Source organism: Bacteroidales bacterium, assembly GCA_016707785.1.
Classification (GTDB): Bacteria; Bacteroidota; Bacteroidia; order Bacteroidales; family UBA4417; genus UBA4417.
In genome coordinates this window covers 1-57,671 of the sequence record JADJGZ010000008.1, presented here as the reverse complement: position 1 = coordinate 57,671, position 57,671 = coordinate 1, and the positions used below count along the sequence as shown (strand labels likewise).

The following is a 57,671-nucleotide window of genomic DNA, read 5'->3' as shown; positions in this document are numbered from 1 at the left end:
GTAGGTTAGATCAGTAACTACCTCCTCTCCTATTCCATAAGCTGTGCAAATATTAATTTGCTCCAGATCATTCAGGACATCTGCTTTCATCATTACTAAATCAGTTACTCCATTTAGCATGATAGCATATCTGAGGGCAGGAAGATCAAGCCAGCCACAACGTCTTGGCCGACCTGTAGTAGAACCGAACTCATGACCCTTCGTGCGCAAAAACTCCCCTGTTTCATCGAATAATTCAGTTGGGAAAGGGCCGCTCCCTACCCTGGTACAATATGCCTTGAATACACCAAATACCTTATCAATAGAGGATGGAGGTACACCTAATCCGGAACAGACACCGGCTGTTATGGTATTTGAAGAAGTTACAAATGGGTAAGAACCAAAATCCACATCCAATAAACTGCCTTGGGCTCCTTCTGCCAAAATTCTTTTACCTTCACGCAGGGCTTTATTGAGATATAATTCGCTGTCAATCAAATCAAAATCCTTCAATTGATTAATTGCCTTAAACCAATCAGATTCATATTGTTCAAAAGTCAAGTTATCAAGCATTCTTGAAGCAAGCTCAAAATTATAGGAATTTAATATCCTTAAATGCCGATCTTTCAATTGATTATATTTCTCTCTGAAATCAGGAGCCAGAATATCACCGAACCTAAGTCCATAGCGCGCAGTTTTATCAGTATAACAAGGTCCGATCCCTTTGAGCGTTGACCCGATCTTATCTTTTCCTAAGGCTGATTCATATGCAGCATCAAGCATTCGATGTGTAGGCAGGATGAGATGTGATCTCTTCGATATTTTCAGATTTCTGGTAGGCTCAACACCTTTTGCCCGTAATTTTTCTACCTCTCCCAAAAGAATTCTGGGATCAACAATAACACCATTTCCAATGACATTGATTTTCTCAGGGTGAAAAATCCCTGAAGGAATTGTATGCAGAACATGCCTGTCCCCCTTAATTTCCAAAGTATGACCCGCATTTGGACCACCCTGAAAACGAGCAATAATATCATAATTTGGAGAAAGAACATCAACGATTTTTCCTTTCCCTTCATCCCCCCATTGAAGGCCTAACAATACATCTATTTTCATCAGCTAAAATCAATTACAAAAACAGCAGCGCTAAATATAAGCTACAAATATAAAGTTATTTCCATCTGGCAGTGCCTTGGAAAAATGAAAAATCAAAAGGAAAAAAGCTGTAAATTGAGGATAGACTCAACTAGGTTACTCTATTGTTCAATAGAAGCAGGCGTCTGAATATTTTGATTACCAGAAGCTTCAGTGTCCATTATGCCATAAAAAGTCAGAGAATGATGTGAAATCTTAACACCTAAAATCTTCTCTACCGACAGTTGAATTTCATGGATTCGGGGATCACAAAATTCAAGCACCTGTCCATTATCCAAATTGATGAAATGATCGTGTTGTTTGAATTTATAAGACTTCTCAAACTGTGCGCAATTATTCCTGAATTGATGCTTAGTAACTAGATTGCAATTCAAAAGTAATTCGATAGTATTATACAAAGTAGCTCTGCTTACCCTGTACTTGTTGTTCTTCATCTGAATATAAAGAGTCTCTATATCAAAATGTCTGTCAGTAGCATAAATCTCTTTCAGAATAGTGAATCGCTCCGGGGTTTTACGATGTCCAAGTTTCTCCAGGTACTCAGTAAAGATCTTCCGAACAGTTTCGTAATTCATCTTTTTATTATCTGTTACCATGTCTGCCAATTTTTTTTGATAAAAGTAATAATAAATTATCTGAATTTGGTATAAATAAAAATAGATTTAAATTATTCTCAATGAATTCTAATAAATCAACAAAAGACAATTCATTTTAAACCGCTTATTATCAGTTATATAAATATTAAGCAACACAAAATTTCAGTGCTCAGAAGAGCTATAAGAGAGGAATTTACAATTTGTGATTAACATACTGAAAAAGAAATCCAATATGCTAAAAATCAGAAACTTGGAACAAATTTAAATATTCTGTTTGCTGTTGAAATACCATTGACATGCTTTAACTCTTCAGACAATTTATTCATGTCAATTGTATCATGCACATATAAATTTATGTGTGCTTCAAAAATATCTCCCGTTGTTTCAATATGAAAGGAACGAATATTGAGGCCAAGCTTTTCGCTAATTACCTGAATAATATCGAAAATCATACTCTTTCTATCAATTCCTGTTGCCTTAATACCAGCCATGAATGTATTCATGTTCCTGTTGCTCCATTTAGCAAAAACCATTCTGTTGGCATATCGCGACATAAGTTCAATGGCCTCAGGACAATTTGTTCTATGAACCTGAAGTGTACTTCCATTAGGAGCATATCCAACAATATCATCCCCGGGCAAAGCATGGCAACAATGGGCTATTGTAAATTCGAGATTATCCAGATCCTGAATCTCATATTGTCTGGTATGAGGCGATTTCAATTTTTCAGAACTAGTATTATAATCAGCATTGACTGGAACTGAAGAAGGCTCATTTTCCTTCAGCATATATTCATGTTCAATGCAACAGCTCCTCAGTTCAATTAATCCAATCTCATCCATAGCAACTTTATAAAACAAGTCAGAATGGCTGATAAATCCACTATGTTCTGCAAATCGATTAATATTTGATTTGCTGAATTTCAAGGATAATTCTTCAAAATATCCTTCCAACTTCACTCTGCCTTCATTGGCTATTGATTTTCGTTGTTCTTTGATAGCCTCCTTAATATAAGTTTTGGCTCTTGCAGTGAAAGCATAATCAAGCCATTCATCACGTGGAAATCCTTTTTTTGACGCAATTATTTCTACCTGGTCTCCGCTTTTAAGTTTGTAATTAAGTGGAGAGAGTTTCCTGTTGACTTTAGCAGCTATACAAGTATTACCAAGATGAGTATGGATGTTATACGCAAAATCAATGATAGTGCTACCTACTGGCAGTGACTTAATTTCTCCTTTGGGTGTGAAAACGAAAACTTCATCAGAAAATAAGGTAAGTTTTATATCATCCAGGAAGTTCAATGTATTAGAATCAGGTGATCTGAGTATTTCCTGAACTTTTCTGAGCCACTGATCCAATCCTGATTCCTGCGCTTTCTCTTTCTCCGCCATCTGCTTATATTTCCAATGAGCAGCATAACCTCTTTCGGCTATCTCATGCATTCTTCGGGTTCTAATCTGAACTTCAACCCACTGACCGGTTTGGCTCATCACTGTGGTGTGAAGAGACTCATACCCATTAGCCTTGGGGGTAGAAATCCAGTCTCGCAGGCGATTTAGTTTTGGATTATAATGATCAGTTACTATGGAATATACTTGCCAACAATTGATCTTTTCAAGCTCTTGCGGGGAATCAACAATAATCCTCACGGCGAAAATATCAAATACCTCCTCAAAAGGGATCTCTTTGAGTTGCATTTTTTTATAAATCGAATAAATCGACTTTTCGCGACTGTCTATTTCAAAAGTGATACCTCTTCGGGCCAAGTCCCTTTTGATCGGATAGATAAATTTTTGAATGAACCGTGAACGGGCAGATTCTGTCTCAAGTAACTTTTGGTAGATTGTATTGTAAATCTCAGGCTCTGTATACTTTAAGGCAAGGTCTTCCAACTCACTTTTAATGGCATATAGACCCAACCTGTGGGCTAATGGCGAATACAGGTAAATAGTTTCTGCTGCAATATTTTTTTTCTTGTAATCTGGCATTGAATCCAGGGTCCGCATATTGTGCAAACGATCGGCTAGCTTGATAAGAATTACTCTAACATCATCCGACAATGTGAGCAACATTTTCTTAATGTTTTCAGCTTGAATGGATGACTCCGGCTTTTCGTATCCGTCTTTAATTTTTGTAAGTCCATCTACTATATAGGATACTTTATCACCAAAACGTTTTTGAATGAAATCCAGTGAATAGTCAGCATTATCTTCAATTACATCATGTAGTAAGGCACATATAATAGCAGTTTCACCAAGTCCGATATTCTCTGCCACTATCCTGGCTACTTCTAGCGGATGATAAATATAGGGTTCCCCGCTCCTTCTCCGCATAGTGCTATGAGCCTCCTTCGCTAATTCAAAGGCCTCCCGGACACGGTTTTTATCGCGTATCCCTTTATTGCTGCTCCAGGCACGAAGTAAACTTCGGTACCGTTTTACAATTTCCTTATTTTCAGCTACAACATCAACCTGGTACATCTATCAACTTTTTAACCTTAGTGGGTATACAAATTTAAGGATTCTCTAGTTTTGCAGCTAAGTTACCAATTAATATAAGAAGAATTCATAGCGCTATAAATGAACAATTGCAGGTAATTTTTGTACTTTTGGTTAGAAATCCAATATCGCCGCTGTTGTAGCAATCATTCATCATTTTATGTAATGAAGAGGCTTATACTGTATCTGCTTTTACTTTTTGTACTCCGTTTACCTGCCTTTGCTACCCATCAACGTGCCGGTGAAATTACTTACCGGTATATCTCAGGTCTTACTTATGAGATCACCATTACTTCTTATTCTTACGCACCTAGTCCAGCTGACCGCAATGAACTTGAGATTAACTGGGGTGATGGCTCATCATCTATCCTGACCAGGATTAACGGTCCATCAGGAATAAACCCCGCAGGACTTTATTGTGATCACCTTGGAGAAATTGTAGGTCCAGAAATCAAGAAAAACCTTTACACTGGCGAACATACATTCCCTGGGCCTTCAACCTACAGAATTTCCGTTGAAGACCCAAACCGGAACTACGGTATCATGAATATTCCAAGTTCGGTGGACATTCCTCTTTATATTGAAACCCTGCTCTCCATAAATCCATTCATAGGGCCCAATAGTTCTCCTCAGCTTCTTTTACCTCCAATTGACCGAGGTTGTGTTGATCATCCTTTCCTTCACAATCCAGGAGCATTCGACCCGGATGGTGATAGCCTTTCATATGTGCTCACAGTATGTAAGGGAGCTGGAGGTCAACCTATCCCTGGTTATATATTGCCCAATCTTGTCGATCCGAATGGAAGTAGTAATTTCAATATTAATTCAGTTACTGGTGATATTAACTGGATTAGTCCTACCCTTCAGGGAGAATATAACATCTCATTTATGATTGAGGAATGGAGAAATGGTTCACGGATTGGTTTTGTTACCCGGGATATGCAGATTACAATTGTTACGTGTACCAATGATGCACCAATTATTGACCCAATCACTGATACATGCATCACAGCCGGGGATTCATTAGGATATCTGATCAGGACTACTGATCCAAATCTTGATAAGATAACTCTCACAGCTACTGGTGCACCGCTACTTCTGACTATGAATGCAGCAAACTTCTCTCAGGTTGGAAATGATCCCGGTATAGCGACTGGTATCTTTACATGGGAAACCGATTGTTCTCAAATTAGGAAAAACCCGTATCAAGTATTCTTTAAGGCCGTTGATAATTCAACTGAAGTAAACCTGTTTGATCTGAAAACACTGAATATTCGTATCGTTGGTCCAAAAACAGAAAATCTTGAGGCAATCCCATTAGGTAATAATATTAATATTTTCTGGAGTCCAAATCGTTGTAGCAATGTAGTTACATATAAAGTCTACAGAAGAAATGGATTTTTTGGATATATACCAGCGAATTGTGAAACAGGAGTGCCCTCTTATACCGGTTATCGATGGATCAAAGATATTGACGCAACAGATACAACTTTCAGTGATGGAAATGAATTTCCCGGCCTTGCTCATGGCGTTGATTATTGTTACATGATTGTTGCTGTTTACCCCGATGGATCTGAGAGCTATGCATCAGATGAAGTTTGCGTTAAACTCAAAAAAGATGTGCCTGTTATTACAAACGTGAGTATTGAGAATACCGACGTTTCCAATGGCAAGGTTTATCTTGCCTGGTCAAAACCTACTGAAATAGACCCTCTTCAAGCTCCTGGACCCTATAAGTATTTAATTTACAGATCATTTGATTTTATAGGAAGTAATCTAATCCTCATTGACTCTCTCAACTCATTGGATGATACTTTGTATTTTGATGAACCATTCAATACCAAAGACCAACCCATCAGCTATAGAGTGGATCTTATAAATGACACTCCCGGATTACGTTTTATTATTGGACCTTCACAAGTAGCTTCTTCTGTTTACCTAAGCATCAGTAACGGAGACAATAAACTGCTTCTGAACTTTCCTTCCATAGTTCCATGGACCAATCATGAATATGTTATCTATCGTAAAAATGAGTTGACTCAGCTTTTTGATTCCATTACGACAACCACTCTGCCTACATATACTGATTTGCAATTAGTTAATGGTCAATCTTATTGCTACAGGATAAAATCAATTGGTTCTTATGGGACAACTGGAATTACTGATCCATTGATAAACTTTTCACAAGAAGTTTGTGGAATCCCTGCTGATAATGAACCTCCATGTCCACCGGAACTAACCGTGGAGCCTGATTGCGATCGTGCCGACAATATACTGCGGTGGGTGAATGCATCTGAGACTTGTGCAGACGATGTAGTGAAGTACTATGTTTACTACCGGCCACCCCTGTCAGATATCTTTGTTTTACTCGATTCTTTATCCGGAATCAACAGTACTACCTTTACACATGACCTTCAGCAGACAATTGCAGGATGCTATTCCCTCAGATCCATCGACTCAATAGGTAATATAAGTATGATGAGCGACACCATTTGTATTGATAGCGATACCTGTGGAGGATATAGGCTGCCTAATGTTTTTACACCCAATGCCGATACCTATAATGATTATTTCACTCCCTATCCCTATAGTTCAGTTGAAAAAATTGACCTAACAATTTTTAACAGGTGGGGAACGCTTATATTTAAGACTGATGATCCTGATATTGAATGGGATGGTAAAATAATAGGCACAAATCAACCAGCTAGTGATGGCGTATATTATTATGTATGCGATGTGTTTGAAATCACTTTATATGGAACGATTAAACGAACATTGAAAGGATCTGTTACAATCATCAGGTAAGAAGAACTCTCCATTTTTTCATTAAGTCGCTATCGGGAATATATTTTAAGTTAAGTATGATTAAAATTCAAATCACAATTCATGGTAATTTTCGGCCCTAATTTGATCTCAGCAAAATGATTAAAATTTAGAAACGGGATCGTAGATTAAGTTATTTACTGCATTAAAATTGTAGAAAGCTAACCTCACACATAAAAAAAGGATTACCAGAATTCTGATAATCCTTTTTTATTTGTGAGAATTGATTACGCTACTGTAGTCATATGAGCAATCATATCAAGGACTTTGCATGAATACCCCCACTCATTATCATACCAGGCAACTAATTTCACAAAGTTTGGATTCAACATGATACCCGCTTCAGCATCAAATATAGAAGTACGGCTGTCACCTATGAAATCACTTGAGACTACAGCTTCTTCAGTATAACCTAGAACTCCTTTCATTGGGCCATCAGCAGCTGCTTTAACCGCAGCTTTGATTTCTTCATAGGTAGTAGCTTTCTCAAGCCGACAGGTCAGGTCAACTACAGAAACATCCAAAGTTGGCACTCTGAATGACATACCGGTTAGTTTTCCTTTTAATTCAGGAATAACTTTGGCAGCAGCTTTAGCAGCACCTGTGCTGGATGGAATAATATTACCGGCAGCAGCCCTGCCACCTCTCCAATCCTTAGCTGATGGGCCATCAACCGTTTTCTGAGTTGCTGTGGTTGCATGAACCGTAGTCATTAAACCTTCAGCAAGTCCAAAATTGTCATTAATAACTTTTACCAGTGGAGCGAGGCAGTTAGTGGTGCAGCTTGCATTGGAAACAAACTGTTCACCAGCATATTTTGTATGGTTTACACCATATACAAACATTGGAGTATCATCTTTTGAAGGAGCAGACATGATAACGCGTTTTGCGCCACCATCGATATGAGCCTGGCATGTTTCCTTAGTAAGGAATAATCCGGTACACTCTGCTACATAGTCAGCACCAACATCTGACCATTTTATTTCTGCAGGGTTTTTGCATGCGGTAACCCTGATGGTTTGCCCGTTAACAATAAGCTGACCGTCTTTAACATCAACAGTACCTTTGAACTGTCCATGTACAGTATCATATTTTAACATGTAAGCCATGTAGTTAACATCAATGAGGTCATTGATTGCAACAACATCAATATCATCTCTTAGGATGGATGCACGAAAAACCAGGCGGCCAATACGACCAAAACCATTGATTCCAACTTTAATTTTTGTCATAATATATTGATTTTAAGGAATGAGTGCATTTTTAAAAACGAATGCAAAAGTAAGAATTTTTATAATAATCACTTAAAATTATACCTAGTAATACAAGTTGTTATAAAAACTTAACATATACAGGTCACTTACAACACCTTGATGAGCAGTCCGGGAAAATTCCTTACTTTTGCACCCAATGGAAAATATAAGAAACTTTTGTATCATAGCCCATATAGACCACGGTAAAAGTACCCTGGCTGACAGATTACTTGAAACCACAGGCTCTCTGACTGAACGTCAAATGCAGAACCAGGTACTTGATGACATGGATCTTGAAAGAGAACGTGGAATCACAATCAAGAGTCATGCAATAAGGATGGACTATGAGCATGAAGGAAAAAAATACAAACTGAACCTGATAGATACTCCGGGACATGTTGACTTTTCATATGAAGTTTCAAGAGCCATAGCAGCATGTGAAGGAGCTTTACTGGTGATCGATGCCACCCAGGGAATTCAGGCTCAGACTATCTCGAATTTGTACCTGGCCCTTGATCATAACCTGGAGATTATCCCAGTGATGAACAAAATGGATAGTGATAGTGCAATGCCTGATGAAGTTGAAGATCAGATTGTAGATCTCATCGGATGCAAATCAACAGACATTATTCGCGCAAGTGCCAGGACTGGTATGGGGGTTGACGATATACTTGATGCAATTATACACCGGATTCCAGCTCCAAAAGGAGACCCTAATGCGCCATTGCAAGCCCTTATATTCGATTCACTTTTTAATCAGTTCAGGGGCGTAATTGCCTATTTCAGAATTTTTAATGGTAGTATTAAACGAAATGAACTTGTTAAATTTGTTTCTACTGAACTTGAGTACAAGGCAGATGAAATAGGGATTCTGCGAATGCAGCAAACCCCTCTTGATGCATTAAGTGCAGGAGATGTAGGATATATCATATCCGGAATAAAAACAGCTAAAGAGATAAAAGTAGGAGACACCATTACCCATGTTGATAACCCATGCAAGACCGCTATTGAGGGTTTTAAAAATGTTAAGCCCATGGTTTTTGCGGGTATATATCCAACTGACACAGATGATTATGAAGATCTGCGTGCATCACTGGAAAAACTTCAACTAAATGATGCTTCATTGAGTTTTGAACCCGAATCATCAGCTGCATTAGGATTTGGTTTCCGCTGTGGATTCCTTGGTTTGTTGCACATGGAAATTGTGCAGGAACGTCTTGACAGGGAATTTGATATGGACATCATTAATACTGTTCCAAACGTAATGTATAAGGTTTTTACCACTAAAGGCGAAGAACTGGAAGTTCATAATCCCTCTGGAATGCCTGAAGTGACCCAAATTGACTATGTAGAAGAACCTTATATTCTGGCACAGATAATCTCAAAATCAGAATATACCGGTTCGATTATGAAATTATGCATGGACAAACGTGGCAATTTGCTGAATCAGGTATACCTTACACAAGATCGAGTCGAGTTAAATTTTGAAATTCCATTAGGAGAAATCGTTTTCGACTTCTATGATAAACTGAAAAGCATTTCGAAAGGATATGCTTCCTTTGATTATCATATTTCCGGATACAAAGAAGCAGCGCTTGCCAAATTGGATATTCTGCTTAATGGTGATGCTGTTGATGCTTTGTCGACATTAATCCATAGAGACAATGCTTATGATTTCGGACGCCGGATGTGCGAAAAGCTAAAGGAACTCATCCCAAGGCAACAATATGATGTCGCTATTCAAGCTGCTATAGGATCTAAAATTATAGCGCGAAACAGTAAAAGCCCTTCGGAAAGATGTTACAGCCAAGTGCTATGGTGGGGATATCACTCGTAAACGTAAACTCCTGGAAAAGCAAAAGAAAGGGAAGAAACGTATGAGGCAAGTTGGTAATGTGGAAGTACCTCAGAGTGCTTTCCTGGCCGTTTTGAAACTCGATTAATCTATTCCCGGATCAGGGTAATTTCATTTTCGTGATGAAAATAACACTGAATTGTTCCTGGTTCCAGGGCAATTTCTATTATCGTATTTTATAATTGGAAGATTCTTTTGTCCGAACATTTCTGAGTTCTTAAATAAACTTCAATTTATTTGTAACTTTATTGCATAGTTACACGTTCAATGTACACCTGACCAGAAACCAATCAGAGCAAATATGACTGTAAACGAATACAATGCGTGCGCAGAGCAGTATTCAGATGGAGTGTACCGGTTTATCCTTAAAAACATAAAGGATGATGATACTGCCAGGGATATTGTACAGGAATCGTTTGTGAAGATGTGGGAAAAAGTTAAGGATATTAGTCATGAAAAGGCTAAATCTTACCTCTTTACAACTGCCTACCACACGATGATTGACCATATCAGGAAAAATCAAAGGCTAAGTTCTATCGACGGCAATTATGAAAGCAAATATCATGACCATAATTCATTTAACGACCTGAAAGAAGTAATTAATGAAGCTGTATCCCGTCTTCCTGAAATACAAAGAACAGTAATTTTATTAAGGGATTATGAAGGCTATGCGTATGAAGAGATCGGAGAAATTACAGGATTAAATGAATCTCAAGTGAAAGTCTATATTTTCAGAGCAAGGTCTTTCCTAAAACAATATATCGGCAGCCTTGACCTGGTAATCTAAAAGCACTTTAATAAAAAATTTAAACTTCAAACCATCATATCTCAAAATACTAATAATAACTCAAATGAAAATCAACAAGGATAATTATGAAGCATACTTCCTAGATTATTTCGAAGGGAATCTTAGCCCTTCTGAAGTAAGTGAGTTGATGTCATTTATGGATCAAAATCCAGAATTAAAATCTGAATTTGAAGGATTTGAAAGTATAACAGTGGTTCCTGATGCTAATATTCAATTTGATCTTAAGGATTCATTAAAAAAAAATGCGATGTCCTCATCGGCTATTATCACTGCTGACAATATTGATGATGTGTTGATTGCTGAAATTGAAGGTTTGCTTTCTACCACAGAAAAAAATCAGCTTGAAGAATTTCTAAAACAAAATCCAGCTTATCTAAAAGATCAGGTAATTTACTCCCTTTCAAAACTTTCGCCTGACAACTTGATCATATTCAGTCAAAAAGAATCTTTATTACATAAAGTCATCCCATTTGGTTCAGTTTCTGAATCCAATTATGAAGAAATTCTCATAAGTGAGCAGGAAGGAATTCTAACCTCTGAAATGTCCAACGATCTAACTGAGTTCCTTGTTCTTAATCCACACATTGAATATGAAAGAAAACTTTATGCTCAAACCAGGCTTACTCCAGATACTTCCATAAAATACCAGGATAAAGCCGGACTGAAACATAAAACTGTTTCAATTCGCCGTATTGTTTTTTATACACTTGCAACCGCTGCTTCTCTTGCTCTGCTGATTTCAATTTCAAATTTCCTGAATCCTGTCATTAAACCTACAATCTTGACTGACAGTAATCAACAAAAAACTTCAACTCTACCACAGGAAAAAACTCAAGTGAATCCAGTTGAACAGATATCCAATCAAGTTGCTTTACCTGCCCAAACTGCTGAAAACAAATCCCGTCCCATTGTTTCCAAGAGTGACGAAGCAATCACCTCCAATATTAATAGTTCAGTTCATATAGAAAAACAAGCAGTTAGAAATCCTGATATTATCCCTTCGATGAACCTTCTTGCCAGCCATCAAGTTGAATCACATGATGTTGTTGAACCGGAATTCAAATTTATCCGAACAAGTCAGATGCATTTTAATGATTACCTGGAATTGTACTATAACCTGAAATTGTCAGAACAAATCCAGTATGCAGAGATCAATTCAACAGATAAAGATCCAGAAAAGAAACTGTTTAACTCTTTCACATCAAGAATTGGTGAATATTTTGCTTTTAATGGAAAGAAAAAAACAACTGAGTCCTCTTCACCAATCTCAGTATGGACTTTTGCTGAACTCGGAGTAAAAACCTATAACACTCTCACCCAGGATAATGTCAAACTAGACTTGCAAAGGGATGATCAGGGGAAAGTTGTCAACTACAACCTGTATGGCGATAAATTAGAACTTCAACGTGATATAAAAAAATAAACTGACATAAGGATGTTTACAAAGCCGGGCAATGCCCGGCTTTTTTTTGAAAGACTATAAAATGACAACAATCTGGATACTTAATGTTTCCGCTTCAGAGACAAAACTATTTACGGTTCCAATTATCTACCCACTTTTCAATGGCAATCGATACGATTGTTAATGAAATGCAAAAAAATATTAAAATGAATGTAACAAAATGAACTGAGTTAACGTCTTGTTCTGGAAATTCGAAAAATACTCACTTCTAATAATATGACAATGAAAACTTTCAAATGGACCTCAGCCCTTCTACTTTTTGTTCTCCTTTCATCAACAACTATTAAGGCCCAGGTAAAAGGTGATGGCAATGTTGTCAAACAAAATCGCCAGGTTGACTCATTCACCTCTATTAATGTTGGTTGTGCCATTAATTTATTTTTCACTCAAGGTGATGTTCAGCAGGTAGCCGTAGAAATCGATGAAAATCTCCAGGATAAATTAAAGACAAAAGTGAACAACGGGGAATTAGTCCTTAGTTGTGATAATGTGCGCAATGCCACAAAGATGAATGTATATGTCACATCTCCTGCTATTAATAAAATCGATGCCAATGGAGCCTCTGTTGTTAAAGGCTTATCTCCAATCCAGGCAGATCATTTTAAGCTGCTTGCATCAGGAGCATCTAAAGTCAATCTTGAGATTTCTGCAAAGTCAGTTTACAATGAGGCTAGTGGTGCCTCTAAGAAAACCTCATTATCACTGCTGATGATTTGAGTACAGAAATTAGTGGGGCTGCTGATGTAAATCTCTCCGGAACAGCCATTGAGCATAAAACTGAAGTAAGTGGTGCCGGTAAACTCAAAGCCATTGAATTTGTAACTGATAATACAAATGCTGAAATATCCGGAGCTGGAAATGCTTCAATCATGGCCAGAAAACAACTCAAGGCAGATTTATCAGGTGCTGGTACCCTGACCTATTTTGATAATAATGAAGTAAAGAAGATTGGAAAAACCGGTGAATACATCATGACTTTCACGGGTATGGAGAATGTAAAAAGTGTAAAAATTGATGAAGGAGCAAATAACGCAGATAATGATGATGAGAATACGGTAGTTTCCAACACAGATGACAATGGCAATGTTGAGGTTACCATCAATAATGATAGAATCGTTGTTGTTACCGATGATTCAGTTCGGGTAACCCTAGGTGATAATACTCTTGAAGTAAATGAAGATGGAGATGTCAAGATTAAAAGGGACAAGAAAAAACAAAAATTTAATGGTCATTGGAAAGGATTAGAACTCGGAGTTAATGGATATCTTACACCTGATTATGACTTAAATTATCCTTCAGAATACAGTCTACTTGACCAAAAATATCAGAAATCAATTGCCGTTAACCTAAACTTTTTTGAGCAGAACATTAATCTCATCAAGAATCATGTTGGTCTTGTTACCGGACTGGGTGTTACATGGAACAATTATAGATTTGATAATGATGTCAGATTATTAAAAGGAGATAATAAACTTATACTTGAGCGTGCTACAGGCGAAGATCTAACTTTTGAGAAAAGTAAATTGGTTAATACATACCTCACACTGCCATTAATGTTGGAAGTCCAAACCAACAGAAATTCTAAGGCAAATAGTTTTCACCTCAGCGGAGGACTAGTTGGAGGATGGAGGATTGGCACTCATACAAAATATGTATATGACGATGGTAGTCGTCAGAAAGACAAAGACCGCAAGGATTTCTATATGAATCCTTTCAAACTGGATGCTATTGCAAAGATTGGCTGGGGAGTTCTTAATCTTTATGCTACCTATTCCCTAACCCCAATGTTCCAGAAGAATAAAGGACCAGAGTTATATCCATTTGCTATTGGTATTAGCTTAACAGACCTTTCTGATCTTTAGAAATTGAAAGAAAAGCAATCTGTTTAGCCTAAGAATTTGAAGAAACACTTACAATAATTTGGTGGTTGTTGACTGGTAAGCTGCTCCTATGGGGGCAGCTTTTTTGTTTCAGTTCTAAATGTTAACTTTGCCGATATTCTTCATTTTTTGTGCTGGATATGATTAAAGAAAAAGGTTCACAATAATCAACTAACAAGCATATGTCAGGACATAATAAATGGTCGACTATTAAACGAAAAAAAGGAGCTCTTGATGCAAAGCGTTCCAAGATCTTTTCAAAGATCATTAAAGAAATTACAGTAGCAGTAAAAGAGAGTGGTGCTGATCCGGATGGTAATCCGAGATTACGTCTTGCCATTGCAAATGCTAAAGGGGCCAGTATGCCCAAGGACAATATTCAGCGAGCTATTTCCAAGGGCTCTGATAAGGATTCTGCCTCATATGCAGAATCTACTTATGAAGGATATGCCAATGGTGGAATTGCAATTTTCATTGAAGCCACAACTGACAATACACAAAGAACCATTTCCAATGTTAGGTCGTATTTTAACAAATTTGGTGGAACTCTTGGAACAAATGGTTCACTGAGTTTTATTTTTGACAGGAAGGGCATTTTCACTGTACCCCAGGGGAGTCTTGACCTCGATGAATTTGAAATGGCTGTTATAGATGCCGGGGCTGAGGATATTCAGTTAGAGGAAGATTTTTTCATAATAACAACGGCTATGGAAGATTTCGGTGCCATGATGAAAAAACTGGAAGAGATGGGAATTGAACCAGAAAGTGCAAAATTGCAACGTATCCCAAAAGACACAACCAAGCTTGACCTGGAATCATCAAAAAAGGTTATGCGTCTCATTGAATTCTTTGAAGAGGATGATGACATTCAGGCTGTGTATCACAATATGGAAATTACTGATGAATTGATGGAATCACTTGATTAAAATAAACTTAAGAGAGAAAAAAAAGGCTGCAATTTTGAGTTGCAGCCTTTTTTTTCGGAATATTACATCAATATAAAGAAAGTAAACATATTATGCAGTAACAATTTCATAAGTATCCTGAGCTATGACTAATTCCTCATTTGTAGGAACAACCATAATAATAACTTTGGAATCTTCTTTACTTATTACCATTTCTTTACCTCTCATCTTTGTATTTTTCTCAATATCCAGTTGCATACCCATAAATTCAAGTCCACTGCAACACTCCTGACGGGTTTCCCATCCATTTTCGCCAACACCACCTGTAAAAATTACGAGATCAACACCACCCATTGCAGCTGCATATGACCCAATATATTTTTTAATGCGGTAATGATATATATCAAGTGCTACTTTGGCTCTGTGGTTTCCTTCGGCTGCGGCTGTTTCTATATCGCGCATATCGCTGGATACACCAGATAAACCAAGCATTCCACTATGTTTGTTTAATAATGTATTTGTAAAAGGGATACTTGTTTCTTCCTTATCAGCAATATATAGAACCGCTCCTGCATCAACATCACCGGAACGAGTTCCCATGACCAATCCTTCAACCGGAGTCATACCCATGCTTGTATCCACTGATTTTCCACCACTGATAGCTGCAATAGAAGCACCATTACCCAGGTGACAACTGATAATTCTCAGGTCATGTAATGATTTTCCCAGAATTTCTGCTGCACGTCGGGAAACGAATCGATGACTGGAACCATGAAAGCCATAACGCCTGACTTTGTACTTTTCATACAATGAGTAAGGGATACCATAAAGAAAAGCATGTTCTGGCATAGTCTGGTGAAAAGCTGTGTCAAATACACCCACCTGGGGTACATCAGGAAGTAATTTTGTGATGGCGTAAATACCTTCAAGATTAGGAGGATTGTGCAGTGGAGCTAAATCGACACATTCTTCCAATGCTTGAATTACCTCTTTTGTCACCGCAACTGAGCCATTGTATTTTTCTCCTGCGTGGACGACACGATGACCTACAGCTCCTAGTTCCTCCAGACTGCTCAGGGAGCCGTATTCAGGATGAGTCAAAATTGCAAGAACGTGTTCAATACCGGCCTGGTGGTCTAGTATTTCACCTTCAAGTTTAAGCACTGTCTCATCTTTACTATGTTTAATGGAAGCTCCCTTCAGTCCAATCTTATCCACCAAACCTTTTGCAAGTACCTCAGCAGTAGGCATATCAAAAAGCTGATATTTAATAGAAGAACTTCCACAGTTTAATACGATTAGTTTCATTGTTTCTATTTTTTTCAGGATCAAATTATTTAAATTCAGGACAAGTGATTGTATTACCTACAATTTTCCCGTTTTCATCATACTTATAGAAGCCTTGTCCATAGGCTTTCCCAGGTAATTTGCCCTAACGAGCCTTTTTATGACGGGAGATGCTTTATACCCATGTTCACCGAATTCAGCAAACAGGTTGTCCATCCATTTTTGAAGTTTATCCAATCCAATTCTGTCAGCAAGTTCGAAAGGTCCAAACTGATGGCCAAGACTTGTTCTCATCAATTCATCAATGTCATGCGCCGAAGCGATACCTTCCATAAGCATTTCACAGGCCTCATTTATGACAACGATAATCATACGGGTACTAATATTCCCCGGAGATTCCATCAAACGGATAGGTTTCTTCTCTAACATTCTTACGAAACGGCAAGCTTGTTCATATACGTCATCAGAAGTTTTGGCACTCCTAACAACTTCAAGGACCTTCACCTTATCAGTAGGAGCAAGAAAATGAAGACCCACAGCCCTGTCGGGATATTGAAGACCAGAAGCGAGATCTGAAATCATGAGTGTGGCAGTATTAGAAGTAAGAATGGTATCTCTTCTAATCACACTTTCAGCTTTTCTAAAAATTTCCTTCCTAATTTCAAGACTGGTTCCAGGTTTGCGAGAATTAATTGCTTCAAGAATCAAGTCACAATCAGCCAGGGAGCTATATTCAATAGAGCCTTTAATCCTGGAAAGAATCAATCTTTTTTCACCCTGAGTCATACCCCAACGGCGGATTTCATCATCAATAAGACGGGTGATGCCAAGAATTCCATCATTAACCTTATCCTGGTCCAGATCAAGGATCACAACATCGAATCCATGTTGGCTGATAGTTTTCGCTATCTCCTGACCCATTGAACCGCATCCAATGATGCCTACCTTTTGCAGAGATCCACTTTTACGGACTTCTTTGCTTAAGGTGAAATCTTCAAGTTTTGCTACAATTTCTGCCATTGCAATATTTTATTAATTTTCGGAGTAAATGCATGATAAAAATCATGCTTTATTATTGTATATCAAGTACTTATACTTTAGCTACATGTTTTTGCAAAGGTATAATTTTATTTATCTCAGGAAGTCATAATAATATCATTTTTTGTGAATCTCAGCCTTATCTGATAACAAAGAATAGCTACTGAAAATTTAGCAGTTGAAATCCTTATTTTTGCATTTCAGAATTGTTCCTTATGAATGACCACTTGCCAAGATTTAAACCTTATCCACTTATCAGTGATACTGTCGGTTTTTTTAAGGCAAGTGTACCTATTACGAATCAGTCGGCCGGCTATTCGAAGCAGGTAATAAAACAATATGGTAATTTTAGCATATATGATTATCAAACTCCTTCAGTTCGATCATTAGAACTCAAGCCCGTCCCTTCCATTTTCAGCAGTCATCAACTTCAGCCCGTCAGCCATGGTCCGAAACCGATACACCAGCCTTCGATTGATTGGGTTACGGGATTGGTTTTTGTTTGTTTATTGATACTTGCATGGATCCAGACTAATCATTCGAAGCGACTCACACAGATTTTCCGATCAGTAGCCTTACCTTATTATGTTAATCAACTTGAGCGTGAGGGAAATCTTTATAATGAGAGAATTACGCTTGGTTTAGGTTTTATTTTCCTAACATCGATATCATTAATGATCTATAAGTTTTCTGTAATTTATGGATATGTACCTGATCAATTCCCAAGTTATGTTTTCTATCTGTTCATTTTAACTATCGTAGTAGCTTATGTTATTTTGAAAGGATTAGTTATCAGAGCAACTGGATCCATTTTCAAAACCTGGGAGCATGCACATGCATACCGGCTTAATACATTAATTTTCAACCATACCTTAGGCTTAGTCATTTTCCCATTTTTACTTCTGATTTTTTACTGGAAAGATTTGCCCTTATTTTGGATAGCATTTGCTCTTCTGACCATTTTATTGAGCTATAGATTTATAAGAAGTATTCTTATCGGATTCTCCAATTCAAAATTTTCCATATTCCATTTAATTTTATACCTTTGCACCCTCGAAATTTTACCCTTGTTAATCGTGGTAAAAATCATCAGGCACTTATGAAAAGCCTGTTTTTGATATTCAATGATTTGCACAGAAATAAAACCAGAAAGTTTTGAAAATCAAGAACATACTAATTTCTCAACCCGTACCGGCCGAGATTGAAAAATCTCCTTATGGTGAAATCATTAAGAAACATGGGGTTCATATCGAATTCCATAAGTTCTTCAAGATTGAAGGTGTTACTATACGAGAATTCCGTGATGAAAGAATTTATATCAATGAATATACTGCTATTGTTTTCAATAGTAAGCATGCTGTTGATCAATTTTTCAGGATCTCAAAAGAAGTAAGGGTTGATGTTCCAGAAACAATGAAATACTTTTGCATGTCGGAATCCATTGCTTTCTATTTGCAGAAGTATGTTCAATTCCGTAAGAGAAAGATCTTTCATGCTCCGGATGTGCAGCAGATGATGGACGTTGTAAAGAAGCATAAGACCGAGAAATTTCTGATTCCTTGTTCTGACAGTCATAACAAAGAATTACCAAATCTTTTCGAATCCATTAAGGTTCAATTTACAGAAGCTATCATGTATCGCACCCTTCCTGCAGAGATGAAGGATCTGGTTGATATCAATTCTTTTGATATGATAGTTTTCTTCAGTCCTCAAGGTATCAGATCATTATTCTATAACTGGCCTGATTTCCAGCAAGGTGACAAACTCATAGGTGCCTTTGGTTCAACCACAGCACAGGCAGCAACTGATGCCGGCCTAGTAGTTAACATCCCTGCTCCAAGTGCATCTGCTCCATCCATGACTATGGCAATAGACCAGTATCTGATTAAGAACAACAAAAAATAACTCCAACAAATAGTATTTGAAAACTGCCTTTCAAATAAGGCAGTTTTTTTTTGTTCATGCATATTGATAATCAATTTGAAATTTCTACCATTGATTTCTAAATGACTAATTCCTGAACTTTTGATTTCTCCTCCCCCCCGGTGGGGTGAAAAAGGGGGGGGAAAGCCCCCGGAAAAGCAGTTCAAAATCCAGAATTGGATCCAGCTTAACTGACAGGTCTAGACATTGTTTATTACCTTTGCGGCATTAGGGCTATATGGAAGAGAAAAGAACCAGGGAAACATTCAGAAAGACTGAAAAATTATGCAGCAAGAAGGCCATAGACAGTCTTTTTGAGAATGGTAGTGTTTTCTATGCAAATCCTTTCAAAGTACTTTACCATATTGAAGAGCAACCGGAAGAGCCCGGACCGAAGGTTTTAATATCGATTCCCAAAAAGTATATCAGGCTTTCGGCAGATCGTAACCGTATGAAACGACTGGTCAGGGAATCGTATCGCAGATTAAAATATCGGATTCATACTCCTGTTGAAGAGTCCAAATCTGGTTTGAGTTTAGCGATTATTTATACCGGGAAAAAGGTCATTTCATTTCTGGAGGTAAATCGAGCACTGGAACAAATTATTAGCAAACTTGAATTGATAACAGAGAAAGAAAGTAAGAGCAGAAATATTGAAGGAAAGGATTGACAAATAAATACTTTCGCTCTGAAAATAAACCTTTGAATTTTATCGTTATCGAACACAGTAGACAGCAGAATTGTTGAATATCAGAACACAGGAACAGAAACTTTTCTGAGATGAAAATAGTTTATATCACCCTTAAAAAAGTACTAAGTAAATTTCTGATTATACTCATCAGAATTTACCAGGGGGGTATATCACCCTATTTACCTCCATCCTGCCGATACACTCCCAGTTGTTCTGCCTATGGTATTGAAGCGATCAGTAAACATGGCCCATTTAAAGGTGGGTGGTTGACCCTGAAGCGAATTTCCTCTTGTCATCCTTGGGGAGGGAGTGGTTATGATCCGGTACCTTAATAACCCAGACTAAAAATTAAAAGACTATGACTACTAAAATAAGAAACACTTCGAATCGCTACATCGGTCTACTATTGATCGGTTTGTTCACTATTTTTCAATCTGTTTCGGCACAAACTTCTCAGAATTTTGAGATTTCCAAGAACCTGGACATTTTCGCCACATTATACAAAGAAATCAACAGTAACTATGTAGATGAGTTAAATGCATCAGAATTGGTTAAGACAGGGATTGATGCTATGCTGGGGTCACTGGATCCATACACTAATTATATTCCTGAGGCAGAAATTGAAGATTACCGGTTTATGACCACGGGAGAGTATGGAGGTATTGGATCACTCATCCACAAGCAGGGTGAATTTATTATAATTTCAGAGCCTTATGAGAAATCACCTGCTCAAAAGTCAGGCTTAAAAGCTGGTGACAAAATATTGAAAATTAATGACAAGAGCACCACTGGAAAATCAGTTGATGATGTTAGTACAATTCTAAAAGGACAGCCCGGGACATCGCTCAAGTTGTTGGTTCAAAGGGAAGGGGAGAATAAACCGCTTACTTTTGAAATCCTGAGGGAAAAAATAGTAATTGAATCAGTTCCCTATTATGGAATGTTAAATCAAAAAGTTGGCTATATCAAATTGACCAGTTTCACTCAAAACTGCTCAGGAGATGTAAAGAAGGCACTGACAGACCTGAAGACGAATCATGCAATGGAAACCTTAATCCTTGATTTACGTGATAACGGCGGAGGATTGCTTACTGAAGCCGTTAATCTTGTTAACTTGTTTGTTAACAAAGGAGAAACTGTTGTTAGTACAAAGGGGAAACAGGTTGATAAAAACAAGACTTATAAAACCAGCATGGAACCCGTTGAAGAAAACATGCCATTGGTAGTCTTAGTAAACGGATCAAGTGCTTCAGCTTCAGAAATAGTTGCAGGCGCATTACAGGATCTGGATCGTGCAGTTATTGTTGGCCGTCGCACTTTTGGCAAGGGTTTAGTTCAGAATGTGTATCCACTAAGTTATAATACCCAGGTAAAGATAACAGTGGCTAAGTATTATATACCTTCAGGACGGTGCATTCAAGCCATTGATTATTCAAAACATGAACGTGACGGGCATGCTGAACATATTCCAGATTCATTAATTACTGCTTATAAAACCAAAGGAGGCAGAACAGTTTTTGACGGTAAAGGTGTTTCCCCTGATGTTGACACTGATTCTGTTAGATTCAGCACCATAGCTTATAATCTCGTTACGAAATACATGGTTTTTGATTTTGCCACGCTATATGCCAAAAATCATGGCACCATTTTACCTGCTTCAGCATTTAAGCTCACTGACAAAGACTATGAAGAGTTTACTGCATTTGTTGAATCCAAAGGATTTGAGTTCACTACCCCAATAGAGAGTGAACTTATAAAGTTAAAGAAAGCTGCAGAGATAGAAGGGTGCATGACTGAGCTAAAAACCAGTTTTGAATCACTCGAAAGTGGTATTACTGAACATAAGAAGAAAGACATGATTGAAAACAAGAACGAGATTCTTGAACTATTGCAATTAGAAGTAATCAGCCGGTATTACTATCAAAAAGGAAGAATCGAATCATCACTTTCCATTGATCCTGATATTGCCAAGGCCATTGATGTTCTAAATGATTCGCAGACATATTCAGGTATTTTGGATGGAAGTGTTCAGAAGGCTACCAAAGCATCTTCAGGGAAAAAATCGTAAAAGTATTTTCATTCATGAAGGATTTTAAGACAGAGTTTAACTATTGGAATACAAAGTGTTACCACATTTCGATTGTCTTACTTCTGTCTTCAATTCCACTTTCTAAATACACTACTAGTCTAAGCCAATTCCTGATGTTAGGATTCTGGCTGCTTCATCAATCAGACATCAGTTATTTATCGGAATACCTCAATGGAAAGAAATCCCATCCTTTAAGAATAGTCAGGCTTTTAGAAGGATTTTTTCGTTCTATTTTCCTTTCTCTGATCGAGAAATTCAGTCTGTTCTTTCGAAATAAAACAGCGATGGTAGTGACGTCGCTGCTATTTCTGCATGTTATCGGATTGTTCTATACATCTGATTTTAGCTATGCAATGAAGGATCTCAGGACTAAGCTTCCCCTTTTATTAATGCCACTTTTTTTCTCGACAGGTCCAGCCCTCGATAGACGAACGATTTTCTGGATTTTCCTGGGATATATTGCGGCCTTATTTGGAGGGACCTTATACAGGCTTATTCTTTTCATTCAATTACCTGTTGCTGATCCACGGGCTATGAATGCGCATATTTCTCATATCAGGTTTAGTTTAAATGCAGTATTTGCAATTTTTATCCTGTTTTATTATGCACATTTTAAAGATATTTTCGTACGATGGCAGCGGATATTATTTATTCTAACGGCATTCTGGTTCCTGTTTATTATGTTCTACCTGAAGTATTCAACAGGTATTGCGATATTCCTGATCATGAGTTTTCTTATGGCCTTATACTTTGCGTTTAAAGCCAGCAGGCTCAGTATAAAGTTGCTTCTGTTTGTTAGTGGCTTATCATTAATACTTGTCCCCGGCTTATACTTTTTGAAGATAGCAAGAGAATTCAGAAGCACAGAGGCTGTTGATTTTACCAAACTGGAGTTATATACGCCCAATGGAAATTCATACTATCATGATACTGTTAACTTCAAGGTAGAAAATGGCAGCTATACAGGTTTGTACATTTGTGACAAGGAATTAAGAAAATCGTGGTTGGAAAGAAGTTCTGTATCTATTGACAGTTTGGACAGTAAGCAGCAGTATATTCGGTACACCTTAATCAGGTATCTGGCATCCAAGCAACTTCGAAAAGACTCTATTGGCATTGCCCAATTAAGCAGGCAGGATATCAGGAATATAGAAGCCGGACTCACAAATTCCAAATCGCGACAGTGGTTCCAAATCAGGCCTCAGATTGAGAATTTGCTTACCGGATGGGATAATTACAGGTATCATAATAATCCTAATTCAAGCTCCCTTATTCAAAGGATAGAGTACTGGCGGTCATCGTTACAGATTATTAAACAGCATCCACTCTTTGGTGTAGGCACAGGTGATGTGCCTGAAGCATTCAAAAACTACTACCGGCAGGCCAATTCAATGCTGGACCAACAATTCAGATTAAGGTCGCACAACCAATTCCTTTCAATAACAGTTGCTTTTGGAGTTTTTGGTTTAATTTGGTTTTTGTTTGTTCTGTTTTATCCTATGATAAAGGTAAAAACCTATCAACCATACTTTTACCTGATTTTCTGGTGCATATTTTTTATTTCCATTTTTACGGAAGATACTCTTGAAACCCAGGAGGGAGTTACCTTTTACGCTTTCCTGACCTCATTATTATTATTTGGTTGGAGGAAACCGGATGTGAAAGAAACCGGGCAAAGCAAGTCTTAGTCCATATGCGGGAACGATCAGTTCTTAACCCTGATAATTCGTATTTGTGCAGCTATTGCTATTCGCGGCTGATTTACTTATTGTACACAGATTCCTTTATCTTTACTGCATAATTACAGAAAATGATACAACGAACTTTTAGTGTTGCCTATACTGAGTTCTCTTCCAATGAAGAGTTAACCGAATCAGACCGTATTCTCATAAAAATGGCTTGGGAAGCGGCAGAGCAGGCTTATGCCCCTTATTCCAGGTTCTTTGTAGGTGCAGCGTTACGTTTGGAAAATGGCACAATTTTCACAGGGAATAACCAGGAGAATTCTGCTTATCCTTCTGGTTTATGTGCAGAGAGAGTTGCCATTTTTGCAGCCTCCAGCCAATTTCCGGGGATAGCAATAGAAACTATTGCTGTAGTAGCAAAGACCGAAGTATTTAGCCTTGAACATCCTGTAACACCTTGTGGAGGTTGCCGACAGGTAATGGCAGAATATGAAAACCTTTCAGGAAAACCCATACGGACTATTTTACAGGGTAGTAACAGTATCACCTGGATTGTTGAAGGAGTGAACAATTTCCTACCCCTCATGTTTGAAGGAAATCAATTAAAGAAATAGGTGACCATTTATTCTTATTCAAATCCAAACGATTATGAAAAGCATCTTGATTATTACCTTATTATCACTGTTTCTAATTTCCATGAAATCGGACAAGCCGGCCTATTGTTTATTTAATGATAAGGGTAAACCGACATCCTATCAAACACTTATAGAAGAGGCAGCTAAGGCAGATATTGTGATGTTCGGCGAACTGCACAATGTATCCATCTGTCATTGGTTACAACTTGAATTAACCAAAGATCTTTATCAATTAAAAGGGAAAAAGCTAATCCTGGGAGCTGAGATGTTCGAAACAGATAACCAGTTGCTTATCAACGAATATTTGTCAGGAAGTATTAAAGAAAAAAACTTTGAAACTGAAGTTAAACTCTGGCCAAATTACAAGACAGACTATAAGCCTTTGTTAAACTTTGCGAAGGACAGCAGTCTGCATTTTATTGCAACCAATGTACCCAGGAGGTATGCTTCGATGGTAAATAAATCTGGTTTTGAAGCATTAGACAACCTGGATCAGGAAGCATATCGGTTGATTGCTGATCGCCCGATAGCCTTTGATCCTGAATTAGGTTGTTATAAAAATATGCTCAAGGAGATGGGGGAATCAGAGCATGTTTCTCAGACTATTACCATGGCGCAAGCTTTAAAGGATGCTACAATGGCGCAATCAATACTTCGCAATTGGACAGCAGGTAGTACTTTTCTGCATTTTAACGGCACCTATCACAGTGATAATTATGAAGGTATTGTCTGGTATCTTAAGAAATCCGCACCAACACTCAGAATTCTTACCATTTCGACCGTTGAACAGCCAGATCCGGTAAAACTTTCAGAAGACCAGGAAGGGAAAGGAGATTACATTATTGTTATTCCTGAGGCGATGTCACGGACTTATTAACCGACTGCTATTTTGTGAATTATCAGGCAAAAGTAAAGATCAGGTTCAGGATAAAATTCCAAATAGTAACTACACCTATTGCAAAAAGCTTTGACAGGTAAAAATTTCTGTTATATCTGCTTACCAGGAGCCAGATTACGAAAGTATTGATACCCAATCCCAGAATTGATATAAAAAGGAAGCGGGAGTATTCTATTCCGATGTCAGGATTATTACTATGGAATGTCCACCACCTGTTGAGGAAATAGTTAGTAGTGGCGGCAATAGTGAACCCGATAGCATTTGCTACATATTTCTGGATTTTCAATATCTCCTTGCTCACATAGGTAAAACCGAAATCAACGACTACCCCTGTAGCTCCAACTGCTCCAAACTTTAAAAATTTTATAATTAATTCTTCCGTCAGAAATCTAAACATCAGATATCAAATTAAAATTGAACGATTAAGATTTCCTTTTTCCCATTTCTAAGTATTTCCACGCCAGCGACCTGGCCAGGTTTTATTTTACCCAGGCGTGACATATAATCATAGATATTGGTAACAGTTTGCCCATCGAGAGCAATAATCACGTCACCTTTGAGAATCCCGGCTTTTTCTGCAGGGCCGCCTTTACGTGTACCATCTACCCTTAAACCGTTATTATCACTTGAAACCATATCCGGTATGATTCCAAGGGTAACTTTCATATTGCGTCCATAACGGGCAGCCTGTTTTGTTCCAGCCTCTTTAAAAGTCAAGCGTTCTGGTTTTACTGACAGTAGTTCTGCCAGGTCAGCAATCATTTCAAGGATCGCTACCTGTCCTTTTAAATCCAGCTTTTCAAGGTCATCAGATGGAGTGTGGTAGTCTTCATGTGCCCCAGTAGTAAAATAGAAGACCGGGATATTTTCACTATAGAAAGAAGCATGATCTGAAGGTCCATATCCATCCGGAGAGCGATTCACAACAAAAGATCTGTTAGCAGAGAGAGTGGCTATGATTGTATCACTTTCAACAGATGTTCCGGTCCCTCCTACACTAATCGTTTTTGAAACAGGGTTTAACCGGCCGATCATATCCATATTTATCATAGCGATCATTTTTCCTTTATCGACAGGTGGATTTTTAATGAACTCCCTGGAACCCAATAGTCCCATTTCTTCGCCGGCGAAGGCAACAAACATGATAGAGCGTTTTAGTTCTTTTTGTTTTGACTGCAGCCACTGTGCAAGTTCCAGTAACCCAGCCGTTCCGGAAGCATTATCATCTGCACCGTTGTGTACTGCAATTTCATCCGGTATCCTGGAACCAGAGTTTTCTCCTCCAAGTCCCAGATGATCATAATGAGCTCCAATAACAATATACTCTTCGGCCAGGATAGGATCATTTCCTTTTATGACACCAATCACATTATTGGTTTGCACCTTTTTCTGGATAAGATCCGTTTTACCATTTATGGTTATTGGAAGATAAAAACTAAGGGGTTTATGATCAGATTTTATTGATGCTTCAAGGTCAGCTACCGTGTAGTTCATTGATCCAAGGATTTTATCAGCCAGGGCCCTGGTGATGTTAAGCACAGGAATACCGGCATCTGAAGGGGTTTTGTCATATTGAACATGCATCAATGCATCTGACTTATCGATATCAGAAGGAGTAACAAGCAATACACCGGCAGCACCTTTATCTTTAGCAGTCAGCACTTTGGATCGTTCCTGTTCAAAAGCTATAAATGCACTATTTGATTTCTCAGGCTCAGGGTCTCCACGAAGGATAACGACCCATTTCCCTTTGACATCCAGGCCTAAATAATCGTTCCATTTCAATGAATCAAGGTCAATATCAAATCCATATCCTGCAAATGCTGCTGAAGCAATAACTTCAGCATTTGAAGAAAATGACAGTGGAACAAAGTCTTTATTTAGTTCTGCAGAGACATTATCGAAGGTGAAGATGTTCTGCGGACCAGGGAAAATATCAGCGACAATCGTAAACTCCTGGAGACCTTTATTTAAGGGTAATGACAACCCAGCTTTTGAAAATATTTCACGGATATATTGAGCCGCAACGATTTCTTCATTCATACCAGGGCGACGGCCTTTCAAAGAATCAGAAGCCAGAAATCCTATTTCATAGTGAAGGTCCAATTCTGTAATTTCTGGTGAGAAGCCTGTGGTTGGCCATGCCTGCACTGATGCGTCACTTTTTTGCAATTGCGCACTCAAGCTAAGACTCAGGCCAAACAGGCATATAATAATGAGGGAAATATGGCGAACTTTCATAAGGGTTTACATTAAAATGGCTGCAAAATTACATTATTTTAAGGAGTAAGGGCAAATAGCCCATGAAATGAGCAATAAGTGCAAAAAGAATGGAGTTAAAGTCTCTGGAATTCGAAGGAAGGAAATCCTTTTTCTCCAAGATTATTATAGAATCCAAGAAACCGGAGTTTATAAAGGAAGCCTTTATTATCGCGGATTACATATATCTTATTCAAATCGACTGTATAAGAGCCTGTATCAAAGTCATAGTATTTCCAATCGTAACCAATAAAATCCTGTTGGTTTGAAAATTGGAGACCTTCAACGGATTCGATGGTTATTTCAGAAAAAGTATGTGAAGTATCCCTTGCCACTGATACATTGACAGGATTCATGAGAACACCTGTCACGAGGTAAGGATAGGGTTCCCCAAGGTCAGTATAAAGCAAAGTAGTATATTGAGTGAACATGAGGTCCCAGGCATTTGATGGTGGTTCCTCAAGGGGGGACACCCCGGTATCAAAAGAAAAAAGGCTATAATTTGAGCCAGGGACTTTATTCAGAACGTAAGATTTTTGATCGCTACCATTAAATTTTGCCGTCCTGAAGTAGAATATTCCACCGGAAAGGCTATCGATGATAAGCTGCCTGTAACCCCGATCATTCCCCAACTCGTCAATTCCCCTATTAACGATCAATAAGTTCCCATTTGAAACAGTATCATTTCCATTGACTGTAAACCACTTACCGATAGCCAATGAATCGGCATCTCCATTAGAGTTATCAAACTTCCATGAAGCATTTGTTGTATCAGCCATAATTCCAAACTCCTGTCCTGGAAATGCGGCTGCATACATAAAACAACTTGTATTGAGTCGGATATGCCAACCTTCGGGTGAAGATTCGAAAGCAATATCCCATTGTTTACGAAGAGAAGAGCCAACAGAAGTAGCTGAATTCAATTCATAAAAAACCTGGTATTTGTATAGATTGGTAAGTTCAACCGTATCGACTAGTGTATTTCCCGGCAAGTGAGGCGTAACTTTTTCATCCTCTTTAAAGCAAGCTGTAAGGAATAGCAGTGGCAGTATAACAGTTGATATCAGTATTAACCGGGTCATTTGTATTTATTAAAATTATAGGAGAGTTTCAAGAACCATGTTCTACCCCAAGCGATATTCATGGAATCACTACTCCCTGAATGGGCACTCCCCCCGGAACCTGTGGCGGGTATAGTTGTGACATTGAATAAGTTTTTTCCTCCAGCTGAAACAGAAAGTGTGTTTTTTAGAAATGATTTGATGACAGATATGTCAAGCATATGGTATTTTTCAACCCAAAAAGCACCAATTGTTTCATCATCTCCAGGACTTACCTGAGGAGCTCTACCGGAATACTTGTAAAAAAGTGTGGCTGTGGTTCCAAGTTTACTCACTTTATAGGAGATATTTGTTGTGATATCATTACTCCAATATTCCTCGGCAGCAGCTATGAATGATTTATTGAACGCGAATTTTTGTCCGGTTAAGGATGCCCCCAATCTTACGCTCAGCGCCGGGTAATTGTTCCAGGTAATATTCGCCTGACCACCCCGAGAAATAAATTTACCGATGTTTATATAAGTATACAGATCATTATTCACAGAAGCCAATGCGATATTATTATCAATATTATTATAGAAGAGACCGGCTTCAGCACTGAAATAGCTTGACTTTGACTCATTGAAATAGCCCATATTAAAATTCATATTATGGGAATATTCCGATTTGAGGTCAGCATTGCCTTGCACATTATGATTGATATCGACAAAATAGAGATAGAGTTCTTTCAAGGCAGGAGCTTTGAATCCACGGGCATAAGTTACCCGACAAACCCACTTTTGAGTAGGATTCCATTTTAGATTCAAGGAATAAACAAGTGGTGCTTTATACTTGGAGTTATATATAAACCTGGCACCCGGCTGGAAAGAGAGTGAAGAGAGCGGATCAATCTTCATGCTTACGAATGCAGCATAATCACCGATTTCCTGAGTAAGATCTTTAATTCTTTTTCCACTTCCTGATTCAACATTGATATCAACACCAGCCTGGTAATTTAGAATTTTATCTGCATTATTTTTATTGAACCACGCTCTGAATAAAATGTTATTAAAATCTGTAGTATCCTGATCATCAGGGTTTGGGGTCAAAGTTTGTTCCAACGTAGTCAGATCTTTCAGATACCTGTTTTTTATCCGGCTATAGGCAGCATAGGAGGCAGACAAACTCCATTGCTGATCCCTCCTGGGGCTATATGTACTTTCCAAACGCCCTGAATATCTAACGGTAGTAAAATGGTTATCAAATGCGCTTTCAAAGTAAGGCAGAAGCAGTGGGCCTTTGTCGAGTAGTAATTCATTAAAGTATTGTGCAGAGGTTTTAATTCTTAATTTCCCCCCGGTGAATAAATAATAGCCATCTGTGTTGTATTGTCTGCGAGGTTTCCATTTCAGATTACGGGTGGTATCAATTTCAGAAAAACCCTGGAAAAAGTTCCTGGCAGCATCCACATAAAATGTGTGTTTCTTTATTTTTTTTGATAAACCTGCATCGAAGTTATATACCCCTATTGACTCCACATATGCATTAACAGAAGAGGATAGCAGAGCATTTTTATTTTCTTTAGTAATGATATTTACAACACCGGCAATGGCATTACTTCCATAGACTACCGACATCGGCCCTTCAATGATTTCCACATGATCCACATTAAACAGGTTCATCTGGTTCAGGTCGATATTTCCATTCATACGACCAATAACAGGAATCCCATCAATGAGGAATTTGACATTTTCTCCTGAAAGGCCTTGCATGCTGAGGCTTGAACCAAGCACTCCACCCTGGGAGATTCTCATATTGCTTTCACCGGCCAGCAGATCTGTGAGATTGTTGGCTGCTTTTTGTTCAATTTGGCGGCTATTGATCACATTAACCCTATAGATTGACCGATCTGCACGTTCCGGGGTAAATTGGGCTGTTACAACAATCTCGCTGATATTAAGGACAGCAGGTTTGAGATCAATTACAATATTTTTTTGGGGATAAACAGTATCAATCAGCGTCTCAAATCCAACATATGAGATTGCAATGACAGAGACCTCCTTGCATTCATTGGGTACTTTACCCTTAATATCAGTAATAAAATGCTTTTGAGTTTTAGATATCGTTCCCTCGAAACAAACATGAGCGAAAGCAATTGGCTCAAGGGTTTTTGCATCACGTACTTCAATGGCAGCCTGCTGTGCCGTGGTGATCAGCCCGGACAGCAGGAATGCCATTAACCCTAGTATTCTAACTAACAACGTGAACTATTTTTAGTGTTGAATAATTACCTTTTTGGTCAAGGAATATCCATTGACTATCATAGTAATTATATAAATTCCATTAGGAAGATTACCTGATGGAATCAGAAGTTTATTTAATGAGCGATTTTCAACGGCCATTTCCTTTTCCCACACACTCTGACCATTAATTGTTTTCAGATTAAGAATTATAGATGATGCAGAACCCGGGTTTAAAAGCAGGTTAATATAATCTGATGCAGGGTTAGGATACACTGCCAGGCTGGATGAAATTCCGGTCAGTTCACTAACAGATGCCAATGAAATCAGTTCTTTCTCAAACACCACTCTACCTGTTGAACTACCGGCAAACTCCTTGAAAACAAGTCTGTATATATCTCCGGATTTATCGAGAATAAAATGTACAAGGGAATCTTCTACATGATAGATAAAACTCGGATCGAGGTATTTCCATTCCCAGCCAATCGGAGAGCGGGTAGAATCCATTGCAGCTGCATCGAAAATGCGAAAATCGGGAGCAACAGGCTGGAACCTGTTTACTTTAATATCATAGTTACTCAAAACTCCGGTAACAGGATACAATACGCCATCAGGATAGGTGTACATGTATTTTGCGAATAATATATCCCATCCAGCACTTTCAACAGGTTCGAAGTCTACGACCTGATCTGTGGTAAGGGAGAATCCAACAAAATTCTTTGTTGCATAAGGATTGCAATCCAGCATGATTGATTGTTCATTGGAACCATCGAGGTTTGCATATTTAAAGGCATATTTGTTATCACTTGAATATTTTCGCATGATCCACAATTTCTTAAAGCTACCATCGCGTAATTTGATGATATAAATAGAGTCTCCAATAACGTCGTGTGTTACAGCATTATATTTCCCCCATCCATAATCAGGATGACCTGATTGATTCTGGCAGAAAGCACCAGTTTCCCAATCCGTTGTACTATTCACAAGAAGCTTCCAGGTAGATAATCCTGTGGTATCAACTGCAGACCAACCGGTAGTATCAGCATTTTCATAAGTAAAGAGCTCAACCCCGAGAACACCCAGGGCATTATTATTAGAAGCATCATTGGTTAAGATACTGGCGCTCATTCTAGAGGTCTGAAAAGCTATATCCCATTGTTTCCGGTCGATAGCCCAATCGGAACCACTGGATAGGTCATAGTATACTTCTTTCCCATAAAAAGGGCCCATTAAGATGGTATCAGTAATAAGACCCACTGATTGGGTTGATCCATGAAATGAGTTCAGCAAGAGTGCTGTCAATGCACTAAAGAAAATGATGGACTTATTTTTCATTTTTGTATTATTTTAGACTGTTCAAATGAATACAATAGGTATTTCATTCACAGGAATTACGTTAGATAAAGCAGTAAAAGTTATTGGTAACAGCGGCTTTCAGGTATATGAATACCGTTTAGCCTTCAATTGCAGTTAAACTTTAAGTTTAGAGCAATTGTAAACCGGGAGATGTCAACCAGGCATTAAGCCAAGTGACAATTATGCCTGAGGAGGCCCTCGAAGAGAATGGGATTGATTGGAATTGTTGGCAAGAGGTTCGGAAAACTCCGATTGACCTAAAACAGATGAAGAAAAATACAAATAGCCAAGGCTATCATCGCAGGGCAGGATTCCCTGAATCAAATTACCATCATGGTTAATATGCTTCAGGTAACCTGATGAATGATCAAATGCTTTTTCTTTTTGACGATTAGATGAACAAACAGCAGGGATAAGTTGTTTTCCCCAGATATGGTGCTGATGGAAATTAATAATGTTTCCAATGTGAATCCAAAATACAGCAACAGCCCAAATCATTAAAATATGACTTTGTAGCCTTCCTGAATATTTCAGTTTAAGTTTCACAAATAGGGATTAAAACAAGGTTCAAAGTTGTAATTTTTTTTTATTCAAATATCAAAATATGTATTTTTTTTCAATAATTGATAAAATTCATTATCCAAACTTTTCTATATTATTAAATATCAAATAATTAAAAATTGATCCTGTTCTTTAGAAAGGAAGAAAATAAGTAGTAATACAATAAATTACATATCTATATCCAAAAATATCTGGACTAATCAGGAAGAAAAAACGATCAGTGTGAACGTAATTCGGTAAATTAAATACCGAATTCTCTTTTGATCTGCATTACCCATTTTTTCACCCGTTCTTCAGTCAGGTCTGACTGAGTATCATTATCGATGGCTAATCCAACGAATTTTCCGTCTTTTTCAGCAGTAGAATAGTAAAACTTATAAGTTTCTGTTGAGGTGAAGCCAACAACGTTCTGTTTGAAAGGCAAGCGGCAGAATATGGTACCCAATCCATCCACAAAACTTTCCGGGTACATTTTTTGATCTCCGAGGCCAAAAATGGCAATTTTCTTTGTTGCCAGGTCTGCGTCCAACAATTCTTCAATGAAGTTTTCCCAATCAGAATGCATTTCTCCAATACCCCATGCAGCAGTTCCAAGAACAAGAAAGTCATATTTATTCACATCAGTTGCTTTGGAAGCATTCACATTATGTACTTTAGAAATATCCTTACCCAAAAGTTCATGGATAAGTTTTGCCACTTTAGCTGTACCAGCATTGTCTTTACCTCCAAAAAAAATCCCAATCTTAGTCATAATACATTCACAAGTTTTGATGAAAAGTTATTCTTAATTAAATATGGTTTTGATTCTCCCGATACTGAGCCCGTCAATATTACTGCTTGCAACTGAGCTTTCAATATCTGAAATAATTTTTGTGCAAAATTAATCTATTTGTCACACTTTCAAGCCTTTCATAGAATGATTCAAATTTGCACTATTATTATTGGAAAGGGCGTCCAATATCTTTTATCCCATTATGCCATGATGATGCTGACCTATTCTCCGGGGAAAGTCCTTATTACTGAATTCATTGCCGAAGACTGGAATATTATGTAATCACAAATCTGGTTACTTTTGACATTCATTATCATTTGCAAGATGAAAAACCGATTTATCAAACAGATTATATTTCTTTTTGTTCTGCCGACAACCCTTCTTTTCAGCATATTCTTTTTGCTGGTATTTGGATTGGGGCCTAATTTTCCGGTCATTACTCCATTACTCATAATGTTTATTATGTGGAGTTCATGGGTCATATACGCTACCAGGAAGGTGGCAGATTCGTTAAGGGACCTGGAACAAGCATTGCTGATGCTGAGGGAAGGAAAGACCTTTAGAAATAAGAACTTTAAAAGAAGTCATTTATGTGGGATATTTCTGGGTTCTCTTGAGGACATCTCGATGCAGATGAATTCACAGCAAGAGGAGTTAAAAGCTGAGAGGATAAGCAGGTTAAGGTCAGTGATTGATGGTCAGGATCAAGAAAGGCATCGACTTTCGAGAGAGTTGCATGACGGTATTGGGCAGTCGCTGATAGCTGTAAAATTGCAGCTTGAAAGTGCGGGTGAGCTAACCCCTTCCCAGATGAGAGCCTCCATTGATGTAGCGAAAGGAATGATTGATCAGACCATAGATGAGATTCGCAGAGTCACAAATGCTTTGTTGCCGGCTGCATTGAATGAATTTGGATTGATTACAGCATTGCGAACACGGTGTGAAGAGATGGCCACAACAGCCGGGTTATTGTTTTCATTTGAAAATACGGGCTCGGTAGATCGATTGGATGATAAGTCGAAAACCTATTTATACAGGATCACTCAAGAGGCTATTTCAAACATCATCAAACATGCCAGGGCCAGCAGCATGAGTATCAAACTGCTAAGAAACGGAAATGAGGTAAGCCTGATTGTTTCTGACAATGGAAAAGGTTTTATCTTTGACCCCGTAAGATTTGCACACAGGAATGGATTGCAAAACATCAGGGAACGTGCTTCTTTATTGAATGGCACGTTCGAGATTAGGAGCCAGCCTGATGCTGGAACAACTTTGCAAGTCAGCATTCCTTACATAACAGGAAATGGAAAGAATAAAAATCATCCTGGCTGATGATCATCAATTGGTAAGGACCGGCATAGCCAACCTATTAAATGGTGAATCATTTTTTGAGATTATCGGAGAGGCTTCTGATGCGACTGAATGTTTACAATTGATAGAGCAAGCTCTTCCTGATGTTGCAATACTTGACATCGCCATGCCCGGATTATCCGGCATTGAACTTACCCGGAAAATCCGTTTTCAATATCCTTCTGTCCAGGTGTTAATTCTTTCGATGTATACTTCTGAAGAATTTATTTTCAATGCCATTAATGCAGGGGCAAAAGGATATCTTCCAAAAAACACCTCCCGGAAAGAACTCATTGATGCCATCAGGGCAATCAACCAGGGATCGGAGTATTATGCAGAATCTATCTCCAATGTGATTCTCAAGAGTTACATTAAGAAAGCCAAGTCGGGGCCTGAAGACGATAACAATAAAGAAAATCAGCTATCGAAGCGGGAATTGGAAGTATTGCGTCTTTTTGCAGAAGGTTTTTCTAATCAAGAGATTGCAGACAAATTATTCATAAGTATTCGAACAGTTGAGTCGCATAAAAACCATATTATGCAGCGACTGGAGTTGAAATCATCTGTTGACCTTGTAAAATTTGCCATAAGAAACAATATGGTAAACCTATAAACACTAAAAATCCAAATAATGAAAAATGCACTTTTCACTTTGATCCTGATATTCCCTCTATTTCTGACAGCACAGGAGTTGAACAAGAAAGCTTTTGATGAAAAGAGGAATAATGAAATGTTGATTGGTATTTGCGACCGAAGTGGTTTCAATACAATTCAAAGTAATTTCGATTCAGCTTACAAGGCAGAATACCCGCTTTATATTCCAGATGCTGAGACCATGAAATTACTGGAAAAGAAATTGAAGAAAATAAAAATCAAGGTAGTTATGGCGACCTGGTGTGGTGATAGCCGTGATTGGGTACCCAGGTTTTATAAAGTTCTGGACCAGGCACATTTTGATGAAAAGAACCTTACCCTGATATGCGTAGATCACCAGAAGAAGGCGGAAGTGAAAGGTTTATCAGATTTAAAGATTGAGAGGGTTCCCACTTTTATTTTCTACAAGAAGAAACGTGAATTAGGAAGGATTGTGGAAGTGCCTTCAGATATCCTGGAAAAGGATATTCTCAAAATTATTTCCAAATCTAAGAAGTAAATCATCTAACAAACTGTATCAGAACATTTCATTCAAAGGAGTGTTCTGCATGCGGAACGGACTTTCCAATGAACATATTATTACATACCATTGCGGATGTTAGTAAATACCTGGCTGAGGTCAGGAGAAGCGGCAAGAGTATTGGCTTTGTGCCAACTATGGGTGCCTTGCATGAAGGGCATCTTGAGTTGGTGCGAGCGGCTGGTAGGGAGAATTTAGAGGTAATTGTCTGCATCTTCGTCAATCCCATTCAGTTCAACAATCCAGAAGATTTAAAAAAGTATCCAAGGACGCTGGATTCAGACATAGCAAAGTTGGGGAATACTCCATGCACGATGGTATTTGCACCTTCGGCAGAAGAGATGTATCCTGAGCCTGATTTAACAGAGATGGAGTTTGGTGGATTAGAAGATGTGATGGAAGGAAAATTTCGTCCCGGGCATTTCAGGGGTGTTGGTATAGTTGTAAAAAAATTGTTTGAGATCATCCAACCTGATAAGGCCTATTTTGGTGAGAAAGATTTCCAGCAATTGGCCATTATCAAGCACATGGTTAAACAGCAAAATATTCCGGTTATCATCATTCCTTGTGCTACTGTTCGTGAAGAGGACGGACTGGCCATGAGTTCAAGAAATCAGCGACTAAATGAAACGGAAAGAAACATAGCACCTGCAATCTATCGTTCATTGTTAAAAGCATTGGAAAATCACCAATGGTTTACTCCTGAAGGCCTGGAGAAGATGATTATCGGAGAAATTGAACAATTTCCGGAGCTTAAAGTTGAGTATGTGAGTGTAGTTGATGCAGAAACATTATTGCCTTTCAGTGAATGGGAAGAAGTTCAGCATGCAGTAGTATGTGTTGCAGTATATCTTGGGGAAGTCCGGTTGATTGATAATATCCGGCTTTATTAGGATTAATACGATAGCATTTTACACAAATTTTATCACAATACCCTGATATAATGACCATTATAAACTACTGATCAATTAGTAGAAATAATTTGTAATTTTGCAGCATGACAATTGAGATCTTAAAATCAAAAATACATAGGGCTACTATTACGCAGGCCAACTTGAATTATATTGGTTCCATTTCGATTGATGAGGACCTGATGGAAGCTGCCAACCTGATTGAATTTGAGAAGGTCCAGGTAGTGAATATCAATAATGGAGAACGCCTCGAGACTTATGTAATTAAAGGCGAAAGGGGCACCGGAGTAATTTCTCTGAATGGTGCTGCAGCTCGTAAGGCTCACCCTGGAGACCTGGTAATTATAGCTGCTTTTGCACATATGGATTTTGAGGAGGCAAAAAAATTCAAGCCTTCTATTGTATTTCCAGATTCAAACAATAAAAAAAGATAATTCCACTTGAAAAGTAAGTTGGTTGCCATAGCCCGATTCACACTATTTTTCGGAATCGGGATTTTCTTTATCTGGCTATTTCTCAGAAACCTATCCCCTGAGCAAAAAACTGAGATTTTAAGTTCCTTTGGGAAGGCTAACTACTGGTGGATTGGTTTTGCTATCGTTTTGGGAGTGCTGTCACATTATTTCAGGACTTTGAGATGGAAAATGCTGATTGAGCCGCTTGGATACCGTCCCGGAACGATGAATACTTTTTTTGCGGTCATGATCGGGTATATTGCCAACCTGGCCTTACCCCGTTTAGGTGAAGTAAGCCGTTGTACTGTCCTGACCAGGTACGAGAATGTCCCTTTTAACAAATCATTTGGCACAGTCATTACTGAACGGGCTCTTGATCTGCTCATGTTTATTTTCCTGTTTTTCCTGAACCTTGCCTTGCAATTTGGCAAATTGTCGGTCTACATCAATGAGAAGATTTATGTTCCACTTCAACAGAAGTTTCACCTGGGAATGAATCTTTCGGGGAGCTTCAGTATCCTGATTATATCGCTCTTTGCGGTTTTTGGCCTCCTATTTCTTATATTCAGGAAACGGATAGTAAACCATTCGTTTTATATTAAAATTAAGGGATTGTTTACTGGATTCCTGGAAGGAATAAAATCGCTAACCAAAATAAAGCGTATCTGGCTATTTGTTTTTTACTCTTTAGCGATTTGGGTACTATACCTCTTAATGGCTTATTTTGTATTCTTCAGTTTTCCAGAATCCTCACACCTTGGAATTGATGCAGGTTTGGCTACCCTGGTATTTGGGACTATAGGAATCATGCTGGTTCAGGGAGGAATAGGGATTTATCCTGCAATTGTTGCAGAGACCTTGTTCCTTTATTCAGTTGAGTCAACAAAAGGATATGCACTGGGTTGGCTGATCTGGAGTTCGCAAACGCTTACCGTTATCATCCTTGGCAGTCTATCTTTAATATTACTTCCTATTCTGGCTAAAAAGAAAAATAATGGGTAAAATAGAAACCATCACAGCTAATATATATAGCCGTCAGGATGAGTCATTCCTGAGATTGTTATCCATTTGGAGATTCAAAAGCAAGAAAATTGTATTCACCAATGGGTGTTTTGATATTCTCCATCTTGGTCACATTGATTACCTGGCTAAAGCGTCAGAATTAGGTGATATCCTCATCATCGGTTTGAACACTGATGATTCCGTCAGAAAATTAAAAGGTGCCGGCCGGCCTATACAGGATGAAGTGTCAAGAGCTATGACTTTGGCTTCAATGCGTTTTGTTGATGCAGTAGTTTACTTTGGTGAAGACACCCCCTATGAACTCATCAAGACTATTAGCCCTGATGTACTTGTTAAAGGAGCCGATTACAAGCCTGAGGATATTGTAGGTTATGATGTTGTGAATTCAAAAGGCGGTGAAATCGTAACATTGGATTATATTGATGGTTATTCGACCTCTGCTATTGAGAGGCGAATCAGGAATGAATTCTAATAAAAGAACCATCCGCCGGCTGGCGGACCAAATTCCAAATTTCAAATATCATATTATATTCAAGAACCTGCTTGATGCCTCTTTCAATGCATAATTGAACACTTATAACGATGGCTATTGAAGTCCAGGCTGAATTTTTTTAAACTATCATTAAGTTTATCTAATTTTACCCAATGGCTAAGGTTAAAACGAGTTTTTTCTGTCAGAACTGTGGAGCACAGGCGCCCAAATGGCTGGGGAAGTGCCCTTCGTGCGGGGAGTGGAATACTTTTGTAGAAGAGGTACTGCAAAGAGCTGAATCGGCAGTCAAAGGAAATGGTAATTTCCGCCAGGCAGATAGTAAACCTAAAAGGATCCTGGAAATTGAACAGGGGAATGAACACCGTACTTCCACTGGCAGTATTGAGCTAGACCGTGTATTAGGAGGGGGATTAGTAGAAGGCTCTCTCATTCTTGTTGGAGGAGAACCCGGAATTGGAAAGTCGACTTTGATGTTGCAGGTAGCCTTGCAGATGAAAGGGAGAAAGGTCTTATATATCTCGGGAGAAGAAAGTGATCAACAGATCAGGATGAGAGCTGATAGAATCGGTTATAAAGAGCCTGATTGTCTTATTCTTACAGAAACGAATACCCAATCCATTTTCCAGCATTTTGAAGCCGTACAGCCCGGGCTGGTAGTGATTGATTCCATTCAGACTTTACAGACCAATATTATAGAATCCTCAGCGGGGAGTATTTCTCAAATCAGGGAAACTGCTGCTGAAATGCAGCGTTATGCCAAAACGACCGGGGTGCCGGTATTCCTGGTAGGGCATATTACTAAGGATGGAAACCTTGCCGGACCAAAGATCCTGGAGCATATGGTTGATACTGTTCTTCAATTTGAAGGTGACAGGAATTATGGCTATCGCATTTTAAGAGCTATTAAAAATCGTTTTGGATCTGCCTCGGAATTAGGCATTTTTGAAATGAGAGATACAGGGTTGAGAGAAGTAACAAACCCTTCTGAAATTTTGCTTTCACAGCGTGATGAGGAAGTAAGCGGAGTGGCAGTAGCTTCAACAATTGAAGGTATCCGACCTATGTTGATTGAAGCCCAGGCCCTTGTTAGCACAGCAGCTTATGGAACGCCACAACGGAGTTGTACCGGTTTTGACACCCGAAGGTTGAATATGTTGTTGGCTGTTTTAGAAAAACGCTGTGGTTTCAGGCTCGGAACAAAAGATGTATTTCTGAATATTGCAGGAGGTATCAGGGTTGATGATCCGGCTATAGACCTTGCAATTATCAGTGCTATACTTTCATCAAGTGAAGATATTCCACTTAATCGCCACATTTGTTTCTCAGCAGAAGTTGGTTTATCCGGGGAAATCCGCCCCGTTAACAGGATTGAACAACGAATTTCGGAAGCTGAGAAGCTAGGATTTCGTCAAATGATCATTTCAAAGTATAATTTGAAAGGATTAAAGACTGAAAAATGGAATATACAAGTAGTTGGAGCGGGTAAAGTAGAGGACATATTGCCTTTGCTTTTCAAACCATAGGTGTCTGGACTCTCGTTTTAAAGTTATCAGGATATTTTATATCTTATTGTCAGTTAAATTATTCTGAATATATTTGGAACCAAAATACTCTTTAATAAGAAAAAAATGAAAATCCAAACTTTCATTTTATCAGGACTATTCCTTACAGCAGCTTTGATGTTGTCAGGACAAAATCCTTTTATTGTGAAAGATATACTGGCTGCTGATCCCGGGGCAAGCATCATTGATCCTGAATATAATGTTGACTTGAATATGGTCTGCTGGCAATCAGAAGATAAAGAACTCTGGGTTTGTAGTCTTGATCCATTGACTCATATGTTTGTGCCTCCGGATGGTAAAGGCTATTTGGTTGATTATGATCTCACTGCTCCAACTTTTGGAGGTTGGAATGGCCCTGAATGGATGTTAAGCCAGGGAACCACTCAAATTGTTTATAATCAGAAAAAGGGAGGGGAGCGATATCCAGGCCTGGCGACCCAAATTTTAGGGGGCTGGAATTCGATGACTTTAATGCAATTTCCCGGGACATTGTATGCAATGGCCACCCGGAATTATGCTGACAGCACAGGATTATTCCTTTACGAATCAAATGCTTATGATGGAATAAGGTGGGTAAGAAATACAGATTTAAACACCAGTCATTTTTATCCGGACATATCACTTGGTTTTTTTGCGGATGATAATCAGCAAATTTGTTGTGCACTCAATCATTCACGTCAGCCAGGCTTTCTTGAAGTTGCCACAACGCTTCCATTTTTTACTCAAATTTCAAACGACACCATTGGTGCTCCCTGCATGTGGAACGACCCTGAAAGCAATAGCAGGATGTTTATGTACCGTACCAATGGAAACCAGACAATAAAAGTTTTCCAGGAAAATACTGATGGGAACTGGTACCTATATCATTCTTTCAATAGCCCCCTACCCTCTCCATATATATATATCACCTCTCCGGAGCCCTTTGTTTTTAATGGCCATTCCTACATTTCCTTTATGGCAGCACAAGCCCCAATGGGACTTTCGGAGATGCCTGCTGAGATATGGATCACTTCAATTAATTCGTTGAATCCGTTAATGCGGAGAGTTAGTGACAGTACAAGCAGCATCCGGATTGACCCAGAGCCGGTGGTTCTGGGTGATAGTGCGTTTATCTATTACACAGAAAAGGTATATTCAAAATGGTGGCACCAGTTACATAGGGTTAGAAAATGCAATACCGGACTTGAGAACCTGTATACCCGATCATTTGCAGGTGAAAATTCAAATCCTTCTTTGGTTTTAACTCCCAATCCTGCGAAACAGAATTGCACCCTGACTTCAGGAATATTAGAAGAGATAGGCATAAAGAAAATTGGAATATTTGAACTCACAGGCAGGAAAGTAAAAGTTTTTGAAACAGTGGAACACTCTTATAAGGCTGACCTCTCCGGAATACCGGATGGAATCTATGTTGTCAGGGTGATGAATGACAGGCAATCTGCCACCGCAAAACTCATTATCAATAAATAATCAAAGTAATACAGCAGGCATTTTCTAAGGTTAGGATTCTTTATAAACCTGAAATGTCTCTGGTAATCGATGTCTATTCCACTTCTTTAGTAACCCTTACTGATTCCTGTTTATTCCGATTCATCAGACCTTTTACTGTAAATTTACTCAGGTCAATCAGTTTATGACTCAGCAGGTAGTGTATAAGCTTCTTTTCAATCCAGTGATGGAAGGGTAAAAGGAATGCAATAAGTCCAATTTTTATCGCCAATATTTTCCAGGGTTCATTTGAGGTTATTTCATAAATCTTATGGTCAGCTATCATGATTATAAACTCAAACAGGAAGATAAAGGAGAAGAAACCCAACATCTTTATTACCCATGATGGAACCCTGAAACTACCGAGCATGATCAGAAGTACAAAGACAGCAAAAATTATAATGGTTATTGCCGTGTACTGAATATTATGCCTTCGTAAAACCTCTTCATGTTCTTTAATGGCCTTCTGTTCTCTTTGCTTTGATTCATGATCAATTTCCAGCATCAGCATCTGATCAGTTTTTGTCAGTGTCTCCAGGCTATCAGACAGATGAGCATGCAAGGTTGAATACTTAAATGCATTCTCAAAATCTCCTACACTGGAATATAATTCTTCTAATTGGTTTGAAGCATCCAGCATATAATCAAAATAGGAGGCTTCTTCCGCTGCTTTGTATGATTTCCCAAATAATACAATGGCATCCTTAAGATTACCCTTTCTTACCAAAAACTGCCCAAATCTATGATAGAAGTTAGATTGCATGATTTTATTCGGATCATTACTGATCATCAATTCAGCCTTTCTGAAGTAATATAGTGCAGAATCCGGCATGTTTCGCTGTTCACAAAACAGGGCCTGAAGACGCAGATACATAGGAAAGTCATTAGTCTGCAATCGTCCGAGTTCTCCTTTTAACCCGGTAGTATACAATTTGTAAAGCACATCAATTTTGTTGGCTTCAATCAAATGAGAGCGATATAATGACAATTGATAATTCAACAATCGTTTGTTCTGATGCCTGATGGCAAAATCAAGAACCATTTGCATATTATTTTCATGCAAGCGATTATTATTCGAATTCACATCTATAACCTGCAAATCGTGATAGGTCCACATAAGAGCTAATGAATCAACAGGAACTTCATTTTCAAGGATTGTTGATTCTTTAATTTTATAATAACTAGCTTTGTCGTAGATCTTACTAAGATTAAAGAACCCTGACAACTCAGAATAGCATTTCTTCAGAAGATTGTCATTGTGAACTGATTCAGCTATTCCTACTGCATTCAGATAGTTCCTGAATGCTTCTATTTTTTGATTTTGTCCTTCAAGGCATCTTCCAATTAAAAGAAAACTCTCAGTTTTGAGTTCAGTATTATTTTCTGACCCTGCCAGAGCAAGTGCTTTATAGGATACCGTTAAGGCTTTATTAAATTCATAATCAGCAAGGAAAACCTGAGCAAGGTTGCGAAGAGCTGTCCATTCAAGAATTGGGTCATGTAATTGCCGGCTCAATTCCAGGGCCTGGTTAGCATAGTTACGGGCTTTAAGATTATTAACACTTAAGTCGTTATTCTCAAGGTAAGCGATGAGAGCATGAAACAAAAGTCCTGTATGATAACTCCCGTTCGCAACCATTATGGCTAGTTCGGATAAACTATCTGCTTGCCGACTGTCGCCCATATGGTCAATTTGATAATGCGCAAGTTTAATGAGCTGATTTATTTTTGCACTATCCTGCTGATTTCTCTTACTTAAAATAGTGATTCCGGGAGAACCTTTTTCAACTTTTAACTTGTCTTCTGCAAGCAGACTAAAAGGAGATAATAAAATGATCAGAATCGCAACAATCAATGGTATTTGGAATTGCTTCATAAAGAATGAATGAACACTTTCTATCATGATATGTTAACTATTTGTGAGACAAGACTGTATTCAAAACATGTTTAACCTCACTATGTTCACCTATCTAAATCCAAGTTCATGATAAAAAAGTCAACTCACCAGGTAATTATTGCTTTTGTGGCAGGAATTTTAATTGGAGTGACCTCTTTGACACTCGTCTCATTTTCAGGCCCCTCTTCTCTTCCTGTAGAGATGGAAAAGCTGAGTGTTACGCAGGCCAATACATTTTTAAAAAGCTATCTCAAGTCGGCACAAAGTATCAACGGGCCATTAAAAGCCATGCTGATCGACAAGGATCAGTATTCGGCTATGAATCGCCTGCTCACTGAAAATCCAAATCTGGCAGGATTCCGAATCTATATGGGGAAAGATGCTACCAATGCAAAAATAGGAATGGTCGTAGGAGTTAATAGCAGTGGCAATGACCTGACCAATACAATTTACCGCTCGAATGGTACAAATCTAAGCCCGTGTCCACCCATTTGTGATGCTACCAGCACCATCAATGGGGAATAAGCTGGAAATGATTATTGTAAAAATGAAACAGCCTTAGACATCACATCCTCGAAGGCTATATTGACCTTTGCTGATTCAAGAGGGTCGGAGTAAACAGGGAAAGGGTTTTCGTGTGTAAAAGCAAACGGGAATGATGCCAGGTGAGTATTTTTTAAAAAGCCCATCGACGCTTTAACTCCATACGCGGGGATAACTGAATCTTCCTCCAAAGCTAAAGTATAAACCTGGTCCTTAAGCCTTTGTAAAGAATCATTCCGATAAAGGGAATAATTATCAGATTTGAGCATAGCCTGAAAAGCCTGGCCTAGTTCAGTTTTATACAATGATTGATGAAGCATTGGTGAACGGAGCATTTCATCGCCTAATTCATTGATATAAAATTTTCGTAGCCTGTCGAAAGCAGGTTTATCCATAATAAGTTTTGATATCCCATTCATTTGGTCAAAAAAAGCACCTCCGCAAAAGAGGAAGAATCGGCTTTGAGAGAACAATAGAGAAGGGTTTCCGATCATAATAATCTGTGCCAGGAAAGCACCAATTGAATAAGCAAAAAAATCAATCGTCCTGCTTTTTGGCAAAATCGGGTGTAATCCATTGGTAAGTTGAGTGGCCAATTGGACAATGTCTGAAGCACTTTGCTGGCCTGAGGTATAAAATCGCAACGGGTCTTCAGACAACCTTTCACTCAATGCCACATTAGCCACTGTTGACAAGTTTTCAGTTCCCATTCGTTCGCGCCTGGATTCGAGTAGTGGAGCCATCGCTCTGGGGCTTCCCCAGGGAATTGGGGAACGGTTCATATGAAAAGCAATAGGAAATAATATTACTGGCCTGGAAGTTTTCTCAGCCAGGTAGAACGCCCATACCAGGTATTTTAGCCAGGACCGTTCATTCAAGCCATGAAGCAGGATAATAGGGTTATCAGAATGATCTGAGTTAGTTTTCCTTTGAAAAATCGGGTAAGTAAAGCTACGGTTCTCACGAATTGCTTCATCAGGAAGTGTCCATGAATAAGCAGCCTGCTTTATTCTGTCCTTTCGTTCATTGCTCAATGTATCGACACTAATTGAATTAAAACGGACCCATTTACAGGAAATATCGTCGTCTGAGAAATCCAGATCTGTGCTATAAATTGATTTCAGCTCCTGGTATTTTGCCGTGTAGTTCATTTCTGATCGTATTGAAAACAGGTACAAAGTAACATCAGCTATCAATGAGATGCCTAAAAATGGGATACCAACCCCGGCAATGGGACAGAATTACCTATACAGGGGTGAAAATGGTTATTAAGGGGTGAAACAATAGGTGGTTAAAACCAATGGATAATGTTAGCACTAAAAATTGCCTAACTTTGTTTTTGGAATATACGCCTATTCATGCCAGATTTTTCGAATCCCATCCCTGCATATCTTACTTCCAGAAGGAATATTGTACAGCTGGTCCTGTTCACAGCTCTTTTTGCCCTTCTTTTCATCAACATTTATGAGCCTTTTGGAGTAAATGTCTGGTTTACAATAACCAGGTGGCAGTTACTTCTTTATTCCAGTCTTATTACCCTCACAGGTGTTTTGGTAGTGGTCTTGAGTCGAATAATCATGTATTATTCAAGTCGTAAAAGGCAACTAAAATATTGGGGGTACTTTTTATGGGTTCTGGCAGAAGTATTATTTATGGCACTGTTTTATGCCGTTTATATCAAGTTTTTCCTGAAAGATGAAAGGTTTTTTCCTGACTTGATTAAACTCTGTGTTCAGAATACTGCTCTTTTACTATTATTGCCCTATTCCGTACTATGGCTGTATTTCTCCTGGAAGGAAAAGAAAATAGTTATTGAAGAACTAGCTCAAGCACAGCCTGTTTTAGATTCAACCAAGGTTATGATCCCTTTTCTTGACGATAAGGGGACATTAAGGTTTTCAGTAAAATCAGACAACCTGCTATATATTGAATCCTCAGATAATTATGTCAGTATTTATTATTTGAATAAGGAGTCGGTAACAAGATTCATGTTACGCAATACGTTAAAAAACATTGAAGATGCCCTCAAAGGAACAGATGTAGTAAGATGCCACAGGAAATACATGGTCAATTGTGAGCGGGTTAGGGTAATCAGAAGAGAAAAAGAGAGTATAGAACTTGAACTTGATATTCCCGGCACATTGAACATCCCCGTTTCAAAAACATTTGCAGGAACTGTAATGAGCACTTTCTCCCATTATCTAAAGCCTGGCGACGACTAATCTATAACATGCGAATGAATACATGAGCAATAGATGGTTTGGATGCCTGGATGCATTTTCTTTTTGAACATTTGATTCAGCACCTTGTTTTCCCATAAAGCACTTATCTATGCGCAAGTTCTTACTTCTGGCACTCATACCCATTACCCTAATTTTCACTCTTTTACCCTCAAGAAGTTCAGGCCAATCTTATTGGTTCAATTTTACTTCTATTCCCTATGTAGAGATTGGGGGTAATTTCCTTGCCCTGAATGAGGCATTCGATGACACACTTTATTCCGATATTCCCATTGGTTTTCAATTCAGGTTCGCAGGACGCGTATACACAAAACTTCATATTTCAAGTAATGGTGAAATATATTTCGGGGATGATGCGACCCATCTTGATACCTTGAAATCAATTATTCCATTTGGTGCAGATCTTTATGGTGATTATATCAATCATACACCAGCCATTTCTTATGAATCAGGAGGATGTGCCGGGGCAGTTGTTATGAAGATACAATTTAAGGAATGCAGTTTGAAAGGAGGCGGGCCTGATGACTATATCAATTTCCAGGTTTGGCTTTATGAATCTTCAGGAACCATTGAATATCATTTTGGGATGGGACAATCTCCATCGACACCCGCGTGTTTTGGAGGACATCCCGGGCCACTGAGTGGTATCAGATTTTCAATACCGGAAGCCAACGAAGTATTGTATAGTGTATTGTTGACCAGTTTTGCTTTTGCTCCTGACACTTCCATGTCGAAATCATTAGTTTATCTTGAAGGCATGCCGGAGGAGGGTATGGTATATATATTTGAACCCAGCCTCACTACATACGTACCAGAACCATTTCAGCTGACATTCAAGCCATCTTTTTACCTGGATGAAGCCTCAAATATTGCAATTGTTAAGTTTTCAAGTAAACAGCCCGGAGTAACCCGGGCTGCTGTTTATGATATTTCAGGACAGAAAGTTTTACAATTGGATAAAGAAAATCAACAGGAGTTCACCTTCTCCACATCTAATTTTCAACCAGGAATATGGTTATTGACAATTTCCAATAGTTTCGGAAATCACTACATCAAATTTCTGCTACAGGATTAATATCCAAAGATATTCTGCAGATCAAGAAATTCGATTTTCCCATATTTTGAAAGTTTTTCAAGGTCCATCTTTTTCGTATCACCTACAACCAGGATAGTGAATGTTTTATCCTTCAAGTTCATCTGTTGAAATTTCTTTATTTCTTCAAATGAAAATTCAGGAACCTTCTCAAAAACATTCTTCCTGATATCATGATCATACCCCATTTTTCTTGCGTTCAGATAATTGAAGATTATTCTCGATTTTGTAATCCGCTCTGAACTAATTTGATTCATAATCCCTTCTTTCGCAGCAGCAAAACTTTTTTCGGAAAGAGGCATATCATTGAACAATGATAGCATAGCATCAAGAGCATCTCCCATTTTGTCATTTTGTGTTCCAACAAATGCAAAAACAGTATTATTCTCTACTTCATTGGATGGAATTCTATATGCAGCAGTTGATGAATATGCCAAAGCTTTAGCTTCCCTGATTTCCTGAAATACTATTGAATTCATACCGGCACCAAAATACTCATTGAACATCCTGATCAACGGATATTCAGTCAAGTTATATTTCCCTGATAAGGCGTGGAAAACAATATCTACCTGCTTCATATTATAATCAACAACGAATACCTTATTCTCAGTTGTAGGTAATTGATCAAATCTGACAACATTAGGAACAGGATTCAATGTTTTTGGAATCACATGATTTTCCATTATGATAGAAAAAGTATTCTTTTCTTTCGTCTTATTTGAAACAGCCTTTCCAGTGTTGCCCATAAATACTGGTCCATAATACAATATCTCATGTTGAAACGACATTAATTCATGAATTTTACCTACCAATTCCTCAGCATTTAGCTGCTTTAAATCCTCTTCGCTCAATATATTGGTGAATGGTGATTTAGACCCATAAACACCATAATTGGATAAGGCCTGGCGTATAATATTCTTGTTTAGTTTATTATCCCTCCTTGATTTTAAAATATCATCAACAAGATTTTTTAAAGCCTTATCATCAGGCACTGCCCGAGAAATCAATTGGTCAAGTAAACCTAATGCTTTTGATAAATTCTCATAGAGTCCACTGAGGCTGATATACAGGTCTTCATTATTTACATTAACTGAATAACTGCATCCAAGTTTGTAGAATTCCTGCTTTAGTTGTTCAGCTTTTATATCAGAGGTTCCCAGGTATGAAAGATAATTTACAGCAATTGCCAGTTTTGGGTCACTCTGGCTTCCCATATTGTAATAGTAGTATAGATTAAACAGACTGCTTTCTGTATTTGGCACATACATAACATTCAATCCATTTGTCAACTTAATTTTCTTTATATCATTCTCGTATGAAAGGAAAAGAGGTTTAATTTCAGCTGATTTCATTGAAGAAACCTCAGTAAAGAAAGTACTCTCTTTATCCCTTTGCATAACGACCGGAGTGATTTCCGGCTTTGAAACCTTTTTAACCTCTTCATCAGTCCCGGTTCGCTTGTAGACGATCACATAATTACTATTGAATGATTTTTTGGCAAAATCGACAACTTCCTTTTTGGTTATTTTGGACAAGATTTCAATTTCATTTACCATTTCACTATAAGGCTGCTCTGTTACAAAGATCCCGGCAATGGCCATTGCACGTGACATATTACTCTCCTGTTGACGGATCTTACTTAACTTCCTGTTATTGATAATAGCCGGAATAAGTGATTCCGAAAATTCACCATTTTTGAGCAATTCCAGCTGAGATAAAAGAAGATCCTTCACTTCATCCAGACTTTGCCCTGTTTTAGGTTTTCCTGATAATATAAGAGCGGAATAATCAGCCTGAATATCAGCTCCTGCATTCGCTGAAAGTACTTTTTGTCCCAGGTTCAGATTAATATCAATGAGTCCTGCTTTCCCATTTGATAGAATTTCGGATGCAATATCAAGCAAGTTTGCATCAGGAGTATGCACACCTCCTGTTCTGAAGCCGATGGCAATACTTTCCGCATCGGGACCAATAACTTCCTTAACCAAAGGATTATTGAGTTCAGTTTCAGACGGGGATTTAAAGCTTGCAACCTTTCTTTTATTTAGCACACCAAAATATTTATCAATCAATGCAATAGTCAAATCAGGATCAAAATCGCCAGCCATGATTAAAGCCATATTATTAGGAGCATAGCGCTCTTCATAGTATTCTCTTAACCGCTTTAAGGAAGGATTCTTTAAATGATCGATTGTACCAATGGTTGTTTGAGTACCGTATGGGTGTTTCCGATACAACCCGGCATACATAGCCTCCCATAATTTATCTGAATCACGGTCGAGACTCATATTTTTCTCTTCATAAACCGTTTCTAACTCAGTATGGAAAATGCGGAAAACCGGGTTTGCAAAACGGTCACTTTCAATTTTTAACCATTTTTCTATCTGATTCGAAGGAATGTCGTTGATATAAACAGTTTGTTCACTTCCTGTGAATGCATTTGTTCCTTTGGCACCGATCACCGAAAGAAGTTTATCATATTCATTGGCAATCGCATATTTGGCAGCTTCGGCTGATACCAGGTCGATTTGCTTATAAATCTCCTTTCTTTTCAGCGTATCAGCAGTTTGTCGGTACTCTTCAAAAAGCGCTTCAATCTGTCTAAGCAGGGGTGCTTCCTTTCCATAATCTGAAGTTCCAAAATGTGTGGTCCCTTTGAACATCATATGTTCCAGATAGTGTGAAAGCCCGGTATTGTCAGCAGGATCATTCTTACTACCTGTGCGCACAGCAACAGCCGTCTGGATACGTGGTGATTCAGTATATACGGAAAGGTAGACTTTCAATCCATTTTCAAGTGTGTAAATACGAGTACCAATAGGGTCGCCCGGTACAGATTCGTATTTGTAGGTTTTTTGCGCCAGCAAGCTTTGTGCGGTAAAAAGCAGCAACCCTAAAATTAAAAGAATGACCTGATTTTTCATGATGAAATGTATAAAGTTAATAGCTTCAAACTTACGTATTTTTCCTATCACTGATTCAGTTTCCACCTACTTTTGATGGGCATCTCCATTAGGCGTTTCAAGATGTTTCAGTTTATTTTTCAAAATCAATAATAATTAATGAATTATAGGGAACTTTTTAAAAAATAGGTTGTTTAAGTATGCATCCACACTCTGATGGACCCAGGGATATAATCCCGGAAACAATATTGTTATTCACTCATTTTAAACATTCAAAAATCCTATGGGATACTCAATCCTTAAAATATTACATTTATTTTCCGTGATCGTTTTCATGGGAAATATCACCATTGGCATTTTCTGGCTTCGTTTTGCACTGAAAACCCGTGACTTCAGTATAATCCATCATACTATAAAAGGCATTATTAAGGCAGACAGGATTTTTACAATTCCTTCTGTTTCTATCCTGATTATTGCTGGCATCGGGGCTGCCATGCATGGCGGATATTCTATTTTTGGAACAGGTTGGATTTTATGGTCACTGGTACTGATACTGATCTCCGGTTTTGCATTTTCTGCCATGCTGGCACCCATTCAAAGAAAAATAAGGTCTCTGACTGAAAAAGGGGGGATAGCTACCGAAAATGAATGGTTTCCCTTAATGAAATTAGTTCGTCAATGGAATATTTGGGGCTTTGTTGCCTGGTTCACTCCCCTATTGGCATTGCTCATGATGATCATGAAGCACCCAAGATAACTGGCTTTCAGGCGTTTTCCTTAATTCTGCTGAAATAAACATGAGCAGTACTATCATTCTTAGCCAATGGCTATGACTGCAGAAACTGAAAGAAATGGCAGAAGCGTACCAGTGTTAAGGATAAAATCCTAATATTCGTCCCAGCTTTTTATCACCAGATCCTCAAGATCGAGTTTACAGATTGCATAAAGAAATGCACTGGCAAGTCGCGCATTTGTAATGAGTGGTATATTAAAATCCACTGCTGATCTTCTTATGGTATAGTCGTTAGCTAATTCAGTGCGGGATAAATTTTTCGGAATATTTATCACCAGGTCTATTTTGCGTTCCCTTAGATAATCCAGGATATTTGGCTGAGCATCTTCATCAGGCCAATGCAGCATGGTAGAATCCACGCCATTTTCTTCCAGGAAAGCAACAGTGCCGCGTGTAGCAAATAGATGGAACCCTCTCTCCTTTAGCATTCTTGCACTTTGTAGCAATTCGACTTTTGAACGGGCATCACCGGTTGAAAGCAGAATATTTTTCTTTGGAATTTTATATCCAACCGAAAGCATTGCTTTTAAAAGTGTTTCGTAATAATTTTCACCAATACATCCTACTTCACCGGTTGATGCCATTTCAACACCAAGAACCGGGTCGGCAGCCTGCAATCGCGAGAAGGAGAACTGTGAGGCTTTAACTCCAATGTAATCCAGATCAAAAGCGCTCTTTCAGGTTTAACAACCGAATCCCCAACATCACCTTTGTAGCCAGTTCAATAAAAATTCACTTTTATCACCTTAGAAACAAAAGGGAATGAGCGGGAAGCTCTCAGGTTACATTCGATTACCCTGATATCATTATCCTTGGCCAGGAACTGCATATTGAAAGGCCCACAGATATTGAGGGAACGGGCAATATCGCGGAAATCCTCTTGATCCTCCTGGCTGTTTCAAAATACATCTTCTGGGCAGGAAACACCATTGTGGCGTCGCCTGAATGTACACCAGCAAATTCAATGTGCTCAGAGATGGCATAGGGCAAGGATTTCGCCTTTATCAGCAACCGCATCAATCTCAATTTCCTTTGCATTTTGCACAAATTCCGACACAACCACCGGGTATTCCTTGGAGACTTTCGCAGCCAGGGTTAGGAAAAAATCAAGCTCCTGTTCATTGGAAACTACGTTCATTGCGGCACCCGAAAGCACATACGAAGGCCTGATCAGTACAGGAAAACCCACATCCTCAACAAAGCGATGTATTTCTTCAAGGTTTGAAAGCTCTTTCCATCGGGGTTGATCAATATCGAGACTGTCGAGTAAGGATGAGAATTTATGCCGGTTTTCAGCACTATCAATACTTTCAGGTGAAGTTCCAAGAATAGGGACCTGTTGTTCATGAAGCCGCATTGCCAGGTTATTGGCGATCTGCCCCCCGGTTGAAACGATCACCCCAAAAGGTTGTTCCAGGTCGATGATATCCATCGTGCGTTCAAAGGAGAGCTCATCAAAATAAAGCCTGTCGCAAGTATCATAGTCAGTACTAACGGTTTCGGGATTGAAATTAATCATCACCCCCCTGTAACCTTCTTTTCTTGCTGTGGCCAGTGCATTAACGGAACACCAGTCGAATTCAACAGAACTACCAATCCGGTAAGCACCAGACCCTAAAACAATCACAGATTTATTATCGCGTTCACAAATAATATCATGTTCTGTGGCATTATAGGTCAGGTACAAATAATTCGTTAATGCAGGGTATTCAGCAGACAGCGTATCAATTTGTTTGATATAGGGTACAATCCCAAGCTGCTTCCTTAAAATACGCACTTTCAGAAGAGCAGCCTTCAGGTTACCCGGGGATTTGAGCACATAACGGGCAATTTGGAAATCAGAGAATCCTTGTTGTTTGCAATGCAATAAAAAATCAGTTTCCAGTTCATCTAAATGCTGATATTTACTAAGCTCCTGCATGGTTTCGTAGATTCCTCTTAACTTCACCAGGAACCAGTTATCAATACGTGTGAGTTCATGGATTTTCTCAACACTGTAACCAGCCTCAAATGCACTGGCTATTGAGTATATGCGCATATCTGTAGGTTCAGAGAGGGCTTTCTCAATATCAGTGAACTCAATATCACTATTGCCAACGAATCCATGAGTCCCCTGCCCTACCATACGCAGACCTTTCTGAATAGCCTCCTCGAAGGTCCTGCCAATTGCCATAATTTCTCCGACACTTTTCATGCTGGATCCAATCTCTTTGGATACTCCCATAAATTTATTGAGATCCCAACGAGGAATTTTAACCACTATGTAGTCAAGGGCTGGTTCAAAAAAGGCAGTAGTAGTGCGGGTTACACTATTTTTCAATTCATGCAGGCCATAACCCATAGCCAGTTTGGCTGCCACAAAAGCTAAAGGGTATCCGGTAGCTTTGGAAGCCAGCGCTGAGGAACGTGAAAGTCGGGCATTCACCTCTATTACCCGATAATCTTCTGACTGCGGATCTAAAGCATACTGAACATTACATTCACCAACTATCCCAACACTCCTTACAATCTGGATCGCCAGTCGGCGAAGTTTATGATACTCATTATTGGTAAGTGTTTGTGAGGGCGCTACTACAATACTTTCCCCGGTATGAATTCCTAATGGATCAAAATTCTCCATATTGCAGACAGTGATACAGTTGTCGTAACGATCGCGTACCACTTCATATTCCACCTCTTTCCAGCCTTTAAGAGATTCTTCCACCAAAATCTGGTTGGAGTAGGAGAAGGCTTTATCAGCCAGCTTCAGCAATTCGTCCCTATTATAGCAGAAACCTGAACCTTGACCACCAAGAGTATAAGCAGCCCTTACGATGATTGGAAAACCAAGTTCATCCGATGCTTCCAGGGCTGCTTCAATGGAAGTAACTGCAATGCTTTTTGGGGTCTTTACATTAATACTGTGTAGCTTTTGAGCGAAAAGTTCACGGTCTTCAGTTTCCATAATGGCACTTACCGGTACCCATCACCTCAACTCCATATTTTCAGGTATTCCTGACTGATAAAGTTCTACACCACAGTTGAGTGCTGTTTGTCCTCCAAAGGCAAAGGAGGTTACCATCAGGCCTATCTTTTTCTGACTTTTCAACAAAGAATGGGGTAACAGGCAGAAAGTAAATTTTGTCAGCTATACCCTCAGAGGTTTGAACTGTGGCAATATTAGGATTGATGAGAATGGAGAAGATGCCTTCTTCCCTCAGTGCTTTCAGAGCTTGTGAACCGCTATAGTCAAACTCACCTGCTTCTCCAATCTTGAGAGCGCCACTGCAAAGTACCAGGACTTTCTTCATTACCAATTAGTATTTTGAATTTTGTTAAAATTATTTTTCTTTATGAAATTCTATTTACCACCAGGTGTGTTGTATATAAAATGGTGATCTCTGTTTAAATACATTCCGAAAACCATTTCATTTATTATGGCCTTATTTTCTGTATAAATTCATCAAAAAGGTATTCGGTATCTGTAGGGCCAGAGGATGCTTCAGGATGAAATTGTACAGAAAAAACCGGAAGGGCTTTATGCCGGATTCCTTCATTTGTTCCATCATTCAGGTTAATAAAGAAAGGCTCCCAGTCATTTCCAAGGCTCTTGTTATCAATAGCAAACCCATGGTTTTGGGAAGTTATGAATGCTCGGTTAGTTCCAACCTGCAAAACGGGTTGATTATGGCTTCGGTGGCCATATTTCAGCTTATAGGTATCAGCACCTGAAGCCAGTGCTAATAATTGATTACCCAGACAAATCCCAAAAATGGGAATATCCTGCTTCAGTGACCAGGAAAGATGCTCAATGGTTGCCACACACATCTTTGGATTGCCTGGCCCATTTGAAATAAACAGTCCGTCATATTCTTCATTCCGGTAATCAAAATTCCATGGAACGCGGATTACCGTAGTGTCTCTTTTAAGGAAATGTCTGATAATATTATTCTTAACACCACAATCGATCAGAAGTATTTTTGTCCTGCCATTTCCATACCTCTGTACTTTTACATTACCTGATCAACAAGATTCTGTTCATTAGGTCCAGAAAATCAATTATCAGCTCCTTCAAAAACTATTTTCCCAAGCATCGCCCCTTTTTCCCTGATAATTTTCGTTAATGCTCTTGTATCGATCCCGTAAATCGCGGGAATTTTGTTTCGTATCAACCAATCTGAAAGACTTTCACCTGCATTCCAATGACTAAATTCAAAGGAATAATCAGAAACTATCAGTCCACTCACCTGTATCCGATCGGATTCAAGGTATCTGAGCATACCGTTCTCTTCAATACTCATAGGTACGCCATAATTACCAATAAGCGGGATAAGTTGCCACGGATCTGGCCAGCATAGGACGGGTCGGTTAAGCTTTCAGGGTAGCCGTCTTTGAAGTATTGAAACGACTTTCACCTGTACGGAGGCTTTGATAACCAAAGGACTTCCCTTTGAAAATGGTTCCATCTTCCAGAACAAGTTTTTGCTAAAATGATCTCTCATAATTTGATTTGGCACCGTTGTGCTGAAGGAACACGCCAACACCGGCACCTTTCATTTCAAAGATCTTTTAAAGTAATCGCCTTTCAAATAAGAATGCAGCATTCATTAATTTCCACCGATGATTGCAGTAATCCGTCCAGCTTTCTTGGGGTAAGGATGATTTCTGTCCGCCTGTTCTTGGCGCGGGCCGGGCTGAATTTTTGATGGGTCCACAGGCAGGTATTCACTTCTTCCTGCTGTGGGAGTCGTTTAGGATCGATTTTGCATTGGCCAGGATGATTTTACAATAGAGGTCACCCGCATCTCACCAAGATCCCAGTTATCCTTACTTGTCCGGGACCATTGTAAGGCACATTATCAGTATGACCTTCGATGAGCACACATTGATATCTTATTTTTTCCAGCACTTTTGATATTTCTCTTTAATGCTGAGATGCCTTCAGCACTAACTCCCATTTTCCCGATGCGAAGAGTAGCTTTCTTCCTTAGAAACATAACTTTCCGTCCTTCCTTCCATCTTAAAGGCCTTTCCTTCGAAACCCATCAGGGCATCGGCAAACGGCTTTGCGCAAATCCTGGTTGATTGAATCTTTTCTTTGCTTATTGCAGATTGAAGTTCCAACATGTTCTTCCCCTTTCTGGTCAAGTTCTGAATTTAATACCGGAGTTTATCTTCCTGGACAGCAGGTCATCCCGGGCCGCTTTAAATTCAGTAAGCCCCATCCGTTGTGGTTTCCTCCTCATTGCCTGTGCTCGAGCCCTTTAGCATCTCACCAGGACCTGTCCATCTTCATAATCAGCTGTGAGTACCGCAGTTTGGATGAGTTCAGTAGTATCAGCCTTCATCCTGTGTTATCTTTTTAATCTTTTGATTCTCGGCAGTGAGCTCATTCACCTGGGTGGTGGGTCGACTTTGCCGACAAGCGTTCATTTTCAGATTTGCATCTGCCGTCAAGATCATTCTCCTTTTTGTTGGAAACACATGACATAAGACTCATGGAGATCCTAAGTGATCAGGAAAGAAGCAGGTTTTTAGTTTCATATTTTTGAATTAACATAGATCAAGCTTATGCTGAAAAAGAAATCTTCCAGCCTTTAAAATCAATCTCCAGTAATGTGGGACAATGATAGGGTGTTTTGCCATCGGGAGGATGGCGGCGCGTTTCATTCGGTTTTCAAGAGGGTCGTGACCATATGATAATCAATATTAGCCCAGATTCCTTTCCCTGGCATTAACCCTATAACTACCAGAATAATGATGAGGTTCTTTGATAAAATACCTGAATGAGTCGATGAATCCGACATTAAGGAAAGTGGTCACCCAGGCACGTTCTTCAGGGAGAAATCCGCTGTTAGTAGCATTGCGTACAGGGTCGTGGATATCAATGGCCTTATGGCAAATGTTATAATCTCCGGAAATAATGAGATTTGGTCGAGTTTTCAAAAGTTCAATGGTATATTTCAGAAAATAATCCAGCCATTCCATTTTAAAGGATTGACGAAGTTCACCTGTTGTACAGGAAGGATGATAAAACCGAACAATATGTACTAATATCCCCAAAATCCAGCCTCAGAAA

The 57,671-nt window shown here is 38.7% G+C and carries 45 protein-coding genes and 3 pseudogenes (1 of these 48 running past the window's edge); 28 read left to right on the top strand and 20 right to left on the bottom strand.

Annotated elements, in window-relative coordinates:
- From IPH84_06220 to IPH84_06210, 3 genes are all read right to left on the bottom strand, one after another.
- Positions 1–1,095, bottom strand: the 5' portion of a protein-coding gene (locus tag IPH84_06220) for an adenylosuccinate synthase (GenBank protein ID MBK7172818.1). 195 nt of this gene lie to the left of the window's left edge; the window shows 1,095 of its 1,290 coding nt (coding positions 1–1,095); it begins with the start codon at positions 1,093–1,095; the stop codon falls past the left edge of the window.
- Between the two features lie 140 nt (positions 1,096–1,235).
- A complete protein-coding gene (locus IPH84_06215; GenBank protein ID MBK7172817.1) occupies positions 1,236–1,730 on the bottom strand; it encodes a transcriptional repressor in 495 nt (164 codons plus the stop codon).
- Between the two features lie 242 nt (positions 1,731–1,972).
- Positions 1,973–4,210 carry a bifunctional (p)ppGpp synthetase/guanosine-3',5'-bis(diphosphate) 3'-pyrophosphohydrolase gene (locus IPH84_06210; protein MBK7172816.1) on the bottom strand — a complete coding sequence of 746 codons (2,238 nt, stop codon included), beginning with the start codon at positions 4,208–4,210 and terminating at the stop codon, positions 1,973–1,975.
- 183 nt (positions 4,211–4,393) lie between these two features.
- Here IPH84_06210 and IPH84_06205 point away from each other — a divergent pair, with 183 nt between their 5' ends.
- A complete protein-coding gene (locus IPH84_06205; GenBank protein MBK7172815.1) occupies positions 4,394–7,033 on the top strand; it encodes a gliding motility-associated C-terminal domain-containing protein in 2,640 nt (879 codons plus the stop codon).
- Between the two features lie 245 nt (positions 7,034–7,278).
- Here IPH84_06205 and gap read toward each other — a convergent pair whose 3' ends face one another.
- Positions 7,279–8,283 (bottom strand): type I glyceraldehyde-3-phosphate dehydrogenase, encoded by a 1,005-nt coding sequence (gene gap, locus IPH84_06200; protein ID MBK7172814.1) that lies wholly within the window; start codon positions 8,281–8,283, stop codon positions 7,279–7,281.
- Between the two features lie 178 nt (positions 8,284–8,461).
- On the opposite strand from gap, the pseudogene lepA reads away from it, so the two are divergent.
- The 6 genes and pseudogenes from lepA (at position 8,462) to IPH84_06170 (ending at position 15,235) form a co-directional block, all read left to right on the top strand.
- Positions 8,462–10,247: pseudogene (lepA, locus tag IPH84_06195) on the top strand (elongation factor 4).
- A gap of 213 nt (positions 10,248–10,460) precedes the next feature.
- Entirely contained in the window at positions 10,461–10,946 is a 486-nt protein-coding gene (locus IPH84_06190) for an RNA polymerase sigma factor (GenBank protein MBK7172813.1), read from the top strand.
- Between the two features lie 64 nt (positions 10,947–11,010).
- Entirely contained in the window at positions 11,011–12,390 is a 1,380-nt protein-coding gene (locus IPH84_06185; GenBank protein MBK7172812.1) for a hypothetical protein, read from the top strand.
- 261 nt (positions 12,391–12,651) lie between these two features.
- Positions 12,652–13,146, top strand: coding sequence for a DUF2807 domain-containing protein (locus IPH84_06180; GenBank protein MBK7172811.1), 495 nt, complete (start codon positions 12,652–12,654; stop codon positions 13,144–13,146).
- A complete protein-coding gene (locus IPH84_06175; GenBank protein ID MBK7172810.1) occupies positions 13,143–14,291 on the top strand; it encodes a DUF2807 domain-containing protein in 1,149 nt (382 codons plus the stop codon). Before IPH84_06180 ends, IPH84_06175 begins: the two co-directional genes overlap by 4 nt.
- 200 nt (positions 14,292–14,491) lie before the next feature.
- Positions 14,492–15,235: a YebC/PmpR family DNA-binding transcriptional regulator gene (locus IPH84_06170; GenBank protein MBK7172809.1), complete on the top strand. Its 744-nt coding sequence runs from the start codon at positions 14,492–14,494 to the stop codon at positions 15,233–15,235.
- 90 nt (positions 15,236–15,325) lie between these two features.
- On the opposite strand, the gene IPH84_06165 is transcribed toward IPH84_06170, so the two are convergent.
- Both IPH84_06165 and IPH84_06160 read right to left on the bottom strand, forming a co-directional pair.
- Positions 15,326–16,522: an acetate kinase gene (locus IPH84_06165; GenBank protein MBK7172808.1), complete on the bottom strand. Its 1,197-nt coding sequence runs from the start codon at positions 16,520–16,522 to the stop codon at positions 15,326–15,328.
- Between the two features lie 57 nt (positions 16,523–16,579).
- Positions 16,580–17,521 carry a 3-hydroxyacyl-CoA dehydrogenase family protein gene (locus tag IPH84_06160; GenBank protein MBK7172807.1) on the bottom strand — a complete coding sequence of 314 codons (942 nt, stop codon included), beginning with the start codon at positions 17,519–17,521 and terminating at the stop codon, positions 16,580–16,582.
- Between the two features lie 233 nt (positions 17,522–17,754).
- Here IPH84_06160 and IPH84_06155 point away from each other — a divergent pair, with 233 nt between their 5' ends.
- From IPH84_06155 to IPH84_06120, 8 genes are all read left to right on the top strand, one after another.
- Complete coding sequence (locus IPH84_06155) at positions 17,755–18,642, top strand: DUF4271 domain-containing protein (GenBank protein MBK7172806.1); 888 nt, start codon at positions 17,755–17,757, stop codon at positions 18,640–18,642.
- 52 nt (positions 18,643–18,694) lie between these two features.
- Positions 18,695–19,444: a uroporphyrinogen-III synthase gene (locus IPH84_06150; protein MBK7172805.1), complete on the top strand. Its 750-nt coding sequence runs from the start codon at positions 18,695–18,697 to the stop codon at positions 19,442–19,444.
- 256 nt (positions 19,445–19,700) lie between these two features.
- On the top strand, positions 19,701–20,132 hold the full coding sequence (locus IPH84_06145) for a ribonuclease P protein component (protein MBK7172804.1): 432 nt from the start codon (positions 19,701–19,703) through the stop codon (positions 20,130–20,132).
- A 110-nt stretch (positions 20,133–20,242) separates the two neighbouring features.
- Complete coding sequence (gene yidD, locus IPH84_06140) at positions 20,243–20,485, top strand: membrane protein insertion efficiency factor YidD (protein MBK7172803.1); 243 nt, start codon at positions 20,243–20,245, stop codon at positions 20,483–20,485.
- 26 nt (positions 20,486–20,511) lie between these two features.
- Positions 20,512–22,221 carry a S41 family peptidase gene (locus tag IPH84_06135; GenBank protein ID MBK7172802.1) on the top strand — a complete coding sequence of 570 codons (1,710 nt, stop codon included), beginning with the start codon at positions 20,512–20,514 and terminating at the stop codon, positions 22,219–22,221.
- Between the two features lie 134 nt (positions 22,222–22,355).
- The gene (locus tag IPH84_06130; protein MBK7172801.1) at positions 22,356–23,930 is read left to right on the top strand and encodes an O-antigen ligase family protein; all 1,575 of its coding nucleotides are present in this window, start codon (positions 22,356–22,358) and stop codon (positions 23,928–23,930) included.
- A 122-nt stretch (positions 23,931–24,052) separates the two neighbouring features.
- Positions 24,053–24,541 (top strand): cytidine deaminase, encoded by a 489-nt coding sequence (locus tag IPH84_06125; protein MBK7172800.1) that lies wholly within the window; start codon positions 24,053–24,055, stop codon positions 24,539–24,541.
- 34 nt (positions 24,542–24,575) lie between these two features.
- The gene (locus IPH84_06120; protein ID MBK7172799.1) at positions 24,576–25,439 is read left to right on the top strand and encodes a ChaN family lipoprotein; all 864 of its coding nucleotides are present in this window, start codon (positions 24,576–24,578) and stop codon (positions 25,437–25,439) included.
- 22 nt (positions 25,440–25,461) lie between these two features.
- Here the strand turns inward: IPH84_06120 and IPH84_06115 are convergent, their stop codons facing one another.
- The 7 genes from IPH84_06115 to IPH84_06085 form a co-directional block, all read right to left on the bottom strand.
- Entirely contained in the window at positions 25,462–25,857 is a 396-nt protein-coding gene (locus IPH84_06115) for a GtrA family protein (protein ID MBK7172798.1), read from the bottom strand.
- A gap of 11 nt (positions 25,858–25,868) precedes the next feature.
- Positions 25,869–27,701 carry a M20/M25/M40 family metallo-hydrolase gene (locus IPH84_06110; protein ID MBK7172797.1) on the bottom strand — a complete coding sequence of 611 codons (1,833 nt, stop codon included), beginning with the start codon at positions 27,699–27,701 and terminating at the stop codon, positions 25,869–25,871.
- Positions 27,702–27,796: 95 nt separating this feature from the next.
- A complete protein-coding gene (locus IPH84_06105) occupies positions 27,797–28,801 on the bottom strand; it encodes an HmuY family protein (GenBank protein MBK7172796.1) in 1,005 nt (334 codons plus the stop codon).
- The gene (locus tag IPH84_06100; protein ID MBK7172795.1) at positions 28,798–30,996 is read right to left on the bottom strand and encodes a TonB-dependent receptor; all 2,199 of its coding nucleotides are present in this window, start codon (positions 30,994–30,996) and stop codon (positions 28,798–28,800) included. Before IPH84_06100 ends, IPH84_06105 begins: the two co-directional genes overlap by 4 nt.
- Positions 30,997–31,032: 36 nt before the next feature.
- Positions 31,033–32,334, bottom strand: a complete 1,302-nt coding sequence (locus tag IPH84_06095) for a T9SS type A sorting domain-containing protein (protein ID MBK7172794.1) — start codon at positions 32,332–32,334, stop codon at positions 31,033–31,035.
- 201 nt (positions 32,335–32,535) lie between these two features.
- Positions 32,536–32,901 (bottom strand): hypothetical protein, encoded by a 366-nt coding sequence (locus IPH84_06090; protein MBK7172793.1) that lies wholly within the window; start codon positions 32,899–32,901, stop codon positions 32,536–32,538.
- A 256-nt stretch (positions 32,902–33,157) separates the two neighbouring features.
- The gene (locus IPH84_06085; protein ID MBK7172792.1) at positions 33,158–33,667 is read right to left on the bottom strand and encodes a flavodoxin; all 510 of its coding nucleotides are present in this window, start codon (positions 33,665–33,667) and stop codon (positions 33,158–33,160) included.
- A 345-nt stretch (positions 33,668–34,012) separates the two neighbouring features.
- Here IPH84_06085 and IPH84_06080 point away from each other — a divergent pair, with 345 nt between their 5' ends.
- The 9 genes from IPH84_06080 to IPH84_06040 all read left to right on the top strand — a co-directional run bounded on the left by IPH84_06080 (position 34,013) and on the right by IPH84_06040 (position 42,126).
- Positions 34,013–35,020, top strand: a complete 1,008-nt coding sequence (locus IPH84_06080; protein ID MBK7172791.1) for a sensor histidine kinase — start codon at positions 34,013–34,015, stop codon at positions 35,018–35,020.
- The gene (locus IPH84_06075) at positions 34,992–35,651 is read left to right on the top strand and encodes a response regulator transcription factor (GenBank protein MBK7172790.1); all 660 of its coding nucleotides are present in this window, start codon (positions 34,992–34,994) and stop codon (positions 35,649–35,651) included. The genes IPH84_06080 and IPH84_06075 overlap by 29 nt, the downstream gene beginning before the upstream one ends.
- Before the next feature lie 18 nt (positions 35,652–35,669).
- Positions 35,670–36,191 carry a thioredoxin family protein gene (locus IPH84_06070; protein ID MBK7172789.1) on the top strand — a complete coding sequence of 174 codons (522 nt, stop codon included), beginning with the start codon at positions 35,670–35,672 and terminating at the stop codon, positions 36,189–36,191.
- A gap of 68 nt (positions 36,192–36,259) precedes the next feature.
- The gene (locus tag IPH84_06065) at positions 36,260–37,105 is read left to right on the top strand and encodes a pantoate--beta-alanine ligase (protein MBK7172788.1); all 846 of its coding nucleotides are present in this window, start codon (positions 36,260–36,262) and stop codon (positions 37,103–37,105) included.
- 104 nt (positions 37,106–37,209) lie between these two features.
- The gene (locus IPH84_06060) at positions 37,210–37,557 is read left to right on the top strand and encodes an aspartate 1-decarboxylase (GenBank protein MBK7172787.1); all 348 of its coding nucleotides are present in this window, start codon (positions 37,210–37,212) and stop codon (positions 37,555–37,557) included.
- 6 nt (positions 37,558–37,563) lie between these two features.
- Complete coding sequence (locus IPH84_06055) at positions 37,564–38,580, top strand: flippase-like domain-containing protein (protein ID MBK7172786.1); 1,017 nt, start codon at positions 37,564–37,566, stop codon at positions 38,578–38,580.
- Positions 38,573–39,073 carry a D-glycero-beta-D-manno-heptose 1-phosphate adenylyltransferase gene (rfaE2, locus tag IPH84_06050; GenBank protein ID MBK7172785.1) on the top strand — a complete coding sequence of 167 codons (501 nt, stop codon included), beginning with the start codon at positions 38,573–38,575 and terminating at the stop codon, positions 39,071–39,073. The genes IPH84_06055 and rfaE2 overlap by 8 nt, the downstream gene beginning before the upstream one ends.
- Before the next feature lie 173 nt (positions 39,074–39,246).
- On the top strand, positions 39,247–40,617 hold the full coding sequence (radA, locus tag IPH84_06045) for a DNA repair protein RadA (GenBank protein ID MBK7172784.1): 1,371 nt from the start codon (positions 39,247–39,249) through the stop codon (positions 40,615–40,617).
- A 105-nt stretch (positions 40,618–40,722) separates the two neighbouring features.
- The gene (locus IPH84_06040) at positions 40,723–42,126 is read left to right on the top strand and encodes a T9SS type A sorting domain-containing protein (protein ID MBK7172783.1); all 1,404 of its coding nucleotides are present in this window, start codon (positions 40,723–40,725) and stop codon (positions 42,124–42,126) included.
- Positions 42,127–42,199: 73 nt separating this feature from the next.
- Here IPH84_06040 and IPH84_06035 read toward each other — a convergent pair whose 3' ends face one another.
- Positions 42,200–44,020 (bottom strand): hypothetical protein, encoded by a 1,821-nt coding sequence (locus tag IPH84_06035; protein ID MBK7172782.1) that lies wholly within the window; start codon positions 44,018–44,020, stop codon positions 42,200–42,202.
- Positions 44,021–44,128: 108 nt separating this feature from the next.
- Here IPH84_06035 and IPH84_06030 point away from each other — a divergent pair, with 108 nt between their 5' ends.
- The gene (locus IPH84_06030) at positions 44,129–44,566 is read left to right on the top strand and encodes a hypothetical protein (GenBank protein MBK7172781.1); all 438 of its coding nucleotides are present in this window, start codon (positions 44,129–44,131) and stop codon (positions 44,564–44,566) included.
- A gap of 11 nt (positions 44,567–44,577) precedes the next feature.
- Here IPH84_06030 and IPH84_06025 read toward each other — a convergent pair whose 3' ends face one another.
- The gene (locus IPH84_06025; protein MBK7172780.1) at positions 44,578–45,735 is read right to left on the bottom strand and encodes a hypothetical protein; all 1,158 of its coding nucleotides are present in this window, start codon (positions 45,733–45,735) and stop codon (positions 44,578–44,580) included.
- Positions 45,736–45,942: 207 nt separating this feature from the next.
- On the opposite strand from IPH84_06025, the gene IPH84_06020 reads away from it, so the two are divergent.
- Positions 45,943–46,806, top strand: coding sequence for a LytTR family transcriptional regulator (locus IPH84_06020; GenBank protein MBK7172779.1), 864 nt, complete (start codon positions 45,943–45,945; stop codon positions 46,804–46,806).
- A 109-nt stretch (positions 46,807–46,915) separates the two neighbouring features.
- Positions 46,916–47,899 carry a T9SS type A sorting domain-containing protein gene (locus tag IPH84_06015; protein ID MBK7172778.1) on the top strand — a complete coding sequence of 328 codons (984 nt, stop codon included), beginning with the start codon at positions 46,916–46,918 and terminating at the stop codon, positions 47,897–47,899.
- On the opposite strand, the gene IPH84_06010 is transcribed toward IPH84_06015, so the two are convergent.
- Entirely contained in the window at positions 47,896–50,841 is a 2,946-nt protein-coding gene (locus IPH84_06010) for an insulinase family protein (protein MBK7172777.1), read from the bottom strand. The genes IPH84_06015 and IPH84_06010 overlap by 4 nt on opposite strands.
- Positions 50,842–51,103: 262 nt before the next feature.
- Here IPH84_06010 and IPH84_06005 point away from each other — a divergent pair, with 262 nt between their 5' ends.
- The gene (locus tag IPH84_06005) at positions 51,104–51,577 is read left to right on the top strand and encodes a DUF2269 family protein (GenBank protein MBK7172776.1); all 474 of its coding nucleotides are present in this window, start codon (positions 51,104–51,106) and stop codon (positions 51,575–51,577) included.
- A 128-nt stretch (positions 51,578–51,705) separates the two neighbouring features.
- Here the strand turns inward: IPH84_06005 and carB are convergent.
- The 4 genes and pseudogenes from carB to IPH84_05985 all read right to left on the bottom strand — a co-directional run bounded on the left by carB (position 51,706) and on the right by IPH84_05985 (position 57,655).
- Positions 51,706–54,903, bottom strand: a pseudogene (carB, locus tag IPH84_06000) (carbamoyl-phosphate synthase (glutamine-hydrolyzing) large subunit).
- 124 nt (positions 54,904–55,027) lie between these two features.
- Positions 55,028–56,065, bottom strand: a pseudogene (gene carA / locus IPH84_05995) (glutamine-hydrolyzing carbamoyl-phosphate synthase small subunit).
- A 474-nt stretch (positions 56,066–56,539) separates the two neighbouring features.
- Positions 56,540–56,719, bottom strand: coding sequence for a hypothetical protein (locus tag IPH84_05990; GenBank protein MBK7172775.1), 180 nt, complete (start codon positions 56,717–56,719; stop codon positions 56,540–56,542).
- Positions 56,720–57,301: 582 nt separating this feature from the next.
- A complete protein-coding gene (locus IPH84_05985) occupies positions 57,302–57,655 on the bottom strand; it encodes a hypothetical protein (GenBank protein ID MBK7172774.1) in 354 nt (117 codons plus the stop codon).
- Positions 57,656–57,671: the final 16 nt, after the last annotated feature.

Coding starts and splice junctions, on each gene's coding strand:
- IPH84_06215 (MBK7172817.1), bottom strand. CDS start 1,730: ATGGTAACAGATAATAAAAAGATGAATTACGAAACTGTTCGGAAGATC.
- IPH84_06210 (MBK7172816.1), bottom strand. CDS start 4,210: ATGTACCAGGTTGATGTTGTAGCTGAAAATAAGGAAATTGTAAAACGG.
- IPH84_06205 (MBK7172815.1), top strand. CDS start 4,394: ATGAAGAGGCTTATACTGTATCTGCTTTTACTTTTTGTACTCCGTTTA.
- gap (MBK7172814.1), bottom strand. CDS start 8,283: ATGACAAAAATTAAAGTTGGAATCAATGGTTTTGGTCGTATTGGCCGC.
- IPH84_06190 (MBK7172813.1), top strand. CDS start 10,461: ATGACTGTAAACGAATACAATGCGTGCGCAGAGCAGTATTCAGATGGA.
- IPH84_06185 (MBK7172812.1), top strand. CDS start 11,011: ATGAAAATCAACAAGGATAATTATGAAGCATACTTCCTAGATTATTTC.
- IPH84_06180 (MBK7172811.1), top strand. CDS start 12,652: ATGAAAACTTTCAAATGGACCTCAGCCCTTCTACTTTTTGTTCTCCTT.
- IPH84_06170 (MBK7172809.1), top strand. CDS start 14,492: ATGTCAGGACATAATAAATGGTCGACTATTAAACGAAAAAAAGGAGCT.
- IPH84_06165 (MBK7172808.1), bottom strand. CDS start 16,522: ATGAAACTAATCGTATTAAACTGTGGAAGTTCTTCTATTAAATATCAG.
- IPH84_06160 (MBK7172807.1), bottom strand. CDS start 17,521: ATGGCAGAAATTGTAGCAAAACTTGAAGATTTCACCTTAAGCAAAGAA.
- IPH84_06155 (MBK7172806.1), top strand. CDS start 17,755: ATGAATGACCACTTGCCAAGATTTAAACCTTATCCACTTATCAGTGAT.
- IPH84_06145 (MBK7172804.1), top strand. CDS start 19,701: ATGGAAGAGAAAAGAACCAGGGAAACATTCAGAAAGACTGAAAAATTA.
- yidD (MBK7172803.1), top strand. CDS start 20,243: ATGAAAATAGTTTATATCACCCTTAAAAAAGTACTAAGTAAATTTCTG.
- IPH84_06135 (MBK7172802.1), top strand. CDS start 20,512: ATGACTACTAAAATAAGAAACACTTCGAATCGCTACATCGGTCTACTA.
- IPH84_06130 (MBK7172801.1), top strand. CDS start 22,356: ATGTTAGGATTCTGGCTGCTTCATCAATCAGACATCAGTTATTTATCG.
- IPH84_06125 (MBK7172800.1), top strand. CDS start 24,053: ATGATACAACGAACTTTTAGTGTTGCCTATACTGAGTTCTCTTCCAAT.
- IPH84_06120 (MBK7172799.1), top strand. CDS start 24,576: ATGAAAAGCATCTTGATTATTACCTTATTATCACTGTTTCTAATTTCC.
- IPH84_06115 (MBK7172798.1), bottom strand. CDS start 25,857: ATGTTTAGATTTCTGACGGAAGAATTAATTATAAAATTTTTAAAGTTT.
- IPH84_06110 (MBK7172797.1), bottom strand. CDS start 27,701: ATGAAAGTTCGCCATATTTCCCTCATTATTATATGCCTGTTTGGCCTG.
- IPH84_06105 (MBK7172796.1), bottom strand. CDS start 28,801: ATGACCCGGTTAATACTGATATCAACTGTTATACTGCCACTGCTATTC.
- IPH84_06100 (MBK7172795.1), bottom strand. CDS start 30,996: ATGGCATTCCTGCTGTCCGGGCTGATCACCACGGCACAGCAGGCTGCC.
- IPH84_06095 (MBK7172794.1), bottom strand. CDS start 32,334: ATGAAAAATAAGTCCATCATTTTCTTTAGTGCATTGACAGCACTCTTG.
- IPH84_06085 (MBK7172792.1), bottom strand. CDS start 33,667: ATGACTAAGATTGGGATTTTTTTTGGAGGTAAAGACAATGCTGGTACA.
- IPH84_06080 (MBK7172791.1), top strand. CDS start 34,013: ATGAAAAACCGATTTATCAAACAGATTATATTTCTTTTTGTTCTGCCG.
- IPH84_06075 (MBK7172790.1), top strand. CDS start 34,992: ATGGAAAGAATAAAAATCATCCTGGCTGATGATCATCAATTGGTAAGG.
- IPH84_06070 (MBK7172789.1), top strand. CDS start 35,670: ATGAAAAATGCACTTTTCACTTTGATCCTGATATTCCCTCTATTTCTG.
- IPH84_06065 (MBK7172788.1), top strand. CDS start 36,260: ATGAACATATTATTACATACCATTGCGGATGTTAGTAAATACCTGGCT.
- IPH84_06060 (MBK7172787.1), top strand. CDS start 37,210: ATGACAATTGAGATCTTAAAATCAAAAATACATAGGGCTACTATTACG.
- rfaE2 (MBK7172785.1), top strand. CDS start 38,573: ATGGGTAAAATAGAAACCATCACAGCTAATATATATAGCCGTCAGGAT.
- radA (MBK7172784.1), top strand. CDS start 39,247: ATGGCTAAGGTTAAAACGAGTTTTTTCTGTCAGAACTGTGGAGCACAG.
- IPH84_06040 (MBK7172783.1), top strand. CDS start 40,723: ATGAAAATCCAAACTTTCATTTTATCAGGACTATTCCTTACAGCAGCT.
- IPH84_06035 (MBK7172782.1), bottom strand. CDS start 44,020: ATGAAGCAATTCCAAATACCATTGATTGTTGCGATTCTGATCATTTTA.
- IPH84_06030 (MBK7172781.1), top strand. CDS start 44,129: ATGATAAAAAAGTCAACTCACCAGGTAATTATTGCTTTTGTGGCAGGA.
- IPH84_06025 (MBK7172780.1), bottom strand. CDS start 45,735: ATGAACTACACGGCAAAATACCAGGAGCTGAAATCAATTTATAGCACA.
- IPH84_06020 (MBK7172779.1), top strand. CDS start 45,943: ATGCCAGATTTTTCGAATCCCATCCCTGCATATCTTACTTCCAGAAGG.
- IPH84_06015 (MBK7172778.1), top strand. CDS start 46,916: ATGCGCAAGTTCTTACTTCTGGCACTCATACCCATTACCCTAATTTTC.
- IPH84_06010 (MBK7172777.1), bottom strand. CDS start 50,841: ATGAAAAATCAGGTCATTCTTTTAATTTTAGGGTTGCTGCTTTTTACC.
- IPH84_06005 (MBK7172776.1), top strand. CDS start 51,104: ATGGGATACTCAATCCTTAAAATATTACATTTATTTTCCGTGATCGTT.
- IPH84_05990 (MBK7172775.1), bottom strand. CDS start 56,719: ATGTTGGAACTTCAATCTGCAATAAGCAAAGAAAAGATTCAATCAACC.